This window comes from Rhodoglobus aureus (genome assembly GCF_039527955.1).
GTDB classification, from domain to species: Bacteria; Actinomycetota; Actinomycetes; order Actinomycetales; family Microbacteriaceae; genus Rhodoglobus; species Rhodoglobus aureus.
The window spans coordinates 111919-167939 of sequence record NZ_BAAAKW010000017.1 but is presented as its reverse complement, the minus strand read 5'-3'; the positions used below and the strand labels follow the sequence as shown (position 1 = coordinate 167939).

At 58.3% G+C, this 56021-nt stretch carries 58 protein-coding genes, 2 tRNA genes and 2 pseudogenes (1 of these 62 running past the window's edge); 21 read left to right on the top strand and 41 right to left on the bottom strand.

The annotated features are described in order from the left end of the window. From ABD112_RS04315 to ABD112_RS04275, 9 genes are all read right to left on the bottom strand, one after another. A protein-coding gene (locus tag ABD112_RS04315) for a bifunctional copper resistance protein CopD/cytochrome c oxidase assembly protein (protein WP_343923496.1) crosses the window boundary here: on the bottom strand, window positions 1–368 show its beginning. It extends 1597 nt beyond the left edge of the window; 368 of the gene's 1965 nt are visible here — the first part of the coding sequence; it begins with the start codon at window positions 366–368; the stop codon falls past the left edge of the window. Window positions 369–476: 108 nt separating this feature from the next. Then, window positions 477–767, bottom strand: a complete 291-nt coding sequence (locus tag ABD112_RS04310; protein ID WP_009773534.1) for an HU family DNA-binding protein — start codon at window positions 765–767, stop codon at window positions 477–479. A gap of 71 nt (window positions 768–838) precedes the next feature. Continuing rightward, window positions 839–1144 carry a 30S ribosomal protein S14 gene (gene rpsN / locus ABD112_RS04305; RefSeq protein WP_341953249.1) on the bottom strand — a complete coding sequence of 102 codons (306 nt, stop codon included), beginning with the start codon at window positions 1142–1144 and terminating at the stop codon, window positions 839–841. 2 nt (window positions 1145–1146) lie between these two features. Continuing rightward, window positions 1147–1314, bottom strand: coding sequence for a 50S ribosomal protein L33 (gene rpmG / locus ABD112_RS04300; protein WP_009773536.1), 168 nt, complete (start codon window positions 1312–1314; stop codon window positions 1147–1149). Continuing rightward, window positions 1314–1550, bottom strand: a complete 237-nt coding sequence (gene rpmB / locus ABD112_RS04295) for a 50S ribosomal protein L28 (protein WP_010204490.1) — start codon at window positions 1548–1550, stop codon at window positions 1314–1316. The genes rpmG and rpmB overlap by 1 nt, the downstream gene beginning before the upstream one ends. A gap of 170 nt (window positions 1551–1720) precedes the next feature. Then, a complete protein-coding gene (locus ABD112_RS04290; protein ID WP_343923493.1) occupies window positions 1721–2104 on the bottom strand; it encodes a Fur family transcriptional regulator in 384 nt (127 codons plus the stop codon). Window positions 2105–2114: 10 nt separating this feature from the next. Continuing rightward, entirely contained in the window at window positions 2115–3020 is a 906-nt protein-coding gene (locus ABD112_RS04285) for a metal ABC transporter permease (protein WP_343923491.1), read from the bottom strand. Beyond that, window positions 3017–3865: a metal ABC transporter ATP-binding protein gene (locus ABD112_RS04280; protein WP_343923489.1), complete on the bottom strand. Its 849-nt coding sequence runs from the start codon at window positions 3863–3865 to the stop codon at window positions 3017–3019. The genes ABD112_RS04285 and ABD112_RS04280 overlap by 4 nt, the downstream gene beginning before the upstream one ends. Before the next feature lie 13 nt (window positions 3866–3878). Next, complete coding sequence (locus tag ABD112_RS04275) at window positions 3879–4850, bottom strand: metal ABC transporter solute-binding protein, Zn/Mn family (protein WP_343923487.1); 972 nt, start codon at window positions 4848–4850, stop codon at window positions 3879–3881. A 151-nt stretch (window positions 4851–5001) separates the two neighbouring features. Between ABD112_RS04275 and ABD112_RS04270 the strand changes: the two genes are divergently transcribed. After that, window positions 5002–5415: an FAD-binding protein gene (locus ABD112_RS04270; protein ID WP_343923485.1), complete on the top strand. Its 414-nt coding sequence runs from the start codon at window positions 5002–5004 to the stop codon at window positions 5413–5415. A gap of 198 nt (window positions 5416–5613) precedes the next feature. Here the strand turns inward: ABD112_RS04270 and ABD112_RS04265 are convergent, their stop codons facing one another. From ABD112_RS04265 to ABD112_RS04245, 5 genes are all read right to left on the bottom strand, one after another. After that, window positions 5614–6783, bottom strand: coding sequence for an AI-2E family transporter (locus ABD112_RS04265; RefSeq protein WP_343923483.1), 1170 nt, complete (start codon window positions 6781–6783; stop codon window positions 5614–5616). A gap of 61 nt (window positions 6784–6844) precedes the next feature. Beyond that, window positions 6845–8221 carry a dihydrolipoamide acetyltransferase family protein gene (locus ABD112_RS04260; RefSeq protein ID WP_343923482.1) on the bottom strand — a complete coding sequence of 459 codons (1377 nt, stop codon included), beginning with the start codon at window positions 8219–8221 and terminating at the stop codon, window positions 6845–6847. Window positions 8222–8235: 14 nt separating this feature from the next. Then, on the bottom strand, window positions 8236–9195 hold the full coding sequence (locus ABD112_RS04255; RefSeq protein ID WP_343923820.1) for an alpha-ketoacid dehydrogenase subunit beta: 960 nt from the start codon (window positions 9193–9195) through the stop codon (window positions 8236–8238). 19 nt (window positions 9196–9214) lie between these two features. Next, window positions 9215–10330: a thiamine pyrophosphate-dependent dehydrogenase E1 component subunit alpha gene (locus tag ABD112_RS04250; RefSeq protein WP_343923480.1), complete on the bottom strand. Its 1116-nt coding sequence runs from the start codon at window positions 10328–10330 to the stop codon at window positions 9215–9217. 4 nt (window positions 10331–10334) lie between these two features. Next, on the bottom strand, window positions 10335–11426 hold the full coding sequence (locus tag ABD112_RS04245) for a histidinol-phosphate transaminase (RefSeq protein ID WP_343923479.1): 1092 nt from the start codon (window positions 11424–11426) through the stop codon (window positions 10335–10337). Window positions 11427–11551: 125 nt separating this feature from the next. On the opposite strand from ABD112_RS04245, the gene ABD112_RS04240 reads away from it, so the two are divergent. Beyond that, entirely contained in the window at window positions 11552–11947 is a 396-nt protein-coding gene (locus tag ABD112_RS04240; RefSeq protein ID WP_343923477.1) for a phage holin family protein, read from the top strand. On the opposite strand, the pseudogene ABD112_RS14660 reads toward ABD112_RS04240, so the two are convergent. The 8 genes and pseudogenes from ABD112_RS14660 to ABD112_RS04205 all read right to left on the bottom strand — a co-directional run. After that, window positions 11879–12094: pseudogene (locus ABD112_RS14660) on the bottom strand (DNA-processing protein DprA); the annotation flags it as partial. The gene ABD112_RS04240 and the pseudogene ABD112_RS14660 overlap by 69 nt on opposite strands. 253 nt (window positions 12095–12347) lie before the next feature. Beyond that, window positions 12348–12974, bottom strand: a complete 627-nt coding sequence (locus tag ABD112_RS04235) for a nucleoside/nucleotide kinase family protein (protein ID WP_343923475.1) — start codon at window positions 12972–12974, stop codon at window positions 12348–12350. Beyond that, a complete protein-coding gene (gene tal / locus ABD112_RS04230; protein WP_343923473.1) occupies window positions 12971–14074 on the bottom strand; it encodes a transaldolase in 1104 nt (367 codons plus the stop codon). Before tal ends, ABD112_RS04235 begins: the two co-directional genes overlap by 4 nt. Before the next feature lie 51 nt (window positions 14075–14125). Further along, entirely contained in the window at window positions 14126–15598 is a 1473-nt protein-coding gene (locus ABD112_RS04225) for a mannitol dehydrogenase family protein (RefSeq protein ID WP_343923472.1), read from the bottom strand. 48 nt (window positions 15599–15646) lie between these two features. After that, window positions 15647–16681 carry a LacI family DNA-binding transcriptional regulator gene (locus ABD112_RS04220; RefSeq protein WP_343923470.1) on the bottom strand — a complete coding sequence of 345 codons (1035 nt, stop codon included), beginning with the start codon at window positions 16679–16681 and terminating at the stop codon, window positions 15647–15649. Window positions 16682–16701: 20 nt separating this feature from the next. Beyond that, complete coding sequence (locus ABD112_RS04215) at window positions 16702–17553, bottom strand: carbohydrate ABC transporter permease (RefSeq protein WP_343923468.1); 852 nt, start codon at window positions 17551–17553, stop codon at window positions 16702–16704. Next, window positions 17553–18398 (bottom strand): carbohydrate ABC transporter permease, encoded by an 846-nt coding sequence (locus tag ABD112_RS04210; protein ID WP_343923466.1) that lies wholly within the window; start codon window positions 18396–18398, stop codon window positions 17553–17555. The genes ABD112_RS04215 and ABD112_RS04210 overlap by 1 nt, the downstream gene beginning before the upstream one ends. 182 nt (window positions 18399–18580) lie before the next feature. After that, window positions 18581–19930, bottom strand: a complete 1350-nt coding sequence (locus ABD112_RS04205; RefSeq protein WP_343923464.1) for an ABC transporter substrate-binding protein — start codon at window positions 19928–19930, stop codon at window positions 18581–18583. Window positions 19931–20055: 125 nt separating this feature from the next. Between ABD112_RS04205 and ABD112_RS04200 the strand changes: the two genes are divergently transcribed. Next, a complete protein-coding gene (locus ABD112_RS04200; protein ID WP_343923462.1) occupies window positions 20056–20211 on the top strand; it encodes a hypothetical protein in 156 nt (51 codons plus the stop codon). 103 nt (window positions 20212–20314) lie between these two features. Here the strand turns inward: ABD112_RS04200 and ABD112_RS04195 are convergent, their stop codons facing one another. Then, window positions 20315–21742 carry a hypothetical protein gene (locus ABD112_RS04195; protein ID WP_343923460.1) on the bottom strand — a complete coding sequence of 476 codons (1428 nt, stop codon included), beginning with the start codon at window positions 21740–21742 and terminating at the stop codon, window positions 20315–20317. Next, window positions 21732–21992: a hypothetical protein gene (locus tag ABD112_RS04190; RefSeq protein ID WP_343923458.1), complete on the bottom strand. Its 261-nt coding sequence runs from the start codon at window positions 21990–21992 to the stop codon at window positions 21732–21734. The genes ABD112_RS04195 and ABD112_RS04190 overlap by 11 nt, the downstream gene beginning before the upstream one ends. 125 nt (window positions 21993–22117) lie before the next feature. On the opposite strand from ABD112_RS04190, the gene ABD112_RS04185 reads away from it, so the two are divergent. Next, entirely contained in the window at window positions 22118–22630 is a 513-nt protein-coding gene (locus tag ABD112_RS04185; RefSeq protein WP_343923457.1) for a low molecular weight protein-tyrosine-phosphatase, read from the top strand. Window positions 22631–22638: 8 nt separating this feature from the next. Beyond that, entirely contained in the window at window positions 22639–24030 is a 1392-nt protein-coding gene (gene purB, locus ABD112_RS04180) for an adenylosuccinate lyase (protein ID WP_343923456.1), read from the top strand. A 369-nt stretch (window positions 24031–24399) separates the two neighbouring features. Here the strand turns inward: purB and ABD112_RS04175 are convergent, their stop codons facing one another. From ABD112_RS04175 to ABD112_RS04140, 8 genes and pseudogenes are all read right to left on the bottom strand, one after another. Continuing rightward, window positions 24400–24645, bottom strand: a complete 246-nt coding sequence (locus tag ABD112_RS04175; protein ID WP_343923455.1) for a hypothetical protein — start codon at window positions 24643–24645, stop codon at window positions 24400–24402. Next, window positions 24646–25290 carry a hypothetical protein gene (locus ABD112_RS04170; protein WP_343923453.1) on the bottom strand — a complete coding sequence of 215 codons (645 nt, stop codon included), beginning with the start codon at window positions 25288–25290 and terminating at the stop codon, window positions 24646–24648. A gap of 78 nt (window positions 25291–25368) precedes the next feature. Next, a complete protein-coding gene (gene dnaB, locus ABD112_RS04165) occupies window positions 25369–26757 on the bottom strand; it encodes a replicative DNA helicase (RefSeq protein ID WP_343923452.1) in 1389 nt (462 codons plus the stop codon). A 397-nt stretch (window positions 26758–27154) separates the two neighbouring features. Beyond that, window positions 27155–27607: a 50S ribosomal protein L9 gene (gene rplI, locus ABD112_RS04160; protein ID WP_343923450.1), complete on the bottom strand. Its 453-nt coding sequence runs from the start codon at window positions 27605–27607 to the stop codon at window positions 27155–27157. A 12-nt stretch (window positions 27608–27619) separates the two neighbouring features. Then, window positions 27620–27883, bottom strand: a complete 264-nt coding sequence (gene rpsR / locus ABD112_RS04155) for a 30S ribosomal protein S18 (RefSeq protein WP_343923448.1) — start codon at window positions 27881–27883, stop codon at window positions 27620–27622. A gap of 42 nt (window positions 27884–27925) precedes the next feature. After that, a complete protein-coding gene (locus tag ABD112_RS04150) occupies window positions 27926–28444 on the bottom strand; it encodes a single-stranded DNA-binding protein (protein ID WP_343923447.1) in 519 nt (172 codons plus the stop codon). Window positions 28445–28614: 170 nt separating this feature from the next. Next, window positions 28615–28956: pseudogene (gene rpsF / locus ABD112_RS04145) on the bottom strand (30S ribosomal protein S6); the annotation flags it as partial. Window positions 28957–29113: 157 nt separating this feature from the next. After that, complete coding sequence (locus ABD112_RS04140) at window positions 29114–30553, bottom strand: CCA tRNA nucleotidyltransferase (RefSeq protein ID WP_343923445.1); 1440 nt, start codon at window positions 30551–30553, stop codon at window positions 29114–29116. 125 nt (window positions 30554–30678) lie between these two features. On the opposite strand from ABD112_RS04140, the gene ABD112_RS04135 reads away from it, so the two are divergent. From ABD112_RS04135 to trxA, 4 genes are all read left to right on the top strand, one after another. Then, the gene (locus tag ABD112_RS04135; RefSeq protein WP_343923443.1) at window positions 30679–32343 is read left to right on the top strand and encodes a DUF6049 family protein; all 1665 of its coding nucleotides are present in this window, start codon (window positions 30679–30681) and stop codon (window positions 32341–32343) included. Next, the gene (gene murJ / locus ABD112_RS04130; protein WP_343923442.1) at window positions 32336–34024 is read left to right on the top strand and encodes a murein biosynthesis integral membrane protein MurJ; all 1689 of its coding nucleotides are present in this window, start codon (window positions 32336–32338) and stop codon (window positions 34022–34024) included. Before ABD112_RS04135 ends, murJ begins: the two co-directional genes overlap by 8 nt. Before the next feature lie 158 nt (window positions 34025–34182). Continuing rightward, the gene (gene trxB / locus ABD112_RS04125) at window positions 34183–35181 is read left to right on the top strand and encodes a thioredoxin-disulfide reductase (RefSeq protein ID WP_343923440.1); all 999 of its coding nucleotides are present in this window, start codon (window positions 34183–34185) and stop codon (window positions 35179–35181) included. A gap of 40 nt (window positions 35182–35221) precedes the next feature. Next, window positions 35222–35548 carry a thioredoxin gene (gene trxA, locus ABD112_RS04120; protein ID WP_343923438.1) on the top strand — a complete coding sequence of 109 codons (327 nt, stop codon included), beginning with the start codon at window positions 35222–35224 and terminating at the stop codon, window positions 35546–35548. A 33-nt stretch (window positions 35549–35581) separates the two neighbouring features. Here trxA and ABD112_RS04115 read toward each other — a convergent pair whose 3' ends face one another. Then, window positions 35582–36526, bottom strand: coding sequence for an oxidoreductase (locus tag ABD112_RS04115; protein ID WP_343923436.1), 945 nt, complete (start codon window positions 36524–36526; stop codon window positions 35582–35584). Between the two features lie 237 nt (window positions 36527–36763). Here ABD112_RS04115 and ABD112_RS04110 point away from each other — a divergent pair, with 237 nt between their 5' ends. Both ABD112_RS04110 and ABD112_RS04105 read left to right on the top strand, forming a co-directional pair. Further along, complete coding sequence (locus ABD112_RS04110; protein WP_343923435.1) at window positions 36764–38068, top strand: aminotransferase-like domain-containing protein; 1305 nt, start codon at window positions 36764–36766, stop codon at window positions 38066–38068. A gap of 6 nt (window positions 38069–38074) precedes the next feature. Further along, on the top strand, window positions 38075–39028 hold the full coding sequence (locus ABD112_RS04105; protein WP_343923434.1) for a D-alanine--D-alanine ligase family protein: 954 nt from the start codon (window positions 38075–38077) through the stop codon (window positions 39026–39028). A gap of 911 nt (window positions 39029–39939) precedes the next feature. Here the strand turns inward: ABD112_RS04105 and ABD112_RS04100 are convergent. The 8 genes from ABD112_RS04100 to rpmH all read right to left on the bottom strand — a co-directional run bounded on the left by ABD112_RS04100 (window position 39940) and on the right by rpmH (window position 44848). Beyond that, window positions 39940–40890 carry a ParB/RepB/Spo0J family partition protein gene (locus tag ABD112_RS04100; protein ID WP_343923433.1) on the bottom strand — a complete coding sequence of 317 codons (951 nt, stop codon included), beginning with the start codon at window positions 40888–40890 and terminating at the stop codon, window positions 39940–39942. Further along, on the bottom strand, window positions 40890–41807 hold the full coding sequence (locus tag ABD112_RS04095) for a ParA family protein (RefSeq protein WP_343923431.1): 918 nt from the start codon (window positions 41805–41807) through the stop codon (window positions 40890–40892). Before ABD112_RS04095 ends, ABD112_RS04100 begins: the two co-directional genes overlap by 1 nt. Before the next feature lie 64 nt (window positions 41808–41871). Then, on the bottom strand, window positions 41872–42507 hold the full coding sequence (rsmG, locus tag ABD112_RS04090) for a 16S rRNA (guanine(527)-N(7))-methyltransferase RsmG (RefSeq protein ID WP_343923429.1): 636 nt from the start codon (window positions 42505–42507) through the stop codon (window positions 41872–41874). A gap of 14 nt (window positions 42508–42521) precedes the next feature. Further along, window positions 42522–43052: a Jag family protein gene (locus ABD112_RS04085; protein ID WP_343923427.1), complete on the bottom strand. Its 531-nt coding sequence runs from the start codon at window positions 43050–43052 to the stop codon at window positions 42522–42524. After that, entirely contained in the window at window positions 43049–44044 is a 996-nt protein-coding gene (gene yidC / locus ABD112_RS04080; RefSeq protein ID WP_343923425.1) for a membrane protein insertase YidC, read from the bottom strand. Before yidC ends, ABD112_RS04085 begins: the two co-directional genes overlap by 4 nt. Before the next feature lie 7 nt (window positions 44045–44051). After that, a complete protein-coding gene (gene yidD, locus ABD112_RS04075; protein ID WP_343923818.1) occupies window positions 44052–44339 on the bottom strand; it encodes a membrane protein insertion efficiency factor YidD in 288 nt (95 codons plus the stop codon). 20 nt (window positions 44340–44359) lie between these two features. Continuing rightward, the gene (gene rnpA / locus ABD112_RS04070) at window positions 44360–44701 is read right to left on the bottom strand and encodes a ribonuclease P protein component (protein ID WP_343923423.1); all 342 of its coding nucleotides are present in this window, start codon (window positions 44699–44701) and stop codon (window positions 44360–44362) included. Between the two features lie 9 nt (window positions 44702–44710). Beyond that, window positions 44711–44848 carry a 50S ribosomal protein L34 gene (gene rpmH / locus ABD112_RS04065; protein ID WP_010204566.1) on the bottom strand — a complete coding sequence of 46 codons (138 nt, stop codon included), beginning with the start codon at window positions 44846–44848 and terminating at the stop codon, window positions 44711–44713. Window positions 44849–45133: 285 nt separating this feature from the next. Here rpmH and dnaA point away from each other — a divergent pair, with 285 nt between their 5' ends. The 10 genes from dnaA (at window position 45134) to ABD112_RS04015 (ending at window position 56010) form a co-directional block, all read left to right on the top strand. Beyond that, window positions 45134–46549 (top strand): chromosomal replication initiator protein DnaA, encoded by a 1416-nt coding sequence (dnaA, locus tag ABD112_RS04060; RefSeq protein ID WP_343923390.1) that lies wholly within the window; start codon window positions 45134–45136, stop codon window positions 46547–46549. A 326-nt stretch (window positions 46550–46875) separates the two neighbouring features. Beyond that, window positions 46876–48021 (top strand): DNA polymerase III subunit beta, encoded by a 1146-nt coding sequence (gene dnaN / locus ABD112_RS04055; protein WP_343923388.1) that lies wholly within the window; start codon window positions 46876–46878, stop codon window positions 48019–48021. A gap of 3 nt (window positions 48022–48024) precedes the next feature. After that, the gene (gnd, locus tag ABD112_RS04050) at window positions 48025–48921 is read left to right on the top strand and encodes a phosphogluconate dehydrogenase (NAD(+)-dependent, decarboxylating) (protein ID WP_343923386.1); all 897 of its coding nucleotides are present in this window, start codon (window positions 48025–48027) and stop codon (window positions 48919–48921) included. 12 nt (window positions 48922–48933) lie between these two features. Beyond that, complete coding sequence (recF, locus tag ABD112_RS04045) at window positions 48934–50097, top strand: DNA replication/repair protein RecF (protein ID WP_343923384.1); 1164 nt, start codon at window positions 48934–48936, stop codon at window positions 50095–50097. After that, entirely contained in the window at window positions 50090–50590 is a 501-nt protein-coding gene (locus ABD112_RS04040; RefSeq protein WP_343923383.1) for a DciA family protein, read from the top strand. The genes recF and ABD112_RS04040 overlap by 8 nt, the downstream gene beginning before the upstream one ends. A gap of 165 nt (window positions 50591–50755) precedes the next feature. Next, the gene (gene gyrB / locus ABD112_RS04035) at window positions 50756–52750 is read left to right on the top strand and encodes a DNA topoisomerase (ATP-hydrolyzing) subunit B (protein WP_343923382.1); all 1995 of its coding nucleotides are present in this window, start codon (window positions 50756–50758) and stop codon (window positions 52748–52750) included. Window positions 52751–52809: 59 nt separating this feature from the next. Then, window positions 52810–55386 carry a DNA gyrase subunit A gene (gene gyrA / locus ABD112_RS04030; protein WP_343923380.1) on the top strand — a complete coding sequence of 859 codons (2577 nt, stop codon included), beginning with the start codon at window positions 52810–52812 and terminating at the stop codon, window positions 55384–55386. Continuing rightward, entirely contained in the window at window positions 55379–55786 is a 408-nt protein-coding gene (locus ABD112_RS04025; RefSeq protein WP_343923379.1) for a DUF3566 domain-containing protein, read from the top strand. Before gyrA ends, ABD112_RS04025 begins: the two co-directional genes overlap by 8 nt. Before the next feature lie 48 nt (window positions 55787–55834). Continuing rightward, window positions 55835–55908, top strand: a tRNA-Ile gene (locus ABD112_RS04020). Between the two features lie 29 nt (window positions 55909–55937). Then, window positions 55938–56010, top strand: a tRNA-Ala gene (locus ABD112_RS04015). Window positions 56011–56021: the final 11 nt, after the last annotated feature.

Here is a 56021-nt window from a genome sequence, read left to right as displayed (position 1 = left end):
AGAACGTCGCCAAAGGCGCTTGTGAAGTCGATGGGTTGGTTACGCACCGCAAGAAACGTGAAAAATCCGGTGAAAGCGGATGCCACAGCCCAGAGCGCGGCCCCTGCGGCAGCAAAGTCGAGAGTGAGGGTGAACTCATCCCGCTTCGGCGACATCGCAAAGATTGCAATCAGGAGTGCGCCAATGGTGGCGGCAAGCCCCAAGTTCACGAATAACTTAGCGATCGGGAGGCCCCAGCGAACGACTGCGCCAGGGTCAAGCAAGATGGGGGCGTCTGCTCCGCCACCGAACTGGAGGCCCGCAACGACTGCGGTGAATGCGACAACCAGCAGCAGGGCGGGTCCGGCTATCCGGCTGATTCGTAGCACTCCTCAAGAATAGCCGCAGGTAATCGAGAGAGTGCCCACCACAAACAAAACAGGGCGCCATCCCGAAGGATGCCGCCCTGTTTATGAAGCCTAAAAAGGCTGTAGTACTTAGCCCTTGGCTGCTGCCTTGAGCTTGCTGCCTGCACTGAGCTTTACGCCGTTGCTGGCCTTGATCTGGATTGCTTCACCCGTCTGCGGGTTACGGCCGGTACGAGCCTCGCGGAAGGTCTGCTCAGCAGCCATCCAACCTGGGATCGAAACCTTAACTCCGTTGCCGACCGATTCGGACAGTACAGCGAAGAAAGCGTCAACGACGCCGGATACGGCAGCCTGGCTCTGGCCAGACTGTGCGGCAACCGCCGCTACGAATTCAGTACGGTTTAGCGACTTGTCAGCCATAGTGGTCCTCCTCGGGACGTTGTGCAGTTAGTTGTTCCCGAACGTTAGAAAACGTCGGAACCGCTTGGAATCTACCAGCTTGACTTGGTAATTCCGGGCAACTCGCCCCGGTGAGCCATTTCACGGAAGCGAACACGGGAAACACCGAACTGGTTCAGGTATCCACGGGGACGTCCATCAATGGCATCGCGACCGCGTACGCGGATCGGCGAAGCATCGCGCGGAAGCTTCTGAAGTCCGAGGCGTGCAGCCTCGCGTGACTCGTCAGTTCCGGCGGGATCGACGAGAGCCTTCTTCAGCTCGAGACGACGCTCGGCGTAACGCGCAACAATGACCTTGCGCTGTTCGTTCTTTGCAATTTTGCTCTTCTTAGCCATATTTAGCGCTCCTCGCGGAATTCAACGTGCTTGCGAACCACTGGGTCGTACTTCTTCAGTACGAGGCGGTCGGGGTTGTTGCGACGGTTCTTGCGCGTCACATAGGTGTAGCCCGTTCCAGCAGTTGAACGAAGCTTGATGATCGGACGTACGTCCTGTGCCTTAGCCATTAGATTTTCTCCCCACGTGCAAGGAGGTCCTTGACAACGGATTCGATGCCGCGGGCGTCAATTACCTTGATGCCCTTTGCGGACAACTGAAGGGTTACCTTGCGGCGAAGCGACGGTACGTAGTACGTCTTCTTCTGGATGTTCGGATCGAAACGACGCTTCGTGCGACGGTGCGAGTGCGAGATAGCGTGCCCGAAGCCGGGAATGGCGCCGGTCACTTGGCAGGTTGCTGCCATGGTCATACTCCTGTTCTAGTTACCGTAGGAACAAAGCCCTACCCAAGATCACTTGTCGGCACACACACTGCGTTCTTCTCAAAGCTGTGCTTTTTCAACAAAAGCACTTCTTCAATCAGGGTGGGATGTCTGTGCGAGAGTGGAAGAAACCACTCGATCAACGGTATATGTTACGTGCTAGAGCACGCTGGGCACAAGCCGAAGACATCCACGATGTGGTGCGGCTGTGTGAAGCCATGCTCTGTGGCAACGTTTTTGGCCCACTGTTCTACGGCATCTGCCTTTATTTCAACAGTCGTGCCACACTCGCGGCAGATCAAGTGGTGGTGGTGCGAGTCTGGGGTGCACGCCCGAAACAGGCTCTCACCGTCTTGCTGCAGCGAGTCGGCGTCACCGGCTCCGGCAAGGTCAGCGAGCGCGCGATAGACGGTCGCGAGCCCGATGGAGCTACCGGCGTCGCGGAGCGCACCGTGCAGGGATTGAGCGCTCACGAAACCCTCTGAATCGGTCAGAGCATCCCGCACCGCTTCGCGCTGCCACGTGTTGCGCTTCATGGTTCCCATTCTAACTTTTCGCGGGGGTGCTTGCGTTCGCCGCTGTGGCTCCGGATGCCCCGCTCACGGTGCGGCTGTGACCCCGTCGCGACCCGATCACTCGGCACACCAGGTAGATCGCAAACGAGATTGTTGTGATGTACGGACTGATCGGCAACGACCCGCCAATAGCGAGCAGAACACCGCCCGTTGCGGAGACGAATCCGAAGATCATGCTGAGCACCGGAACCAGGCGTGGAGATGAGGAGACCCGCATTGCTGCGGCGGCCGGCGTCACGAGCAGTGCCATCACGAGCAGGGCACCGATGATCTGCACCGCAACGGCAACCATGAGGCCAAGGAGCACCATGAATCCGAGCGAGAGCATGCGCGACGGCACACCACGAGCGGCCGCAACTTCGGGGTCAAGGCTGTCAAAGGTGAGCGGACGCCACATCACAAACAGCGCAGCCAAAACGATAATGCTGATTCCAATCAGCAGGCCAAGTTGCGGTCCGTCAACCGAAATGATTTGGCCGGTGAGCAGCCCAAACTTGTTTCCACTGCGTCCGGGATAGAGCGCCAAGAACAGGATGCCGATACCCATACCAAACGGCATCAGCACGCCAATAATCGAGTTTCGATCGCGAGCCTTCGCCCCGAGCATCCCGATCACAATTGCGGCAATCAGCGAACCGGCAATCGACCCGGCAACAACGTTCACGCCAAAGAGCAGGGCGGCTGCGGCACCGGCGAACGAGAGCTCGCTGATGCCGTGCACCGCAAAAGCCATATCTCGCTGCATCACAAAAACACCGATGAGCCCGCCGGCAATGCCGAGCACTGCGGCGGCGATCAGAGAGAAGCGCACCAGCGTGAGCAGTTCGCCGTAGTCGGTGAACCCAGCAATTTGGCTCCAGAAGTCGTCGAAGGTCATACCGCCTCCTCGTCGTGGTGATGATCGCCGTGGGGAATGCCCGCAACGATCACTCGACCACCGATCCGCACAACCTCGACCGGGGTGCCATAGAGCTCAGTGAGCACCTCACTGCGCAGCACCTCGTCTGGTGTGCCAACTGTGAACTTTCCGCCAGCCAGATACAGGATGCGGTCAACCATTCCGAGCACCGGATTCACATCGTGCGTCACAAACACCACGGCGGTGTCGTGCTCGCGACGGCGCGCATCGATCAGCTCAGAGACCCCGCGCTGATGCTGCAGGTCAAGACTCAGGAGGGGCTCGTCACACAGCAACAGAACCGGATCATCCGCCAAAGACTGCGCAACGCGCAAACGTTGCTGCTCGCCGCCCGAAAGCGACCCGATGGGTTGGCTCGCGTATTCGGTCGCGCCGACCGAAGCGATCAGCTCATCGACCCGAGCCTTGACGCTTCGGGGGAGCGTTGGCACACCGAATCGGTGCCCGTTCACTCCGAGGGTGACAAGGTCGCGACCGCGCAGGGGGGTACCTGGCGCCGCAATCTTCTGTTGCGGAATATACCCAATGCACCGATCCCCTCGGCGAACCGGATGCCCCGCCACCGTGACCGTGCCAGCATCAAGCTTCTGCTGCCCCAAAATCGCCTTCAGCAGACTCGACTTGCCCGAACCATTCGACCCGAGCACCGCCAAAAACTCACCAGGAGCAACCTCAAGGTTCAGCCCAGACCACAGCGTGCGCCCCCCAAATCCGAGCGCACCATCGTGGATGCTCAGCACCGGGGCAACGGTCGACCCGGAGGTGGCGCCAGCGGGGACACCTCCGGCCGAAATTGTTGTCATGCGGTCACCGCTGTCATTCGGCAAGTGCTGCCGCGAGTGCATCGAGGTTTGACGACATCCATTCGACGTAGTTTGATCCCTCGGGCAGTGTCTCTGTGAAGGACACCACCGGAACCCCTTCTTCAGTAGCGGTCAATTGCACACGCTCAGTCTCGGGGCTTGCCGTCTGCTCGTTGTATGCCAGAAGTGCAGCGCGACCCGATTCGATGAGATCGAGCACATCTTTCAGCGCGGTCGGGGGTACATCAGCACCCTCCTCTATGGCCTGGCTGAAATCGGGTGGAGTGATGTCGCGAAGCCCGACAGCCTCGAGCAGGTACACGGCGACAGGCTCGGTGACGGCAGCACCGCGGGCGGCTGCGAGTTCGGAAATCTGATCCGCTTGGGATTCAAGATCGCCGAGCTCGATGAGGAAGGCGGCAAGGTTCGTGTCGAACTCCTCGCTTGATGCGGGGTCGAGCGCCGTTAGTTCGTCGGAGATGTGCTCGGCGATGTGCTCCATCGCGGAGAAGCTGTACCAGACGTGCTCGTTGAAGCCCTCGATGTGATCATGGCCATCGTCTGTGGTGTTTTCGTCGGCGTCATTGTGTTGGGGATCGTCCTCGAGGAGCCCCGAAGCGTCAACCGCGGTGATCAGAATCGCGGATGCTCCCGATGATTCGTAGAGCGCTTCGGCGAAGGGGTCGTAGCCGCCGCCATTCAGCACCACGAGGTCTGCACGGGATACCGCCAGCTGATCGCGTGCGGACCCTTCATAGCTGTGGGGGTCTTGAGCTGCGTTGTCGATGAGGCTCGTGACCGATACGGCGTCTCCGCCGAGAGTCGAGACGAGGTTGCCGTAGACGCTCGTTGAGGCGACGACGTCAATCTTTCCATCATCCTCGGGCGGCGTGGTTGCTGAGCAACCGGCGAGGGTGAGCGCGGAGACCGCGAGCACGGCACCGGTCGTGAGAGTGAGCGAACGGGAGGAGATAAAGCGAGACATCTAGGTGTCCTTCTAAGGCCGAAGCCAGTAGCGGTAATGAGATTCGTTATCAATAGTGTACATGGCAGAGTTTCTCACCGCGAATCAGGCAACGCCAGCCCATTGTGAATACCCCCAAAAAGTGGGCTTCCTGCCAGCCGAGAGGATCGTCGTGTCAATCAACCGCGTCAACTGGGCAAGCAACCTGGCCTACAGCGCCGAGGCGATCCTGGAACCGGCGACAGTCGACGACGTGCAGGGCCTAGTCGCTCGCTGGCCGCGCGTGCGAGCGAGCGGAACGCGGCATTCGTTCACCGACATCGCTGATACCCCTGGCGCGCTGATCTCGCTGGCCGGCCTTGATCCGGACATCAGGATTAACCCCATCACTATGACCGCGAGCGTCACCAGAGGAACCAGTTTCGGTGTGCTCATCAACGAGCTACAGGCGCACAGTTTCGCCCGGCACAACACCGGCTCCCTACCGCACATTTCGGTAGCCGGCGCGACCGCTACGGGCACGCATGGTTCCTGTGATCACAACGGCATCCTCTCCACCGCGATCTCAGCAGAAGACCCGGCTTGAGGATGGCGAGGATCCCGAGATAGCTTCCACCCTATTTGGTGGTGTCTGGTACGACGACTCAGACGAGCTTGCCCCAGAGAACGTGAATCAACGCGCCAGCGTTGCGACAACAGTACGACCCGCACGGAAAGTTCTGGAACCCGTTCCTCGAACGCACGCTCGGGTCCCCGTAAGAGCGCTCCGGTGTGCTGAGTCGCCTCAGTCCTGATTCGTCGGGTCGGCCCTTTCAGAGTCTTCCGAGTCTTCAGCGTCTTCCGGCGCGTCGCCCGGCACATCACCTGATGCGTTCCACGTCTTAATAATCGCCCAGCCAACCGCCGCAATTGGCACCGACAGTACCGCACCAACAATTCCGCCGAGCACTGTTCCGGCAGTCAGCGCCACCAGAATCACCAGTGGATGAATTTTGAGCGATTGCGCCATCACGATGGGCTGAAGCAGGTTGCCCTCCAACTGGTTGACGAGCACCACGATGCCCAGAACGATGAGGGCGACAACCCAACCATTTGTTACTAACGCAACCAGAGCAGCCAATATGCCGGCGACAGTGGCGCCGACGAGAGGAATGAACGCTCCCAGGAAGACGATCACGGCCAAGGGCAGGGCGAGCGGCACCTGCAGGATCAGCAGCCCCGCTCCAATTCCGATCGCGTCAACGGCGGCAATGATTGCGGTTCCACGCACGTACCCGCCAAGAGTTTGCACCGCTGTGCGTCCAATGCGGTGACCGCGCTCACGACGCACGCCGTGCATCGGGTGAAGGAAGAACTCCCAAATTTTGTCGCCATCTTTGAGGAAGAAGAACAAAATTACGACGCCGAGCAGCACGCCCGTGACGATCTGTGCTGCGGCAGAAACGCCCTGAATAGCACCGAGCCCGAACGAGGCGCTCGTGAAGAAGTCAATAATCGCATTCCACGCCTCGTCGAGTGAATCTTGATCAATCGGGAAGGGCCCATCTAAAGCAAACCCCTTGAGCTGCTCAAAGCCGTCCGTCGCCGACGTCGCTAGCTCCGACCACTGGTCGCGCACAGCGAACACAATTGCCGTGACGAGGCCGCCGAACACGAGGATGCCGCCAAGCAGCGTCACCCAGGTCGAGAGCAGCGGGCCCATACCGCGTCGGCGCATCCACATCACTAGTGGACTTGCTGCGGCCGCGAGGATCAGCGCGATCAGTACAGGAATCACGACGAGTTTGAGTTGGGTCAGCCCAAACACAGTCACCGAGACGAGAGTGAGCAGCAGGAGCAACTGCAGTGCTCGAGTTGACCAGGCACCAAGCCGGTCAGTCCACATCGCGCGCACGCCAGTGCGCTCGGAATCGGCAGCTGGGTCGGAAACAGACGATTTTTTTGGCTCACTCATCTGGCCACATTAGCGCCAGCAACATCAACTGCGCACGCGAAACGCGACCCACGCGAGGACGCTAGTCGAGCAGCAGTGCTGGCTCCTCGAGAACACTCGCAATGTCCGCTACAAAACGGCTCGCGACATCCCCATCGACAATGCGGTGATCGAAACTCGCGCCGACAGTTGTGACGTAGCGCGCACGAACTTCGCCATCCACAACCCACGGCTTGAGCTTGATCGAGCCGAGAGCAATAATCGCTGCCTCACCCGGATTGATGATCGGGGTTCCCGTGTCCATTCCGTACGACCCGATGTTGGTAATCGTGATCGTGCCATTCGACATTTCGGCGGGCTGCGTCTTGCCATCGCGGGCCGTGAGCGTCAGGTTCTCCAACGCTTTCGCCAGGTCGAGCAGGCTCAAGTCTTGAGCATCCTTGACGTTCGGCACGATAAGGCCGCGCGGAGTTGCCGCCGCGATGCCGAGGTTCACGTAGTGGTGAACGATGATCTCTTTGTCGGTCCAGCTCGAGTTCACCGTTGGGTTGCGGCGTACGGCCCAGCTCACGGCCTTTGCCATGATCAACAACGGGCTTACGCGCACACCAGCAAAGTCGGTGGAGTTCTTGAGACGCTTCACGAACTCCATGGTTCGCGTGGCATCCACATCAGTGAAAACGCTCACGTGGGGAGCGGTGAATGCGCTGTGCACCATGGCTTTAGCTATGACCTTGCGCACACCCTTCACGGGAATGCGTTCGTCGCGATCGCCACCCCACTCCGGCGTTTCGATGTTGCGGAAAACGCTCGCCTGCGACGCATGACGAATCACATCTTCGCGAGTGGTCTCGCCAGCCAAACCGGTAGCAACGACCTCGGCAAGCTCGACACCCAAGTCTTTGGCAAGCTTGCGAATCGGCGGCTTGGCGATGATCGGGCTCGCGAATGCTGCGGGCACGGATGCCGGACGCGGCTTCGACGGAGCGGTTGCGGCCGCATCATCCTTCGCCGGCTGCGCACCTTTGCGACGACGCGAGCTGACATGGGCCGCTGAGCCGTAGCCCACCAACACTGCGCCGGGCTTGTCCTCTTCGCTCGCGATGGTGGATGCCGTGTCGGCAATCGCGGAGGCGGTATCCGACGAACTGATGTCAGAGATGGTGCCGTGGGCTTCATCTTCGCCAGAACCGGGCGCCGTCAACTCAATCGAGCCGCCCTGTGACTGCACCGAAATGATGGGGGTTCCGACCCCAACGGTCATCCCCTCCTCAACCAGCAACTGCTTCACCGTGCCGGCGAATGGCGACGGCAATTCGACGAGCGACTTTGCGGTCTCGATCTCAACAAGCACCTGATTGACGATGATCTCGTCGCCGGGCGCGACCTTCCAGGAGACGATCTCGGCTTCAGTCAGCCCCTCGCCCACATCGGGGAGAGGAAATTCAGATACAGCCACAAGGGCCTCCTTTGTCAGTAGGCCAACGCCCGGTCAACAGCATCCAAGATGCGGTCAACACTAGGCAAGTACACGGATTCCAGCTTGGCGGGAGGGAACGGCGTGTCATAGCCACTCACTCGCAGCACTGGGGCTTCCAGTGAATAGAACGCTCGCTCTGTCACCGTAGCGGCAACCTCTGAGCCAACGCTCACATTCCCGGGCGCCTCTTGAACAACGACTACGCGACCCGTTTTTTGGGCGGATGCCACCACCGGGTCGTAATCGATGGGGGAGAGCGATCGAAGGTCAACGACTTCAATGCTCGTTCCTTCTTCTGCGGCAAGTTCTGCTGCTTGCAGCAGCATCGACACAATCGCGCCATGGCCAACAAGGGTCACTTCGGTGCCTTCGCGCACTACTCGGCTGGAGTGGGTGCCGATTCCGCTTGACTCGCGGTCGACTTCCCCCTTTTGCCAGTAGCGGCTCTTGGGCTCAAAGAACATCACGGGGTCGTTGCTGGTGATGGCTTCTTGAATCATCCAGTACGCATCATGGGGTGTTGCCGGGCTCAGGACTCGAAGACCCGGCGTGTGGGCGAAGTACGCCTCTGGGCTCTCTTGGTGGTGCTCGACGGCACCGATGTGTCCGCCATAGGGAACACGAATCACTACCGGCATCGACAGCGATCCCTCGTGACGAGCAGTGATCTTGGCCAGCTGCGAGGTGATTTGGTCGAAGCCAGGAAAAATGAAACCGTCGAACTGGATCTCACACACCGGGCGGTATCCACGCATTGCGAGACCGATTGCGGTGCCGACAATTCCCGACTCAGCCAAGGGAGTGTCGATTACGCGCTTGTCGCCGAACTGAGCCTGCAGCCCTTCGGTTACCCGAAAGACGCCACCGAGCGGCCCAATGTCTTCGCCCATGAGCAGAACTTTGTCGTCTGCGGCGAGCGCAGCGCGGAGCCCTTCAGTGAGAGCTTTGGCCATCGTTAGTGTTTCGGTCACGTTATTGACCCTCCTCAAACGATGTTTCGAAGTCGGCGAGCGCCTGGCGTTGGGCATCCATCACCGGGTGCGGATCCGAGTAGACATGATCGAACATGGTCGAGTTCGCGGGAACCTCAAGCTCAGTGATGCGCTTGCGGATGTCGGCAGCCAAGTCGTCACCCTCAGCAGCGATGTCAGCGAAAACGGTATCGCTCGCGCCGCGGCCACGCAGGAAGTTCTCGAAGCGGGTAATCGGGTCACGCTGTCCCCAGAACTCGAGCTCGCTGTCGTGACGGTACTTCGAGGGGTCGTCGCTCGTGGTGTGGGCACCCATGCGGTAGGTGAGCGCCTCAATGAAGCTCGGTCCGTGACCTGAGCGGGCAGCATCCAAGTTCGCCTTGGTTACGGCAAAGCTTGCGAGAACATCATTGCCATCGATCTGCACGCTCGGGATGCCGAAGCCTTCGCCGCGCAAATAGAGCGGTGTGCGCGACTGACGTGAGACGGGCACGGAGATTGCCCAGTGGTTGTTTTGCAGGAAGAACACTTGTGGCGTCTGGTAGCTCGCAGCGAACACCATTGCTTCGCTCACGTCACCCTGGCTCGTGGAACCGTCGCCGAAGTAGACCATGACTGCGGTGTCTTTGTCTGGATCGCCGGTGCCGACCATCCCATCGAGGTTGATTCCCATGGCGTAGCCGGTGGCGTGCAGCGTCTGCGAGCCGATGACCAGCGTGTAGAGGTGAAAGTTGTTGTGCTCTTTCGGATCCCAGCCACCGTGGCTATGGCCACGCAGCATCGCCAAGATCGTTACAGGATCAACACCGCGGATGCGGGCGATCACATGTTCGCGATAGGCGGGGAAGAGATGGTCTTGTGGTTTCGCAGCAAGCGCCGAGCCGACCTGCGCCGCCTCTTGCCCATTGCTGGGGATCCACAGCGCAAGTTGACCCTGACGCTGAAGGTTGGCCGCCTCAATATCAAAACGGCGCATCACGACCATGTGGCGGTGGAACTCATAAAGAGCGTCGTCACTGAGCTTGTCTACATACGGAATGTACTGTTCGTTGGCATCGCGCTGAACGAGCGTGCCTTCGGGAGACAGCAGCTGAACCGTCGCGGCGGTATAAGGCATTCGACTAATCTAACGTGGCTCGTGCGGGTTCGTTTTCGCGAGAACTCACAACCTCTTGCGCTGCCCTTAGGAGTTTCTCCACAGATTCTTCCTCTCCAACGCTTACTCGAAGGCCTTCGCCGAGCGCTCGAACGACGATTCCGTGGGTGCGAAATACCTCTGCAGCCCAATTGGTTGCTGCCCCTGTGGGTAACCACACAAAGTTTCCGCTTGGCGCGGGCACGTGCCAGCCTTGGCTCTGCAGGCCATCCACGATGCGGTCACGGAGGGTGTTAATTCGGCTCACCCGCTCCAACAATTCATCTTCATGTTCGAGGGATGCGATGGCGGCTGTCTGGGCAAGTTCGGTAACCGACAGCGGAATCGCTACCGCTCGCGCCGCATCCATCACATATTCGGGGCCCACTGCGTGCCCAATTCGTAGGCCTGCAAGCCCATAAGCCTTGGAGAAGGTGCGCAGCAAAACGAGGTTGGGGTACTCGCCGAGGAGAGTTTCGCCCCGCACCGCTTTGGGGTCGGTCACGAACTCGCGGTATGCCTCATCGAGCACGACGAGCACGTTCTCGGGAACCTCGGCCATAAATTCGCGAAACTCGGAGTCGGTAACCACGGTGCTGGTGGGATTGTTGGGGCTGCACACGATGACGACTCGAGTGGATGCCGTGATGGCCGCCTGCATTGCAGCGAGGTCGTGCCGGTGGTCGGCTCCGTTCGCGATCTGCACGCTGGTGGCACCGCTGGCGGATACCAGCAGCGGGTACGCCTCGAAGCTACGCCAGGCATAGATGACTTCGTCGCCGGGAGCTGCGGCGGCGCTGATGAGCTGCGCGAGAACGGCGACGGATCCTGCGCCGACCTGCACGTTCTCGGGGGCAACTCCGAAGCGGGCCGCAATGTGGGTGCGAAGGGCGTAGGCCGAGGCATCCGGGTACCGATTGATGCTGTGGGTTGAGAGTGCCTCTCGCACCGACGGCAACGGCTCGAAGGGGTTTTCGTTTGACGAGAGCTTGAAGGCGTCCGCTTCAGCAGGGGCACCCTGGCGGTAAGGCACGAGGGCGGCGATTTCTGGCCGAAGCTGTACGCGATGTGATGTCACTGCCCCAGCCTAGAGCCGCCAGCCCGCGTGGTTGTTTCGCTGTCATCACAAATTGTGTCTCTCATCGGGCAGGTAACCGGTCGCAAGCGTTGCGGCCCAACAATTTGGGGGTGCATAGTTGAACCATGAGAATCGTCGTGCGCCTGCTGATCAACGCTCTTGCCTTGTGGCTAACTACGGTGATTGTTGCCGGCGTGGAGTTGGTTCCTTTTGAACCGGGGGGAACCCTTGAGGTCGTCTTGACCTTCTTGTTGGTTGCTGCGGTATTCGGAATCGTGAACGGTGTCTTGGGCAACCTGATCCGCATTGTCGCGTTCCCGCTGTATGTTCTCACTCTTGGTCTTCTTGCTCTTGTTGTTAACGGGTTGCTGTTGCTGCTCGTCAGCTGGATTTCGAGCCTCTTCGGCTTCGGTTTGGTCGTCAATGGTTTCTGGTGGGGCGTGCTCGGGGCTCTAGTCCTTGGCATGATCAGCTGGTTCATCGGCATCGTGGTTCGCCCGATCGTGGGTAAGCAACGCTAGGGCTGCACTCGCTCGTAGTTGTAGCTCGTAACGGTGCAAGAATCGCCACCGCGTTGGCGCGGCACCGCACGGCAGCTCGGACATAACTGCTCCCACCTCCACGATGCGCGTGAGGAGGGCGTCGTGCCCAGCCGGGTACAACCGGTCCGCATCTCCGGCTGATGTGGAAGACGATCACGGCGATCTGCACGACCCCGAGGTCGATCGCACCGGGGACCTCGGCAGCCCAGATCAGTCGAGTCAGCACGGTTCCCGCAGATTCGGCCCAGTTCAGCTGCGGCCGCGACACCGGGGATGAGACCTTCATCCCGCCCGCCGCGAGGTTGACCAAAGCGAGTAACACAGTCACGATCCAGGTCGCGATGATCATGATTTCCTGGCCAATGAGCCTGCAAATAGCTCACTGCCAGACGATTATTCTGTCTGCTCGAGACCTCGTCGCTTCGACCAGCAACGCGTTCTGCTCATCGGATCCCTTTGCCCACTGCGCCGCGACGTCGGGGGCTTTCCCGAAAGCCGTGTGCCGCTGGATCAACCGGGCAACCCTCACATCATGTGGGGTGTCGACGAACCATGTTTCGTCCAGAAACTGTCTCACCTCACCCCACCTGCCCGTGTCGGCCAGCAGATAGTTGCCTTCGGTGAGGACGACTCGCACTGACTTGGGAATAGCGATAGCCGCAGCAATCGGATCCTCGACCGATCGTCGGTAGTCCGGAGCGTAGATGACATCTTCACGATTTCGCTTAAGCCTCTCGAGGAGGTTGATGTAGCCCCCAACGTCGAAAGTATCAGCAGCGCCCTTCCTAGTCTCAAGGTCCGTCCCGCGAATCACATCTTGGCTCAAATGAAACCCGTCCATGGGCACGACAACGCAGATATCCTCACCGACTAGGCCTTGGAGACGCTGGGCGACCGTGGACTTTCCGGTTCCTGGCGCACCTAAAATCCCGATAATCACCCGTCGCTGACTACCCGCAGCTCCCTCACTGAGTTCCGTGGCGAGAGCCGGCAGCGGATCTCTCATTGTTTCTTGTCACCGATCGCCGAACTCACGGAGGCGAGAAGCTCTTTCCAAGACGATTGGAACTTATCGACTCCCTGAGCCTCCAAGACGCGCGCGACATCGGCAATTGAGACCCCCTCCTGACTGAGCTTCGCCATGCTGCTGCACGCGCTGTCGAGATTGGACTGGATTGTTTCGGAGATCGGCTCGCTAGCCTCTCCCACGGCCTCCAGCGTGGCCGGTGAGATCGTGCTCACTGTACTCGGGGCGACAAGTCCGATGACATAGAGGGCGGCAGGCAGGGCTAGATTCTTGACCGCGGTGGACGCCCACAGGGGTCGCTGAACGTTTGCGCCGATCGACTGGAGGTCGCGAGCGCGCTCGGTGCGGAATGCCTCCAAGAAGGCTTGATAAGCCGTGAGCGCGTTTGCGATGGCAACCTTCCCGACTAACGGCGAGCTAGCTCCCAGACGTCCCGACACTTCGGCGTCAACCCGCGACACAAAGAAGGATGCGACTGAGTGAATCAACGCCAGATCAAGCCCATCTTTGGCAGCCTGCTCCAGCCCTGAAAGATAGGCGTCGACTACTTGGAGATACCGTTGAACCCCGAAGATGAGAGTCACATTGACACTGATGCCCAATGCGATTGTCTGTCGAATCGCGATCAATCCTTCGTCGGTCGCGGGGATCTTGATCATTACGTTGGGCCGGTCAACGACGGATGCGAGTTGCTGAGCCTGAACAATTGTGGCGTCGGCGTCGTGTGCCAGACGTGGGTCAACCTCCACGGACACCCATCCGTCGCGCCCTCTGGAAAGGATATGAGTATCCCGTAGGACGTCGCACGCTGCTCGGACGTCATCGGTGATGAGCCGAAAGGCGATTTGCTCAACATCCTTACCTTCGGAGGCAAGTTGTCGGACTTGGCGCTGGTAGGAAAAGTCGTTACCGATAGCCGCCGCGAAGATCGTTGGATTCGTCGTAACTCCGACCACGTTACGTTCGGCGATCAGATCTCTGAGACCCCCACTCTCCAGAAGAGTTCGGGAGAGGTCATCCAGCCAGATGCTTACGCCGGCGGCAGTGACCCGCTCGGTTCCGTTAGGTGGTATAGCCAAAGATCAAGTCCTCCGTTGTTTGGTGGTCAAGGCAGCTCGAGAGAGCCCCAATTAGATGGTTGATATCGCTTCAACGATGCCGACATTGGCGATTCTTTCTCTCCAGCCGATGAATTCCTGCCGGAGTTGATCGTTCTCTCCGAGGTTCCCGAATACATCCGCGTAGTCGAGGAAGGAACCCGGCGCGCGCTGCTCCAGAGCCACCGCAGCGGCAAGACCGTCACGGCGTTTGTCGACGATGGGGGTCGGATCGTCCTGCCCTGCGTGAGTTTCGAGATAGGTGCACCAGGCGGCCAGCACCAAGCTTGAGTGACGTGTTTCGCGGTCGTTGCTGAGCTGGTTTTGCACGACCGGGAGCAGGAACTTGGGGATCCTATCCGAGGCATCGACGGCTAGGCGGGCGAGGGTGTCAAGGATCGCCTGGCTGCTGAATCTGCTGATCAGCTGTTGACAGTAGTCGTCTAGGTCGACTCCGGGGACCGGAAGCAGGGTGGGGATCGCTTCGTTTCTCATGTAGCCGAGCAGGAAGTCGGAAAACACTGGTCTTCGGCACACTTCATGGACGTAAGTCTCCCCGGCCAGAATGCCGGTGAACGCTATCGCTTGATGGGATGCGTTAAGCAGTCGCAATTTCATGAGCTCGTACGGTTCGACATCGCCCACTACTTGAACGCCGACTGTTTCCAGGGCGGGTCGGCCAAGTGTGAAGCGGTCCTCGAGTACCCACTGTTCGAAAGCCTCGGACAGAACCGGGAATTCGTCGTCGATCCCGAACTCAGCTTGGATGCTCGCGCGCGTCTCGTCGGTCGTTACTGGAGTGATGCGGTCAACCATGGAGTTGGGGAATGCGACATATTCTTCTATCCACGTTGCGAGACCGGTGTCCTTGCGGCGAGCGAACTCGACTACAGCTTTCTTGGCAAATGCCCCGTTGCCCTGAATGTTGTCGCACGACATGACAGTGAACGGTTGCTCGTCAGCGGCGCGGCGGCGTGCAAGCCCCGCAACAATGAGGCCCAAGACACTTCGGGGAGTAGTTTTAGAACCGATGTCTGCGAGCGTGAGCGGGTCACGCGGGTCGAACTCGCCGGTTGCGTCGTTGATGCTGTAGCCGCCCTCGGTGATGGTCAGCGACACGATTCGAGTGGACAGATCCGCGAGCTTGTCGACGACTGCCTGAGGGTCATCGGGGGCATACAGGTACTCAACGATGGAACCGATGACCGCGGCCTGGCTGACCTCATCCGTGTCTTTAGTGACCAGAGTGTAAAGGTTGTCCTGATGATCTAGCGCATCCCTGATCGGCAGGTCGAAGGGCAGAACACCAACCCCGCAGATCCCCCATTCGCGCTCTCCAGCGTTGAGTAGACGGTCAAGATACATCGCCTGATGGGCTCGGTGGAAAGCACCGACACCGAAATGGACGATTGAAGCTGGGATGTGCTCTGTAAGGTAGTTCGGTATCGGCACCGTTGAACTGACCTGGTCGACGGTCTCCCGTGACAACTTCGGCAAGGTGATCACTTCATTTCTTCTAGGCTGGGGACACACTTGTGTCGCTGGATTCGTTGGCTAGGTCGCGTGGATCACACCGCAGGAGTCGCGGTGCATCAAAGTGGGTTTGAGTGTCTCAACCCTCGTGGGAAGGTCAGGATTCTCGAGCCGCTCCAACAGTAGGGTGACGGCGCGATGGCCCAATTCGGCGAGAGGCTGTGCAATTGCAGTGAGTCTCGGATGGAAGAAATCAGCCCAAACAAAGTCATCGAACGATGCCAACGCGAGATCGTCTGGCACTGTCATATTTAGGGCACGAAGGGTACGCATTGCATCGATCGTGACCATGTTATTGGCAGTGATGATCGCCGTTGGGGAGTTTGCCACATTCAAGATTCTGCGTAGTGGGCCTTCGGCCGGCTGTTCCCCTGGGTCAGAGTATGCGATGAAGTTCTCGTCCACTTCGATGCCTGCGCGCGCCATGCCCAACCTAAATCCGCTCACTCGTTCCTCAGACGTGGTCAGGCCCGCTCGGCCAGCAATCATGGCAATCCGAGAGTGCCCGGCAGACGTGAAGTGGTTGACCAGCGAAGCCATCGATTCGAGGTTTTCCACTCCGATCGCATCCAGACCAGTCAGATCTATGCCCTCGGGAATCCGGTCGAAGAGCACAGCGGGCACGCTTCGTGCCCTTAGCTGCCGTACTACTGTGGCCACCTCTTCAGAGGGTGCCACAATAACGGCGTCAACCCGTCGACTAAGTAGCTCGGCTAGAACCGTTTTCTCGCGGCTGGGATCGTCGTGGCTGTCCACGAGGATGATCGTGTAACCCGCGGAACTAAGTTCACGTTCGATCGCGTGAACAACTTCACCGAAGTACGGATTGCTGATGGCTGACACCGCCAGCCCGACGGTGTTGGTGCGACCCGTCCTCAATGATCGAGCAATGATGTCGTTGGTGTAGCCCGTTTGCTCGATAGCGATATTGACCCGCTCAACAACGTCAGGGGACACCCGGCGAGTCTTGTTGAGCACATGAGAAACCGTGGACTGCGACACATTTGCAGCACGCGCGACGTCCTGCATCGTGACTGGTTCGATCGTATTAGACATTAAATCGCCCCCGGCTCGATCTACTTGACCGCACCCATAGCGAGACCGCGCACGAGCCGCTTCTGCGCCAGCCATCCCGCGATGACGACAGGAAGAACCGCTAAAGTGGATGCCGCGCTCAGAACGGCGAGGAACTGTCCTCGACCGTCGACAAATCCACCGAGCCAGGGCGGCGTCGTCCGAGCCATGGTGGATGTGAGAATCGTCGCAAGGAAGTATTCATTCCACGCGAAGATAAAGCAGATAAGGGCTGTGGCGGCTACACCCGGGGCAACAATGGGAAGCACGATTCTGACCAGTTCGGTTCGCAGGTTCGCGCCGTCAACCTGTGCAGCCTCGATGATCTCGACGGGAACTTCAGAGAAAAACGACCTCATCATCCAGATCGCCAGTGGCAGGTTAATTCCCACGTAGAGCAGGGAAAGAGCGGTAATGTTGTCCACTGCACCCAACGCCTTCAGAATTAAATACACCGGGATGATGCTCGCCGCGATAGGCATGAACCGCGTGGAGATGAAGAAGAATAGTGCATTCTGGGGCTTAACGATGGGCCGAATGGAAAGTCCGTACGCGGCCGGAATCGCCAGTGCAAGCACTATCATCGTCGAAAGCAGGCTAGCGGTAAGGGAGTTCACTAGGACCGGGACCAAGCCTTGGCCAATCACCGATTCGAACTGGCGTAGCGACAACTCGACGAAGATAGTCGGCACTGCGGTGGCGGCATCCTTTTCGGACTTAAAAGCAGTGAAGACCATCCACAGGATAGGGAAGAACACTGCGAACGTGATCGCCCAGGTCGCAAGGGTCAATGCGCCGCCCCGAACTAGGCTCAACAGCGGCGCCCTTCGACGTCGCGCAACTCGTGTTGACATTACTTGTTTCCTTCCAGCGAGAAGATCTTGAACATGAATCGAAGGGCGAACGTAGCTATAGCGATCGTGAAGACAACCGTAACCACCCCATACGCAGCCGCCTCACCAACGTTGAGGGCGATGAACGCCTTCTCATACAAAAGGTAAGGGAGTGTCTTGGTACCCCCGGTTCCCTTCGTCATGATGTTAACGGGGTCAAATACCTGAATCATGAAAATGGTTCCGAGCAGCGCCGCCAACTCAATGTACTGGCGCATGTGAGGCAGGGTCATGCTGGTGAAGGTGCGGAATACTCCAGCTCCGTCAACGCTTGCCGCCTCGAGGACGTCCTTGCTCTGGCTCTGCAATCCAGCGAGAAGGATGAGCATCATGAACGGGGTGAACTGCCAGGTCATCACCGCGATGATCGTTAGTGCAGGAAAGTCGGTATTCCATGCGACAGCGGGAATCCCGACAACACCGAGAACCCAGTTGAAGATTCCCACGTTCGCATCGAACAGTGACCACTTCCACATCAAGGCGGCCGCCGCCGGCATCACAAGGAATGGTGTAATCAGAAGTGTTCTCGCGAGGCCCCGCCCTCGGAAGTTGCGGTCGAGCAGCAGGGCCAAGATCAGCCCGAATAAAACTGAGAGAACTACTGAGCTTCCGGTGATCACCACTGTCGCAAGCATCGAGGAATACAGATCTGTGCTGGTGAATACTGTCACATAGTTCTCGAACCACACAAATTTTTGAGACGCTGGCCGCAAAAGATTCCAGTCCTGCAAGGAATACGCGATCGTGGCAAGGAATGGGATTTGCGTAAGAGCAATGGCGGCAGCACGAGACCACGAGGAATCCATCTGGCACGCCGTGCGGCGACTGCGTTTGCGCGGGATGGCAATGTCGGCACGGTGACCGGCCGCCCCATCGTTGGGATATCTGTTTTAGGCATATGTAGTTCCAGTTTCAATAGATACGCGATTGTGGGCCAATCCACCTACTGGCGCTTGGCCCACAACTGTGCCGTCACGGACTCAGCTGACTACTTCTGAGCGTCTCCGGCTTTCTGCGCGAGGATCTGAACCTTGGCAAGTGCCCCATCGACGGTCTCACGACCAGCGTAGACATCCGCGAAGATCTGCGAGGCCTGGTTGCCCAGATCCTGCCACTCAGGGATGGTCACATACTGGATACCGACCCACGGCTGCGGGTTCACCCCGGGCTGCGCCGGGTCGACACCGAGAATTGATTCCTTCGTGATGTCTGCAAACGCAGCGGCGGCTTCCTTATACTCCGGAATATCGTACGTCGACAGGCGCGATCCCGGAGGAACGCGGCTCCAGCCGAGCTCGGTGCCGACTAGGTTGGCGTAGTCCTTGTTGGTTGCCCAATTGATGAACTTCCACGCGGCATCCTTCTTGGTCGACGTGTTCGGAACCGCGAGGTTCCACGACCAGAGCCAGCCGGACGACGCGGTCTCGACAACCGGTGCCGCGACGTAGCCGACGTTGCCGACAACGGTGCTCAGGTCGGGCGACTCGAGAGAGCCAGCCGCCGAGGTTGCATCGTACCAGAATGCCGCCTTGCCTTGGCTAAACAGGTTGAGGCACTCGGTAAAGCCAGCCGATACCGGGTCGGCTTTGCCCGCAGCCGCGAGGGTGTCAGCGTAGAACGTGAGAGCGTCGCGGAATCCAGGCTGGTCGACCTGAGCAGTCCAGTCCTTATCAAACCAAGCACCACCGAAGGTGTTGACCACCGTGGTCAGCGACGCAGCGCCCTCACCCCAGCCAGGCTTGCCGCGGAGGCAGATGCCAGCGTGCTCAGGGGTGTTGACTTGTTTGGCCAGATCAGCGATCTCCTGCCACGTCGGGTTCGCTGGGACAGTCAAGCCAGCGTCGGCGAGGATCTGCTTGTTGTACATCAGCATCGACGACTCACCGTAGAAGGGAATCGCGTACATGTCGCCATCGACCGACACCGCCGTGCGAATCGGGTCGAAGAAGTCGCTGACCTCGTAGGCGGAGTCCGCATCAGCGTACGTGGACAGGTTCGTGAGCCAGCCGTTCTGCTGCCACAGGGGAACCTCATAGGCGCCGACCGTGACGATGTCGTACTGACCACCCTGAGTGGCGACGTCCTTGGTCACCGCGTTACGCAGGTCGTTCTCCTCCATCTGGATGAAGTTCACCTTGATGTCGGGGTTGTCCTTCTCGAAGTTGGCCTTCAACTCCTCCATATCCTTCATCTGTGGGTTGTTGACCGTGGCGAGGGTCAGTGTGGTGACACCGCCAGTGTCTCCACCACCTGCTCCAGTACATGCACTCAGCCCAACCATCACCACCAAGGCACTCGCCGCGAGAGCGGACGCGCGAACCGTTCGGAAAATATTCATGTGAAACCTCTCTGTTTCTGCAGGACATCTGCTGTCGAGCAACCATAAACCATGCGCATACGAATGCGCAATCGAATTTCTTCGCTATTCCCCCAAACAGATAGCAGCTACAGATCATCGTGCGCTTGCTGATCAACACTCTTGCCTTGTGGCTGGCCACGGTGCTTGCCGCCGGCGTGGAGTTAGATCCTTTTGATCCGGGCGGAACCCTTGAGGTCGTCGTGACCTTCTTGTTGGTTGCTGCGGTGTTCGGAATCGTCAACGGTGTGCTGGCAACCTGATCCGCATCGTCGCGTTCCCGCTGTACGTGCTCACCCTCGGTCTTCTTGGCCTGATCAGCTGGTTCATTGGCATCTTGGTGCGCCCCATCGTCGGCAAGCGGCGCTAGGGCTGCACCCGTTCGTAGTAGTAGCTCGTAACAGTGGCTGTTGTTGCTCCGCGACCGAACACTGCCATGCGGTGGGCGGCGCTCTGCAGTTCACGACTGTCTGACTGATCCATGAGACGCGCAGTTTCGCGGTACTCACTGAGCTGATGGGCGGGAACGGGCACTCCTTCGGGCAGGGTGCGCCCACCGAAGGCGTGTCGCTCCACCGTGAGCGCGTGCCGGTTGTCCTGCAGTCCGCCTGCCGCAACGACAAGGTCATCCGTATGCTCAACGATGACCGTGGGAACGTCGTCAGGAATGTCAATCTGGCCGATGTTTCCCCCCACTGTGAACACCCCTGTGGTGTTGTACTCTCCGGATTCGGCGAGCCGTGCCGCCGTCGCGGCGCCCTGCGAGTGACCGTTGAACGTAACCGGACTCTCGCTCGTGATGCCTGCCTCGCGCATGGCCGCAGCGACCGCAGCGATCGACCCCGACTGCTGCCCTGCCGCAAGGGAGAGGTTGCTCGTGCCGTCAACCGGTTCGGTGGAGCCCGAGATCGCGAAGTCGACTGTTCCCGCAATGTAGACCTCGAAGCGGTGAGGCTCACCCAAAGTTTCGTACTTCTCGATGCGCACTTGCTCAGGACGCTCGTCCGCGGGTTGGGGGATGCGCTTGACGCGCTCCTCGACTGATTCTGCTGCGGTGACGGGTTCGGGTTGGGTGGTTCTCTTCAGCGCGACAGGGGTCTCCTTCAGAACCCCAGCTACCCCTCCAGCCCGCTGGATGAACCCGGCAGACGATGCCAACCCGATCACCCCTGCGGTGCTAAGAGCAGACACCAGACTGGGAGGGAATCCGGCTGCACCAGCCGCAAACTCATCAACAGTCATAACGCCGTACCGGAGTGCACGCACGAACGCAGGGTCGCTGATCAGTTCATTCAGTTGCGTCGACATCCATTTCTGGTCCGATAGCTGCGGATCGGCTCTCCCGAGCACGAATGCGGCCACCCCAATGCTGGCAAGGATCGGCAACAGGGGACTGGTTAACACGACGGTAGCTGCCCACGCGGGAAAGAAGAACCCGATCACTGCCGCTGCATCGGCGGCCACCCGACGAATAAGGCTCTCGGAGATAGCCTCACCCAACCCATACGCTTGTGCGGCGAAGCGCACAAGACCGCTCATCAGTTCCGCCCGAGAAGCAAGCTGACTCAAAGCAAAATGCGCATAGTCGAGATCGGTCTCAGCGAGAGCCGCTGCGGTGGGAATGCCCAACGATTCCAGTTGCCCGATCGTGAGTCGAGCATCCACCATCTCAATGGCGCCAACGATGTCTCGTGTCATATCTGCGGCGCGCAACAGGTTGGCCGCATTGCTGAGCATCTCATCGGTAGCAACGGCATGACTGCCGCCGCCCGAGATGATGAGCTCATCCGACACGAGCACTCAACTGGCTCGCTGCACTCATCGTGCGCTGCTCTGCGGCCTCGATCATGGTGCGAGCGCTTGCCAGATCACGATGCAGTTCTTGAACGCCCGCATCGAACAGCTGCTGGGTCGGGCCCCGCCAATCGACACTGGCGTTCGGCAGCAGCGCACGCACATAGGCGAGCCGTTCGTTGATCATGCGCAGCTGCTGGGCCTGAAACTCGAGCGCAACCTGAGCCGTGGCATCCATGGGAATTGTCATCTACTGCCTTCCGATGACTCAACTCTCATGAAACTTCTGCCGGTATTGAGTTAGCCGGGAGCAATCCGGGAGACCAATCCCTGAACCACCCCTGTTGAGGAGTCGAAACTGCGCAAGAATGAATCATGACCTTCGAGCGTGCTCTTTCCGACTCGACGACATTCAAAGTGTGTTTTGTGTGCACGGGCAACATCTGCCGTTCGCCGATGGCCGAGGCCGTCTTCAACGATCTGATAGCCAAGGCCGGACTCAACAAGCGCATCGTCGTAGCGTCGGCGGGCACCGGCGACTGGCATGTGGGCGAGCCAGCCGACGACCGCACCATCAACGCCCTCGCAGCACGCGGCTACAATGGTTCTGGGCATCGAGCCCGCCAGTTTGACCCCGAATGGTTCAGCAAGCTTGACCTCATCGTTGCGTTTGATCGAGGACAAGAACGAATTCTGCGCACCTGGGCACCCAGCGACCAAGACCGGTCAAAAGTGCAGCCCATGTTGGGCTTTGATAGCGACCTCGCTCATCTCATTGACGTGCCAGACCCCTACTATTCGGATGCCGCACTCTTCGACCATGTCCTCGGCGTGATTGAGAGGGCCTGCGGCTCGCTATTTCGCCAGATCACACCAGGAATCACCTAGGGAGCCCCATGAGCCCGTTGCCCGTTCAACCACTAAGTCCTCTCGATGGCCGCTACCGCCCCGCCGTGTCGGCACTGGGGGAGCACCTCTCCGAGGCGGGACTCAACCGGGCCCGCGTGCACGTCGAAGTTGAGTGGCTCATCTTTCTCACCGGCAAGAGCCTCTTCGGCTCCAGCCCGATAGGCGCTGACCAGGTCGCCGCTCTGCGCGCCTTCGCCACAGATTTCGGTCAGGAGCAGATCGACGAACTTGCTCGCCTCGAGGCAACCACCCGCCACGACGTCAAAGCGGTCGAATACCTCGTGCGCGCCAAGCTCGACGAGCTCGACCTCAACTCGATCGCCGAACTCACCCACTTCGCGGCAACCAGCGAAGACATCAACAACCTCTCCTACGCACTCACCATCTCGGATGCCGTACGCGAAGTGTGGCTGCCCAAGTTCCGTATCGTTCTCGACGCGTTGCGCGCGCAGTCCGAGCTCATGCGCGACAACGCGATGCTCGCCCACACGCACGGCCAGCCCGCGACGCCCACCACTATGGGCAAAGAGTTTGCCGTCTTCGTGTACCGTCTCGACCGCATCCTGACTCGCATCGAGGGCATTAGCTACCTCGGAAAGTTCAGCGGAGCCACCGGCACTTTTGCCGCACATCTCGCTGCTGACCCCGACCAGAATTGGCCTGCACTGTCGAAGGAGTTCGTGGAGTCTCTCGGGCTCGACTGGAACCCCCTCACGACGCAGATCGAATCACACGACTGGCAAGTGGAGCTCTATCAGGCCACAAGCCACGCCAACCGCGTGCTGCACAACCTCTGCACCGACGTGTGGTCGTACATTTCGATGGGCTACTTCCGCCAGATCCCTCAGGCCGGTGCAACCGGTTCGTCGACGATGCCCCACAAGATCAACCCAATCCGCTTCGAGAACGCGGAAGCCAACCTTGAGCTCTCCAGCGCCCTGCTTGAGTCGCTCGCGCAGACCCTCGTGACCTCACGACTGCAGCGCGACCTCACCGACTCCACTACGCAGCGAAACGTGGGTGTCGCTTACGGTCACTCGCTGCTCGCCCTCGACAACATCGAGCGTGGCCTCCGCGAAATCGCGCTCAACCCTGTTGCCCTTGACGCTGACCTCGACACCAACTGGGAGATCCTGGGGGAGGCTATCCAGACGGTCATCCGCGCCGAGGTTACCGCCGGCCGCAGCACCATCAGCGATCCCTATGCGATCCTCAAGGAACTCACGCGTGGCAAGCGCATCAACTCCACCGACCTCAGCGAGTTCATCGCCGGGCTCGACATCGGTGCGGATGCCAAAGCACGCTTGCAGGCACTGACCCCCGCCACCTACGTGGGGCTGGCCAGCTCGCTCGTCGACTACCTGGGCGACAGCAAGTAGCTCAGACAGGGTTCCGCTTGCGATCGCGAGCGGGACTGCGATCGCGATTGCGTGGCAGTCTTTCGCTCTGCACAAGGCCGGTCTCCTCAGGAGGCCGGCCTTCTGCGTTGGTAAACGCCTTCGAACTACTGCACGGCCTCTCATCGGACGACGGGCGAGTGCTGTGCCCCTCCTCAATGTGGAAATTCAGGAAAATGCGGCGACGCGAGAAATCCGATCCCAAGAATCCGGCCAGTTCCGCTCGTCATGAGCCGAAGCTGCAATTGTTTTTCCTGAATTTCCGTGGTCGCAGCGCCCTTATCGAGACGCTCGCCGAGCAATTACGTCGAGGCGAAAGCAGGTCTCTAGCGAACCTCCGTGCAGACGCGGCTAGTGCGAGGCGTCGCGATCTTGCTCGTCCATGTCGAGCAGTTCATCTTTGTCTGGGCGCACGGCGAGAACGAGCATTGCGATAACAACGAGCGAGACGATGAAGGCGATTCCGGCAAAGATGAGGCCGAGCATCCAGTCGCGGGTCGACATGAAGACGACGAGACCGGTGAAGACAGCGAAGATTCCCGAGAGACCGAGCATCTCGGCTGGGCGCGTGCGGTCACGCTTGTTGGGGGAATCCACCTAATCCTCTTTCTGTTGCACGGCTGCGGTGGCCGCGACGTAATCTTTGTTGCTCCACTTGAGCGAAAGCGCAGCAATCACTAAATACACACCAAGGATGGCCCAATAGGCTCCGAGAAGCCCGACCACCACTATGGATGCCGTCAATTCCCGATCTACTCCGTCGGGGCCCGTATACGGCTGGCTGAACGCCGGTGGCACAAGCAGCACGATCAGGGCGAGTAATGCGGTCAGCGAGCCGACGAATACCCAGTCGCGCGACGATGCATCTCGCCCGCGGCTGCGTAGCCCGAGGTAGAGCTCGATGAAGCCAGTGATCGCAGCGAAGGCGGTCAGCAGGAACACGAAATACGCCTGCCCGCCACTAGTGGCTACGAAGGCGGCGATGGCAGTCGCGAGCGTGACAGCACCTTGAGCAATCGACAGGGTGCGCACGATGCCGCGGTGGGGTGACAGCAGACTCGAGGTCAGGATAACGGTACCGGCAACGAGCGTGAAGCTTGCCAGCGTAACGAGCCCGAGGCGTGCGGAATGGTCGGCCGAGAACGTGATGGCAATTGCTAGGGCAACGGCCGGAATGGCTCGGGCTAACGGCACGTACCACGCGGTGGATGCCGGCAGCGGCTCAGCGTGAGCACTAGTCAAGCGATCGCCTTCTTTCTGAACGAGCGGTTACCTCTAGTGTAAGCCGCGCGCTTCAGTCGGCGCGTACGGCCGAAACCGCTAGGAACCCGGTGGCAGGTCGACGAAGCGCGAGAAGTGACCGTGGAAGCCGACGGTGACCGTGCGGGTTGGTCCGTTTCGGTGCTTGGCAATGATCAGGTCGGCTTCTCCGGCGCGGGGGCTGTCTGCTTCGTACGCGCTTTCGCGGTGCAACAGAATAACCATGTCGGCGTCTTGCTCGAGCGATCCCGATTCACGCAGGTCGGAGAGTGCAGGTTTCTTGTCGGCTCGCTGCTCTGGGCCACGGTTCAGCTGTGAGATTGCGATTACGGGAACTTCGAGCTCTTTAGCGAGCAGCTTGAGGGCACGCGAGAATTCACTGACCTCTTGCTGACGAGATTCGACCTTTTTACCGCTGGTCATGAGCTGCAGGTAGTCGATGATGACCATGCGCAGCCCGACCTTCTGCTTGAGGCGACGACATTTGGCGCGAATTTCTACCAGGGTCATGTTCGGGCTGTCGTCAATGTAGAGAGGTGCGTCATTGATGCGGCCACGGGTCTGGGCGATCGTGGTCCAGTCATTGGCATGCACTGAACCCTTGCGCATGTGTTGCAGGGGAACACTGGCTTCTGCTGAGAGCAGTCGCATGGCAATCTCGCTCCGACCCATTTCTAGGGAGAAGACGATCGACGGCAAATCATGGTGGATGGATGCTGCGCGAGCGAAGTCCAAACCAAGAGTCGACTTACCAATAGCGGGTCGCGCGGCCAAAATGATCAGCTGACCGGGGTGTAGACCGTTGGTCAGTTCATCGAGCTCAGCGAATCCGGTAGGAACGCCGATCATCTGACCGTCGCGGCCGCGAGCGGCTTCGATTTCGTCGATGGCGCTCTCAACAGCCGTCGTCAGTGGTACGTAGTCTTCAGTCTCAACGCCGCCGGTGACCGAGTAGATCTCTGCCTGGGCATTGTTGACGAGGTCAAGAACTTCGCCTTCGCTGGCATAACCCATCTGAACGATTCGGGTTCCGGCCTCGACGAGCCGTCGCAGGACAGCTTTCTCGGTGACGATGTTGGCATAGAAGCCAGCGTTCGCTGCAGTAGGAACAATGCCGGTCAGCGTGTGGAGGTATTCAACTCCGCCGGCGCGAGAGAGGTCACCCGTCTTAGTGAGCTCATCGGTGACCGCGATAACGTCGGTGGGTTCACCGTGGGAGTAAAGGGTGAGCACCGCGTTGAAGATCGTCTCGTGCTTGGGAACGTAGAAGTCCACACCACGCACGGTTTCGATAACGTCGGCCACTGCGTCTTTGCTGAGGAGCATGCCACCAATTGCGCTCTGTTCCGCGAGGAGATCGTGTGGGGGTACACGGTCGCCGCGCGAGCCCCCGCGGGATTCGCCCGACTGACGTTCGTCACCGGCGAGACCCAAGTGCGCTATAGACATACGTTTCCTCCTAGTGGGGCAGCCCTAGTTATACGCGCCACCCCCGACACTCAGGCAGGCTCCACACTGGGACCCGCTTCAAGGCTGCTTCACAATACGAACCAGAATCAACAACCCACAACTGGGGCTGTGGATAATGCTGTGCACAACTCGGGCGAAACGCCGGAAGTATTGTGAGCAACCTGTGGAAACAACTGTGGAAACTCACGCTGGTATTTCAGAAAAACGCACTCTGACCTGCAGTTTTATAATCCACACACAGTGTGTAGAAACATGTCTAAAGTCAGGCTTGAGGGTTCCGTATCTTTTCGAAATCCTGTGCATAAAGGGCTTGACAAGTGGGCTTAAAGCACAAGGACGACGAGCCTTGCGGCCCGTCGTCCTTGTGGAACTTCAGTTACTTGCCTGCAACAACCTGAAGGGTGATCGTCGCAACGATGTCGTCACGCAGACGAATCGTAGCTTCGTGGTCACCAACAACCTTGATGGGGCTCGTGATTTCGATCTTGCGCTTGTCGATGTCGCCAAGACCCGCAGCGATGACAGCTTCTGCCACGTGAGCGGGCTTAACCGAACCGAATAGACGTCCACCGTGACCCGCGGTCACAGTGAGCTTGACCTTGGTCGCCTGGAGGCGAGCCTTGAGGTCCTGCGCTTCTTCGAGAGTGGCGTGCTCGCGGGAAACGCGTGCTGCCTTGATTGACTCGACCTGCTTTTCGCCACCGCGAGTCCACGCCACGGCAAAGCCCTGGGGGATGAGGTAGTTGCGAGCGAAGCCGTTCTTTACGTCGACGACGTCACCGGGAGTGCCGAGACCGGTCACTTCGTGAGTGAGGATGAGCTTAGACATGTCGGTGGCTCCTTAACGGCCTGCGCCGGCGTAGGGCAACAATGCCATCTCACGGGCGTTCTTGACGGCCGTGGCGATGAGACGCTGCTCCTGAACGGAAACACCGGTGATGCGACGGGCGCGGATCTTTCCACGCTCGGAGATGAATTTACGAAGCGTAGCGATATCCTTGTAATCGATAACGCCTACGCGGATCGACTTGGCTGGTGCGGCGTTCTTGCCGTCCTTGCCCTTGCGGATGGGCTTGCGGCGGTCGCCGCTGCTCTTTCCTGCCATGAGTGTTACTTCTTTCTGTAATTAAGACTAAGCGTCGAGTGCCTAGAAAGGCGTCTCGTCGGAGTAGTTGCCTGGGGTGTTCCATACGTCACCAGATGCTGCGGGAGCACTTGCAGCCCACGGCTCGTCTTTCGACTGACCGCCACTCTGCTGGGCGCCACCGCTCTGCTGGGCGCCGCGAGGGGCCGAGCTGTCACGGGGTGCACGGGTTACCTGCGCGGTTGCATAGCGGAGGCTGGGACCGATTTCGTCGATCTCCAGTTCCATGCTCGTGCGCTTTTCGCCCTCTTTGGTTTCGTAGGAGCGCTGACGAAGGCGGCCCTGCGCGACTACGCGGCTGCCCTTTGTCAGGGTTCCAGCAACGTGCTCGGCGAATTCACGCCAGCACGAAGCGCGGAGAAACAGTGCTTCTCCGTCTTTCCACTCGTTCGATGCTCGATCGAAGGTGCGCGGCGTTGAGGCAATGGTGAAGTTAGCTACAGCAAGTCCACCCTGCGTGTAACGCAGTTCGGGATCTGCCGTGAGGTTACCCACGACCGTTATGACTGTCTCGCCGGCCACGACTACTCTGCTTCCGCTTCAGCCTTGGCTGCTTCGACAGGAGCCTCGGTTGGAGCAACAGGAGCCTTCACTTCTTCGGCAGGAGCCTTTGCTTCTTCGGCCGGAGCCTTAGTTGCGGCAGCAGGAGCCTTAGTTGCAGGGGCAGGGGCCTTGGTGGCAGCAGCCGGAGTTTTTGCCGGAGCAGCAGCCTTGCGGGCAGCCTTCTCTTCAGCAATCTTCTTGGCTACAGCTACCTGAGCAAAGCCAGCTTCTGCACGAAGCACCTTGGTGCGCATGACAGCTTCGCTGAGCTTGAGTTGGCGGTCGAGTTCGTCAGTAGACGCGCTCTCGGCGGTGAAGTTGACGACGGCGTAGATGCCTTCGGTCTTCTTGTTGATCTCGTAGGCCAAACGACGGCGACCCCAAATATCGATGTTATCGATGCTGCCACCGTCATTACGGATGACATTGAGGAACTTGTCGAGACTGGGAGCCACGGTGCGTTCGTCGATCTCTGGATCGAGGATGACCATGAGTTCGTACTGATGCGTCACAAACCCACCTCCTTCGGACTTAAACGGTTACAGACGATCTGTAACAGGAGGGTGTTGACGTTCGTCGTTCCACCTAAAGGCAGTCAGACAACCTGCCCAGTGTAGTTGCTTTACGAGGCAATACTCAAGACGAAGCTCAACCTTCGTTGGTCTGACGCTCAGACCACCACGCGCGCAGCCGTTTTTCTGCCTCGTGAGCGTCGAGCGGACCCTCGTCGAGCCGCAGCTCGAGCAAGAACGAGTACGCCTCGCCAACATCACGGCTGGGCTTCAGCCCCAGAATTGCCATTATCTGCTCACCGTCGAGATCCGGACGAACTGCAGCGATTCCCTCTGCCTCGGCAATTGCCGCGATTCGATCCTCGAGATCGTCATAGGCAAACGCTAAACGATCGGCCTTGCGCACATTGCGGGTGGTGACATCCGCCCGCGTAATGATGTGCAGGCGCTCAAGCTGATCGCCAGCATCCCGAACATAGCGGCGCACGGCCGAATCAGTCCAGGCACCCTCCGTGTAACCGAAGAACCGCAAATGAAGTTCAACCAGACGGGCAACTGAGGTGATGGTCTCTTTGTCGAAACGCAATGCCCGCAGTCGTTTGGTCGCAAGTTTCGCGCCGACAACATCGTGGTGGTGGAAGGTAACCACCCCGCCGCGCTCAATCTTGCGCGTCGATGGCTTGCCAATGTCATGAAGTAGAGCGGCAATACGCAGCACCAGGTCAGGACCCTCGATGCCCGGTCGGCTCTTCTCCAGGTCAATAGCCTGGCGCAGCACCGTGAGGGAGTGCTCGTACACATCCTTATGGTGGGCGTGCTCATCCACCTCAAGCTTCAATGCCGGAATCTCCGGAAGCACCTGCTCAGCAAGTCCCGTCTCAACTAGCAGCCGGATGCCCGGAACCGGGTCATCCGTCTTCAAGAGTTTCGTGAGCTCATCGCTCACGCGCTCAACACTCACGATTTCGATGCGCGGCGCAAGTTCGGTCATCGCACGGACGGTATCGGGGGAGACCGTGAAACCCAGCTGCGACGTGAAACGTGCGGCCCGCATCATCCGCAGCGGATCATCACCAAACGACACCTCAGGCGAACCCGGCGTCGTGAGCGTTTTGCTCAGCAGATGCTCAACGCCATTCCACGGATCGACCAGCACACGCTCGGGCAAGCGCAACGCCATAGCGTTGACGCTGAAGTCGCGGCGCTCAAGGTCTTTTTCCAAAGAGTCACCGAAAGCAACAACCGGCTTTCTGGTCGCGCCGTCATAACTGTCGGCACGGTAGGTCGTGATTTCTACCGTCTCGCCGTCAATGCGGGCGGCAATCGTTCCGAAATCGCGGCCAATGTCCCACTGGGCATCAGAGATCGGCTTGACGATCCTCATGATGTCGTCAGGGCTCGCATTTGTCGCGAAATCTAGGTCCGTGACCGCTCGCCCCAAGAACGCATCGCGAACTGGCCCGCCTACAAGCGCGAGTTCGAAACCTTCGGCATTGAATCGCGCAGCTAGGGTGGCTACGGGTTTAGAGTCGGCAAGCTTTCCGAGACTCTCAATTGCATCGGCAACACTCTCCATAGTGCGACTAGTTTCGCACGACCACAGGGAGCAATTTGCCCGAAGCGTGCACAACGCACCCATCATTCAGACAAGGACGAATAAACTCACATCATGCTGGCCAAGCGAGAGTATGAGGTCGACCCTTGCCTATAAGAGTCTTCAGCGCTGCTGTCGCGCTCGGTCTTGGCCTTACTCTCGCCGCGAGCGGAGCTAGCGCTACACCGAACGCAACCGCCGTTCCCGCACTGACGACCGCATCCGTCGCCACAGAAGTCGCCGTAATTGCTCCTCTGACTGTGCCGAGCGGCAGCGGCGGACTGATCGATGCCGAAACGCTCGCCGACTACACCGACTCCTTAGGTCTACTCACTCGACAATTGGATGCCGTAGCCGGAAAACCCATAGCGGTGGCCGTTGATCCAATGATCTTGGCCTCCATTCGCGTGTTGGGCACGAGCGCTCCTGAGTCTGCGCGCAACTGGTTAGAGCGCCTGTCGCTCATCAGCAATGAGATCGTTCCGCTGTCGTACGCCAACGCTGATCCGACGTTGGCAACTCAGGCTGGCGAGGCAAGCACACTCTCGCCGGTAAGTTTTGATTTCGCTCTCGATCCGGCGAACTTTGCCCTGCCTGACGAGCCTGGCTCTGGTGCAACAGCCGACCCAATGGATGTCGGGACCGACGTAGTTCCGACCTACCCGACGACCGAGGAGATTCTCGCTTGGGACTACTCGATTGATGGGTTCATGCGTCCCCGAGCAAGCAGCGTCGTGTCGAGCGATCTTGCCGCATTCGCAGAGAGTGGCTTCAGCACTGTCGTGTTGTCGTCAAAGAATGTTTCACGGGATGCCGGTGCCGGTTCTGTGGCGACGATTGACGGCATGAAGGCGTTGATTTCCGACTCCACCGCCTCCGCTGCCATGGATGAAGCATTGGGCTCCACTCTCGACCGAGATGTGACTGCGGCCGAAACGGCTCTGTCTTCTGCAGTGCTCAGTGCTGGGGCTGCACAGTCAGCGACAACGGCATCCGTGCTCATCATGATCGACCATTCCCTTGAGCTGAGTTCAGCACGTCTCGATACGGCGCTTGCGAGCCTTACCGCGAGCCCATCCATCACTCTTGTTCCGCTCACCTCATTGGCCTCTGTGACGGCATCCGCGGCCACAGTGGTTGATATGCCGCAGAGCGATGCTCGCCTGGCTGATTTTGCCCGACTGTTCTCTGCAGCTCAGCAAGAGCGCACCTTCTTCTCGATTGCCGCCGATCCTGAAGCGTTAATCGCACAGCGTCGCCTCGCCCTGCTTGACGTATTGGGCACGATGCCGACTGAGGATCCCGCCGATTGGCTCACCGAAGTCAATGGTTTCTTGGGCGATTCCGGAGACTTTCGCACAGCAGTAGCCGTTGTGGAATCCAGCAATTTCCTCTTTTTAGCCGATAGGAGCTTCATACCGGTCTCGGTGAACAACAAGCTCAATCAGGCTGTGACTGTCTACATCACTGTTGATCCGAAGACGGCACTCCTCGCGGTAGGAGACAGCCGGGTCGAGCTCGAGATCGAAGCGAACTCGCAAGCCAAGGGCAATGTCCCCGTGCAGGCGCTCTCCAACGGTGTTGTAGATGTTGAGATCAGCCTCTCGACCGGCACAGGCCTAGCAATCGGCAAGAGCACGGTCAGTGAGGTCAATGTTCAGGCTGGCTGGGAGACGCCCATCGTTCTCGCGTTTGCCGCGCTAGTTGTCGTGATCTTCGGAGTCGGCTTCGTTCGCAGCATTATTCGTCGACGAAAGCCAGTCGATGACTGATCGCCCAGCGCCGGGAGTTGAGCCCGAACCGGGTGTTCCGGGGGCACCCGCCGGTGTTCCTCCGAGCAAGGTGTCGACGATCGGCCGGGCGAGCGCGCTGCTCGCGTCGGGCACTCTCGTGTCCCGCATCCTCGGATTCGTTAGTGCGATAGTCCTTGCCCGCACTCTGGGCCTATTCGGAACTGGCGACACGTACGCCATTGCCAACCAGCTACCCAAGGCGGTTTACGCCATCGTGGCCGGCGGAATTCTTAGCGCCGTTATCGTTCCACAGATTGTTCGGGCTGCGCTCCACAAGGACGGCGGGCAGAAGTTCATCAATCGCTTGGTGACGCTGGGCATAGTCGTCTTCCTCATCATCACGGTTGCGGCGACCTTCAGTGCCCCGCTTCTCGTACAGGTGTATGCACGATCCAGCTCCAATTTTGGGCCGGAAGAGTTCGCACTCGCTACAGCCTTCGCCTACTGGTGTCTCCCGCAGATCCTTTTTTACGCGCTGTACTCACTGCTCGGTGAAGTGCTCAACGCCCGCGGCAAGTTCGGGCCATTCACGTGGGCCCCTGTTGCCAACAACGTGGTTATGCTGACCGGGCTCCTCGTGTTCCATCTTCTCTTCGGTGACGTCACACGGTTCACTTCGGAAGACTGGTCCGGGCAGATGATTGGTGTGCTCGCGGGAAGCGCCACCCTTGGGGTTGCCGTTCAAGCCGCACTCTTGGTCTTCTTCTGGCGTCGTGCTGGACTTCGATATCGGCCCGAGTTCCGCTGGCGCGGTGTTGGTCTTGGTACCGCAGGGAAAGCCGCCGCGTGGACTTTCGGCATGATTCTCGTCACGCAAGTCGGTGGGGTTGTTGGCACTCGAATCGCGACTCTCGCCTCTGGTACGGATGCATCAGTCTTTGTTATCACCACGGCCTGGTTGATTTTCATGCTGCCGCACTCTGTCATCGCCGTGTCGATCGGAATGGCTTACTTCACCCGCATGAGCCGCCACGCGCGTGACCGAGACCTTGCGTCGATGCGTGATGACGTTTCATCGTCATTACGATCGATTCTGATGCTGCTGATGTTTGCCGCGGTCGGCCTGATGGTCATTGCATTTCCGTTCAGTGCGCTTTTCGCCACCGACTACGCAGAATTGTCGTCTTTAGCGCTAGTGCTCATCCTTTACCTCGTCGGGCTAGTCCCGTTCAGCGTCATGTATGTCTTGCAGCGCGTCTTCTACGCGTTCGAAGACACGCGAACCCCGTTCATCCTGCAGAGCCTTCAAGTGTTGCTCTATGTCGTCGGGGCGCTCTACGTCTCAAGCTTCCCCGTTGATCGAATTGCGATGGGCTTAGCGGCAATGATCAGCATCGCTGGCACAATCCAAACCATTGTTGCGCTGATCGTGCTGCGCAAGCGCGTTCCCGGGTTCCTCCTGCTTCCTCTCGTGCTTCGTGCGCTCTGGTTTCTTGCCGCAATGGTTCCCGCGGCAGCCGCCGGTTTTGGCATCCTGATGCTGCTGGGCGGATTCGGCCCAGGCTCGTTCGTCGTGTCCGGATTCGCCGGTGGCTTTGCCTCGATCGCGCTGGCGGGTACCGGCATGCTAATCGTCTACGCGGCCACGCTCGCGCTCACAAAGAACGCGGAGTTCTTCGCATTCGCGCGGCCCATTTTGTCTCGTCTCCGACGCCGGTAATTTTCACTAAAGTTCACCGGCGGTTCGCCTTGGAGCGAACAAAACCCGACGATGCTCCGAACAGTATGGAGCCAGCCCCGCACGCCACGGCCACTAGGAATATTCCGTAGCTAGGATGTGTTGAATCGGGTAATTACAATTTCAAGGAGACCCAAAAAGTGCGCCAACTCATCATCATCGGATCCGGTCCGGCCGGCTACACCGCTGCGATCTATGCGGCGCGCGCGAACCTTGCGCCGCTGGTGATTGCTAGTTCTGTTGAGGCGGGTGGCGAACTCACGAAAACCACCGAGGTCGAGAACTATCCCGGTTTCGCTGAGGGTATCCAGGGCCCCGATCTCATGATCGAAATGCAGAAGCAGGCTGAGCGGTTCGGCGCCGAGATCGTTCTCGACGACGTCACCGACCTTCAGCTTGAGGGCCAGATCAAGAAGGTCACTCTCGGCAATGGCGACGTGCACGAAGCACTCGCAGTGGTCTTCGCGACTGGATCCGCGTACCGCAAACTTGGACTGCCCGACGAGGAACGCCTCAGCGGCTACGGAGTCTCTTGGTGCGCAACTTGCGACGGCTTCTTCTTCCGCAAGAAGACGATCGCGGTCATCGGAGGTGGCGACTCGGCGATGGAGGAAGCAACCTTCCTCACTAAGTTCGCCGACAAGGTTTATGTCATTCACCGCAAGGGTGAGCTGCGCGCCTCCAAGGCGATGCAGGAGCGCGCCTTTAGCGATCCGAAGATCGAGTTCCTCTGGAACAAGGCTGTAACCGGCATTAGTGGTTCCGAGCTTGTTGACGGTATTGACCTGGTCGACACTGTCGACGGCACAGAGTCGCACCTCGACCTCAGTGGCGTGTTCATTGCGATCGGCGCTGACCCCCGCACCCACCTGGTGCACGATCAGCTCGACATCAACGCCGACGGAACAGTGGCCGTGGATGGCCGTTCCTCACGTACCAACATCACCGGCGTTTTTGCTGCCGGCGATGTTATCGACCCGACCTACCGTCAAGCAGTAACGGCCGCCGGTTCTGGCACTGTTGCCGCTCTCGACGCGGAGCACTACCTCGCGTCGCTGCCTCGCGAACTCGTCGCAGGCGCCGTTCAGCCCACGGAGCTCGAAGTTCCCGAAGCTGCCGCCGTACCCACTCCGGCTTAGTCACTCTCACACTTACACCCACCGAACAAAGGAACACTTAATGTCTTCAGCAACCGAAGTAACTGACGCTAACTTTGAAGAGCTCGTCATCAACTCACAAGACACCATCATGGTGGATTTCTGGGCTGAATGGTGTGGCCCGTGTCGCGCCGTTTCCCCCATCCTCGACCAGATTGCTGCCGAGCACTCCGACAAGATCAAGATCGTCAAGCTCAACGTTGACGACAACCCGCAGATGGCGATGAAGTACCAGATCACGTCGATCCCCGCGATGAAGGTATTCCGGGGCGGCGAGGTTGTTAAGACCGTTATTGGTGCAAAGCCAAAGCCTGCGATTGAAGCAGACCTCGCCGAGTTCCTGGCCTAAAGCCACTTCGCTAGCGAAAGCCTCCGGCGTCCACTATTTGGTAGGTGTGCGGAGACTTTCGTAGTTAACGCCGGTGAGTCGCTCCGATTCGGTCCATAATTTGGCCGCATCAACTTCAGAGTGCGAAGCGGGGTTTGATTCGACCAGCACAGGGGCGCCACGGTGCTCCTCGCGGCCAGATGGACCGAAGTAGTCGCCTCCGGTCGCCTTGGGGTCTGTTGCGGCACGCAGTGAGGGACGAGCGCCCTGCTTCGGAGTCTGGATGCCCAGGAATACGAGCGCTTTCAGTGGGCGCAGGTACCAGCGGTCGAACATGTGGTCCGCGAGACCCGTTCCTGCGGTTCCCGGATGCGCGGCTACCGACATCGCGTCGACTCCCGCTGCCTCGAACTGGCGTTGCAGCTCGTAGGTGAACAGCAGGTTGGCAAGCTTGGAGCGGCCGTAGGCGGCGCGCGGAGTGTATGAGCCGTTCTGGAACATCAGGTTGCCGAACTCCATGAAGCCCCAGCGGTGGGCCATACTCGACAGGCTCACGACACGGGCGCCCGGCGTGGCTGTAATGATGTCTAGAAGGCGACCGGTGAGCGCAAAGTGCCCGAGGTGGTTGGTGCCGAGTTGTGATTCGAACCCGTCGATCGTCAGTTGGGCATCCGTCATCATGATTCCGGCATTATTGATGAGCAGATTGAGGCGTGAATGTTTCCCGTGAAACTCTTCGCTGAATCGACGGATCGACTCAAGATCGGCAAGATCGAGAAGCATTGTTTCGATCGATGCATCTCCGAGTTCCTCGACGAGTGCGTTTTTGGCCGCGGCAGCCTTGTCGGCGCTTCTGGTCGTCATCACGACGTGGGCACCAGCCTTGAGCAGTGCTCGGGCGGTCGCGAAGCCAAGACCCGAGTTTGCTCCGGTGACAATCGCTACTGTGCCCGTAAGGTCTCCAATGTCAGATTCGGTCCATTGGCTGCGAGCGTTCACTATCGTCCTCAATTTCGTGCCGGAGTTGTGGTTCTGGGGGCCAAGTCAGTGGTGTTTTAGAGCCAATGTGCACGGGCACACAACTAGTTGACCATGACTTTCTCTGCACAGGCGTACAAAAGAGGTTCGGAGCGGAGATGCTAATCGTTTGTTCGGCTCCTCAGCGTAATCATCGCTCAGTTTCAGGTGTCAACCGACAAACGCCTATTGTTTAAAGTCAACCGAACGGGACTACCCATGACGACACAGCCAAACAACCTCGATCAGTGGTTCCACCACTATGCGGACCGCGCCTCTGGGCTCGCGGCGTCCGAAGTACGAGCGTTGTTTGCGGTGGCCTCTCGCCCCGAGGTTGTCTCGCTAGCTGGCGGCATGCCGTACGTCTCCGCACTGCCCCAAGACCTCATCACTGAATCGATTGACCGTGTGATGCGGGATCGCGGCCCTGCGGCGCTCCAGTACGGGTCCGGGCAGGGTTTGCCGGCACTTCGGGAGCAAATTCTTGAAGTGATGGCGCTTGAAGGCATCCGGGCGAGCGTGGATGACGTTGTCGTCACTACCGGCTCGCAGCATGCGCTTGAACTCGTTACTAAGCTCTTTATCAACCCCGAGGATGTTGTCATTGCCGAGGGCCCTAGCTATGTCACCGCAATGGTCGTTTTCAAGTCGTTTCAGGCTGAGATCACGCACGTCGAGATGGATGACTTTGGTCTGGTTCCTGACTCGCTGCGTGCTCACATTGCCTCGGTTCGTACCGCTGGCAAGACGATCAAGTTCTTGTACACCGTTCCCACCTTCAGCAATCCTGCGGGAGTGACGCTCAGTTGGCAGCGTCGCCTTGAGGTGCTGGAGATTTGTCGCGAGAACGGAATTTTGGTTCTGGAAGACAACCCTTACGGACTGTTGTACTTCGATGGACCCCCACCGCACGCTATGCGGTCAGTCGAAGAGGATGGTGTGATCTATCTCGGCACGTTCTCTAAGACTCTCGCGCCAGGTTTCCGGGTCGGATGGGTGCTCGCTCCTCACGCCATTAGAGAAAAACTCATTTTGGCAAATGAGGCGGCTATTCTTTCTCCCAGCTCGTTTACTCAGAGCATCATTAGCGAATACATGAGTGTTGCCGACTGGAAGGGCCAGATTGACACCTTCCGCGGCGTCTACCGTGAGCGTCGGGACGCGATGCTCGATGCGCTCGATGACTACCTCCCCGACCTGCAGTGGACAGTACCCAACGGCGGTTTCTACATCTGGGTGACGCTGCCAGACAACCTCGATTCAAAGTCGATGCTGCCCCGCGCCGTCAAAGAGCTCGTGGCTTACACGCCGGGGACCGCATTCTTTGCCGATGGAAACGGCCGCAACAACATGCGGCTGTCCTTCTGCTACCCCACCCCTGATTTCATCCGCGAAGGCATCCGTCGTCTCTCCACTGTTATCAACGGCGAGATTGAATTGCTCAATACGTTCTCGCAGACAGCACCACTAACGATTGCGCCGCCCGCGCCGTCGATGATCAACCCTCCAGCCAACCTCAGCTAGGACACAATGAACGCTTCACCCACCCGCGTACTTGTTCTCGCCGGCGGCATCTCGCATGAGCGTGATGTTTCGCTCCGCTCTGGACGCCGCGTTGCCGATGGGCTTCTTGCTCAGGGCAAAGATGTTGAGCTGCGTGATCCGGATGCGAGCCTGCTTCCGTACCTCCGCGAGAGCAAGCCGGATGTTGTCTGGCCTGCACTTCACGGCGCTAGTGGTGAAGACGGGGCTTTGCGTGGCCTCCTCGACCTGATCGGTATTCCCTATGTCGGATCACGCGCTGATGCAGCCCGCCTCGCCTGGGACAAGCCCACCGCAAAAGCTCTTGTTTCGCGCGTCGGTGTTCGCACACCGTTGTCGATCGCGCTCTCACGCGACTCGTTTCGCGAATTGGGCGCTCACAGCATCTTGGATGAACTCGCCGATGAGCTATCGGGGGACCTGGTCGTCAAGCCCGCTCAGGGTGGATCGGCCCAAGGTGTCTCCATCGTCTCCGATCGATCCGACCTGCCGCGCGCGATGGTCAACGCGTACAACTATTGCGACGTAGCACTCGTTGAGCAGCGTATTACGGGTGTTGAGATTGCAATCGGCGTGCTCGACAGCGGAATGGGCCCGGTCGCTTTGCCAGCAGTCGAGATCGTTCCCATCGAAGGTGCTTACACGTTCGAGGCTCGTTATAATGCTGGTCAGACCGACTTTTACACTCCGGCTCGTATCGCCGCGAAGGATGCGGATCGCGCCGCAGAGGCCGCCCTCGCGGCGCACTCAGCGCTCGGGTTACGTCATCTTTCCCGCGTCGACATGATCGTGGACGGCGCAGGAACACCCTGGTTCTTGGAGGCAAATGTTCTGCCCGGGCTCACCGAAACCTCGATTTTGCCCCAGGCTCTCGTGGCCGCCGGGCACGATCTCGGGTGGGTTTACTCGGCCCTCGCTGAAGCGGCGATCGAAGGACCGTAGCGGCAGAGACGCCTGACAGGTGGGGAGCTCTCGTCTTCAGGAATGCAGAATACTAGCGGGCTGGCGGCGGCGGGACTCCGGACCCTCGCGGCATAACCGCGCCGGAAGTCCGCGCTCGACGGCATCAAGTTCGCCCCGGGCCCATTCATCGGCTTTTCCTCTTCCCGCTCGCCTCGGCGCCCGCCGTGTGGATAGATTCTGCGATGTTGTGCGGGTAGTTTCACGTGAAACAACCCGCCCGCCTCATTCACTGCTCTGCACGAGGAAACCAGTCTCTAGGTTTCACGTGAAACATCTGCTGTAGCCATCGAGTCGTCGCTCCGTAGATCACTATTTGCCTAGTTTCACGTGAAACATCCGCACGGAGGCCCTTAGTAGCAGTCGGTGGTGCCGAACGGGCGTTGGCGTTGGCGTTGGCGTTGGCGTTGGCGTTGGCGTTGGCGTTGGCGCAAATTCCCACACTAGCGAAGGCGAAACGGCATCGGCAGTTGCAGTTGCAGTTGCAGTTGCAGCGCTGATCATTCATAGAGCTAGTTCAACGAATCACCTAGAACGCCAGCGCCAGCGCCAGCGCCAGACGAAGCAGGCCGCAACCAGCATCCAAAACACCGCCGCCGCTAAGAACAAGAATTAGGTGCCCGGGAAGCGAGAAAAGGGGCCCATGTCGTGGCGCCTGGAAACTTTCCGTAACGAAGTTCACCGAAAGCTGCGGCGGCGAAACCTAATGGCACGAGCCGCACACCTCCCGAGGCTAGGGCGGCCGAGCAATCGAATCAGAGCTGTACAACAGGAACGCGCTGCGTCTGAGAACCGTTGAATCGAGTGACGTAGAGTCACCACGCTAGGGTCGACTGCCTACAAGCGCTTAACGCGAAACCTTGAGGGGATAAAGTCGGCGAAGTCGCGGAGACCTAGCGGTTGTAGCCTGTATCTCCGAGTTCTGCGAGAATTCGGTTGAGGTCGCCGACCGTCGCGAAGTCAATAATGACTTGGCCCTTGCTGGCACCGAGAGTTACTTTGACGCGAGTGTTGAGTCGATCGGCAAGACGCTCCGCGATTTCATCCAGCGGACCCTGCTTCTTTCCTCGCGAAGGCTTCACTCGAGCAGGCTTCGTCGACAACGAACCGGCTGCAGCCTCAGCCGCTCGCACGGAAAGCTCCTCATTGACGATTTTGTCCGCCAAACGCTCCATTCCCTCGGCGTCAGGAAGCGATAGGAGCGCGCGCGCGTGCCCAGCGGTGAGAACTCCAGCCGCTACACGGCGCTGAATGCTTTCTGGAAGGCGCAAAAGACGCAAAGTGTTCGTGATTTGCGGGCGAGAGCGGCCGATACGCTCAGCAAGCTGCTCCTGAGTGATGCCGAAGTCGGAAAGAAGCTGCTGGTAGGCCGAGGCTTCTTCAAGAGGATTGAGGTTTGCGCGGTGAAGGTTCTCCAGCAGGGCATCCCGCAGCATGTCCTCATCGGCGGTGCTCTTGATCACGGCGGGAATCGTGGCTAGCCCCAAGTGTTTGCTGGCCCGAAGACGACGTTCACCCATGATGAGTTCGTATTGGGGTTCGCCCTCAACGGCGCCCGCGAGCGGACGAACAACAATGGGCTGAAGTACGCCTACCTCACGGATCGAGACGATCAGCTCAGATAGCTCCTCCTCGCGAAACTCGGAGCGAGGTTGACGTGAGTTGGGAACAATATCCAGAGGGGAGAGGCTCGCGAGACGCGCCCCAGGAACGGCGCGGAGTCTATCGGTCGCGATCTCGCCGCCGGGGAAGAACACATCGACTGGGCGTTCTTCGTTCCCGTCCGAGATTGGGATAAGCGAGCCGATACCCCGGCCAAGGCCGGTGCGTTTGGGTGCGGCCATTATTGGGGTGCTCCTCGGTGTGCGATCTCCGCTGCCGCTTCCAAATAGGAAAGCGAGCCGGGGGAATTCTGGTCATAACTAATAACACTCTGCCCATAGCTCGGTGCCTCAGAAATTCTCACCGAACGTGGAATCAAAGTCGTTAGGACCTGATTGGGGAAGTGCTCACGCACATCAGCCACAACCTGGTTGGCCAGATTCGTGCGGGAATCATACATAGTCATCAGAATCGTTGATACCCGGAGCTTCGGGTTGAGATGACGTTCGATGAGTTTGATGTTATTGAGCAGCTGGCTAAGTCCCTCTAGCGCGTAGTACTCGCACTGAATCGGAATAAGAACTTCTTGCGCGGCGACAAAAGCGTTAATCGTGAGAAGACCAAGAGATGGCGGGCAGTCGATGAACACATAGTGGTACGCATCTGGGGAATCTTGAAAGAACTGATCGAGCGCCGACCGCAATCTTTGTTCACGAGCGACGAGCGATACTAGTTCGATCTCGGCACCAGCAAGGTGGATCGTGGCAGGCACGCAGTACAGCGCTGCGAACTCAGGGCTCTTCTGCACCACGTCGGCCATAGGAACATCGTTGATCATGACGTCGTAAACACTGGGCGTTTCTGACCGGTGCTCTACACCAAGGGCTGTTGATGCGTTTCCTTGGGGATCGAGGTCGATGACGAGAACACGCGCCCCAGTACGCGCCAACGCCGCTGCGAGGTTTACTGTCGACGTCGTCTTGCCAACACCACCCTTTTGGTTAGCAACCGTGAAAACGCGAGGGCGCTCGGGCAAGGGGAGTGTCGCGGCTGCTACTGCCTGACGGCGACGAGTGAGATCTGCGATCTCCCGCGCAAGCGGAGTGGTTTCAGCGAACGACTTGCCTTGTTCGTTGACTTCGCTTTCGGGATGTTTCACGTGAAGCTTTCTCTCTAATCGTACTGAAAGGGGGAGTGGTGATGAGGCCGAGCATCTGGCCGAATCAGTCCACTCTAGCCCGAAAGACCCTAGTGATCTCTGGGGTTATTCCTTCGCCGAGTACGAGAGACTGTACGTCGCGGAGGCCAGCCTTGCGGATGACCTTCGACGCTGCCTCAATCTCCTCGTCGATGCGCGCGCCCTTCATGAAAACAATTTCACCGCCGGGCGCCAGTAAGTGTTCCGTAGCCGGAATCAGCTTCGAAAGCGCGGTAACCGCGCGGGCTGTTATCTGAGTTAGGGCCTCAGCATAGGGAGCATCCTGTGAACGTGATCGGTCCACAGTCACGTTATCGAGCCCGAGACGGTCAGACTCTGCGGTGAGCCAATCAACGCGGCGTTCCATCGGTTCGATAAGAACAAATCGAATATCAGGACGCGCAATAGCAAGAACAAGACCCGGAAGGCCAGCACCGCTACCAATGTCACCGACAAGACCAGGACGCAGCAGGGGAGCGACCAACACGCAGTTCACAATATGACGCGTCCAGAGCCGCGGAACTTCGAGGGGACCAATGAGCCCTAGTTCTTCACCACGAAGAGCGAGGCTCTCGGTGTACTGCCGCGCGAGATCGATGCGAGCGCCAAAGAGTTCTGCGGCAATCTCAGGCTCAGTCTCCAGCCCTAATTCCTCGGTCAATGTTTCACGTGAAACTATGCGCGGGTGATTACGGTGTGGCGGTCACGGCCTTCACCGCTTGACTGAGAGACGAAACCACGCTCCGCTACAACATCGTGCACTAGCTTGCGCTCGTACGAGGACATCGCGGGGAGCGCTGCAGAATCTGCTCCAGCTTCAATCCGTCCAACCGCGGTATCAACGAGCTTGGAGAGCTCAGCCGCACGGGCTTCACGTGAACCGCCAATGTCCAAGATGAGTCTCGAGAACGCGCCCGTCTTGTTCTGCACAGCGATTCGGGTCAGCTCTTGAAGCGCAGTAACCGTATCGGGACGAGACAGGAGACGAAGGTTGGTTTCCTCGCTCGAGGTCACAGAAACATAGGCGCGACCAGCGCGAGCATCAATCTCGATATCACCGTCGAGGTCAGCAATATCGAGAAGTTCCTCGATGTAATCGGCCGCGATGTCTCCCTCTTCTTCTAGCTGGACAGAAGTGCGGTCTTCGCGATCGTCAACAGGAGAGGTCTCAACTGCTGCGGTGTCTGTGTCAGAAACGTTCGTCATTTCTTCTTTCCCTGCTTCTTCTTTGCACGGTTCTTACTAACGGGTTGATCCCGCTGTGGGTTCTTGGGTTCCTCGACTACAACAGTTCCTGTTCCAGTTCCAGAGTCCGATTCAGGGGCCTCTTCGATGATGCCCTTGCGTTGGTTGCGCTTCGCTAGGCGCGCCTCGCGAGCGAGTGCTGCCTCACTACCTGGCGTCGGCATGTTGCGAATAACGAGGAACTGCTGACCCATGGTCCAGAAGTTCGAGACGAGCCAGTAAAACATCACACCGAGGGGGAACGTGAAACCAGAGAACGCGAACACCAGGGGGAGCATGTAAAGCATGATCCGCTGCTGGCGGTACATCGGGCTTGCCTTCATCTCAGCCGACTGGTTCTTCGACATGATCTGAAGCTGAGTGATGAACTGCGAACCAGTCATCAGAATGACCATGATCACCGCAGTAATAATCACGGGAACGTTGCCCTCTGCGGTACTGATCGCGAGATGCAGGGGAGCGATATCGAAGAGAGAGGATGTTCCGAACGACTCAGACAAATCAGCGTTGAGTAAGCCAACTCCGGCGGCATTGCCCTCCAACTGGGCATTCCGGAGAACCGAGAAGAGCCCGAAGAAGATCGGCATCTGAAGTAGCAGTGGAAGGCACGAGCTGAAGGGGTTAGTACCAGCGTTCTTGTACATCGCCATTGTCTCGCGAGACATCGCTTCGCGAGAGAACTGGTCCTTCTTGCCCTTGTACTTGTCCTGGATCTTCTTGAGCTGAGGCGCGACCTCCATCATGCGTCGCTGACTCTTAATCTGGCGAACAAAAACCGGGATCAATGCAGCACGAACGACCAGCACCAGACCAACGATGGATAGCACCCAGGTGAGGCCGGCATCGGCATTCATCCCAAAGAAGGTCAAAAGCTCGTGGAAAGCAACAAGAATTGCTTCGATCACCCACTTGATTGGCCACAACAGCGTGCCAAAGAAAGCAAAAAGATCCATGTGGTGGTTAGCCCCTTTCGTGGCTTGCGGCTATAACAAAGCCGAACCTGGTGATCTGGTAGCGGTCGTTCCGGCGAGCAGGAATGTCATCGATGCCGCCTTCTGCCCACGGGTGGCAGCGAACGACGCGTCGAGAACCAAACCACACACCACGAAGCACTCCGTGTTCCTGAATGGCCTGAAGAGTGTAATGAGAACACGACGGGTAGTAGCGGCAGACGTCACCATAGAGAGGTGAAATAACTGCACGATAAACGCGGAGAATAAGTACACACACGTTTCGCGGGAAGAGCATCGCAAACGTAACGACGGACTTCATACCTTCACCACGATGCGGTCAATCCCTTCTGCGATCTCAGCCTGTAGCGTAGTGCACTCGGCTTGCTCGGAACCTGCCAGCGCCCGAACCACAACGTCCACACTTCCAGGGACGTTGGGAAGAAGCTGCGCAGCCGCCGCACGAAGTCTGCGGCGAACCTTGTTCCTCACTACTGCGTTGCCTACCGCTTTGGAAACAATGAATCCAAAACGTACGCCAGTCGATCGCTCGTTGCTCACAATATGAACAACGCAGTGCGGTGCTGAGTAGCGACGTCCACGACGAACAGCCAAGCGAAAATCACCCGGATGCGTTACGCGGTTCGCCTTAGACAGCACCGGACGAGACTACGCGGAGAGTTCGGTGCGTCCCTTGCGACGACGAGCGCCCAAGATCGCGCGGCCTGCACGGGTGCGCATACGCAAACGGAAACCGTGAACCTTCGCACGACGACGGTTGTTTGGCTGGAAAGTTCTCTTGCTCATAGCTATATCTCCAAGGCCCAGCACAGGCGGCCGGGAAGAATTGGTAGGCCCAAGGGCCGGAAGTCAACTGATTAAAACTACGGCGTTAAACGGGTGCGGTCAAACCACACTTTGCACAACGGCGCATTATCCACACAGAATACATCCTTATTGGTAACGACATGCTGTGGACAACTAAGGTGAGTCAGTGCATAACCGCGTCAGAAGTCCAGTAAATCAGCGAGAATAGCAGTACTCAACAGTGAATAAGCCTGTGAGTAAATAGCACCGAAGAATGGGGAAAGAATGTCGGAAACACCCGACCCGACTAGCGAACTGTGGCACGAGGTTCTCGGGCATCTCAATGGAGATGAACGCATCACCCCACAGCTTCAGGGATTCGTCAGTCTGGTGGAGCCCAAAGGTGTGATGGCCGGCACCCTCTATCTCGAGGTACCGAACGAACTCACGAGAGGGATGCTCGAGCAGCGACTTCGTCAGCCTCTTCTCGACGCCATTGGCGCACTCAGCGACGAGCACGGCATCAATAACTTCGCCACAGTCGTCAACCCAGACATTCAACAAGACGCCCTCTCTCAGGAGATTCCGCGCACTGAGCAGCCCTACATTGAACCGACGCCTCAGACCCCGATCGAACAATCACCTCCGCGACGAAGCGACTCTCGGCTCAACCCCAAGTACAGCTTCGATAACTTCGTTATCGGCGGCTCTAACAGATTCGCGCATGCTGCAGCGGTGGCCGTGGCCGAAGCGCCAGCCAAGGCATACAACCCACTCTTCATCTACGGCGGTTCTGGCCTGGGTAAGACTCACCTCCTACACGCCATTGGTCACTACGCCGAGAGCCTGTATCCGGGAATCCGCGTTCGCTATGTGAGCTCCGAAGAGTTCACCAATGACTTCATCAACTCCATTGCCAACAACCGCGCTTCGGTCTTTCAATCTCGCTACCGAGAGATCGACATTCTGTTGATCGATGACATCCAGTTCTTGCAAGGCAAAGATTCAACTCAGGAAGCATTTTTTCACACCTTCAACACCCTCCACGACCACAACAAGCAAGTAGTCATCACCAGCGACCTTCCCCCGAAACACCTCACTGGCTTTGAAGACCGGATGCGGTCACGCTTTGAGTGGGGCCTGATTACCGACGTTCAAGCGCCTGACCTTGAAACGCGCATCGCTATTCTGCGCAAGAAAGCTCAGAGCGAGAAGATGCAGGTCGGCAACGACATCCTCGAATTCATGGCATCAAAGGTGTCATCGAATATTCGAGAACTCGAAGGAACCCTTATTAGGGTCACCGCGTTCGCGAGCCTCAACCGCACCGAGGTCGACATGGCCCTGGTTCAGACAGTGTTGAAAGATCTGATCACGCTGGATGAAGACAACGTCATCGCGCCGGTAGACATCATCAATCACACCGCGGACTACTTCAAACTGACGGTAGACGACCTCTACGGTTCTTCTCGTTCGCAAGCAGTAGCAACAGCGCGTCAGATTGCTATGTACCTGTGTCGCGAGATGACCAATCTGTCATTGCCCAAGATTGGACAGCTCTTTGGCAACCGCGACCACACAACGGTCATGTACGCAAATAAGAAGATCACTGAGCTCATGAAAGAGCGTCGCTCGATCTATAACCAGGTGACAGAGCTCACTAGTCGCATCAAACAAAATCACCGATTCGGCAAAAGTTAGCTATTCCTACTTGAGGATAACTTGGGGATAACTCTTTCAACTCGCCGGAAAGATTGTTGATCACCAGACCCGATCTGTGGAATTACGAATTCTTGTCGGTCGAGTTTCCACGACAGAGTGAACATTTCTCCCCGTGTCGTCAACAAGTCACACCGATGTAGTTTCCAGTAGTTACAAGAAATCCGACGAGTTATTCACAGTATCCACAGCGGTTAAGAGTGTGACCTTTAATGAATGAATTTTGAATCCCCAATAACCTGTCGTTCGCAAGTGGATCTGCTGTGCCAGTATTAACGGCCAGAGCTTGATCCGGTTAGGGGTAGTTCATGAAGTTTCAGGTCAATCGTGATGTCTTCAGCGAGGCGGTTTCGTTTGCAGTCAAGCTGCTGCCGCAGCGTACGACGCTGCCCATTTTGAGTGGTGTTTTAATTGAGGCCACCGATGATGGTCTGACGTTGTCGTCATTTGACTACGAAGTTTCCGCTCGAACTCAAATCACCGCTGACGTCGATGAGCCTGGTCGTGTGTTGGTTTCCGGCAAGCTCCTTGCAGAGATTGCAAGCCGACTCCCCAATGCCCCCGTGCGTTTTAGCACTGAAGACAACAAAATCACCGTTGCCTGTGGCACCGGCCATTTTACATTGTCGAGCATGCCGGTTGAAGAGTATCCGACTCTTCCTCAGATATCTGACCGTGTCGGAACCCTCAAAGCGGATCTCTTTTCGGCAGCCATTGCCCAAGTTGCTGTTGCTGCATCACGAGACGATGTCACCCCGGTCATCACCGGAGTGCAGCTCGAAGTTTCACAAAACAATATTTCGCTCGTCGCCACCGACCGTTACCGTGTCGCCGTCCGCGACATCGAATGGGATGCCGGCGAATCCGGTGTTGAGTCGGCTACTGCACTTGTTCCCGCCAAGACTCTCGTTGAGGTTGGAAAGACATTCGGCAATAGTGGCGAGATTTCCGTTGCCATCACGAGCACTGATGAGCGCGAGCTAATTGCGTTCCAAGCGGACAAGAAAACTGTGACCTCGTTGCTCATCAAGGGCAACTTCCCACCGGTTCGCCGACTCTTTCCCGAGACTGTGGATAACTTTGCCGTGATGAACACGGCAGAGCTCATCGAAGCAGTTCGACGAGTGTCCCTGGTGCTCGAGCGTGAAGCAGCTCTGCGCTTTACGTTCACCACGGAAGGTGTGACCCTCGAGGCCATCGGATCTGAACAGGCCCAGGCATCCGAGACCATCGATGCGTTTTTGACCGGTGATGACACTGTCGTTTCTCTCAAGCCACAATTTTTGATCGACGGCCTCAGTTCTGTGCACTCCGAGTTCGTGCGTATTTCGTTCACCAAGACGGAGAACCCAAACAAGCCTGGCCCGGTTCTCATCACGAGCCAGTCGTCGAAGGACCAACCGGGCAGTGACAACTACAAGTACTTGCTGCAGCCCAACCTGTTGTTGAGGTAGTTCATGGTTGATACCACTCATGTAGGAATTATTGGCTTAGGCAAAATGGGCGGAAACATGCGCGAGCGCATGCGGACCAAAGGCCTGACCGTAACTGGATATGACCCCAACCCAGAGGTTACAGATGTCGCTAAGCTCTCTGACCTCGTGGATGCCCTGCCATCGCCCCGGATCATTTGGGTAATGGTTCCCTCCGGTGCTGTCACTGATTCTGTAATTACAGAAGTGGAAGCCTTGCTCGACGCCGGCGACCTAGTGATCGACGGTGGAAACACGCGGTTCACTGACGACGAACTTCACCGTGAACAGCTTGCTGCGCGCGACATCGCATTTGTCGATGTTGGAGTCTCTGGCGGAATTTGGGGCTTGGAGAACGGTTACGGGCTCATGGCTGGCGGAGAAGCATCCGATATTGAACGCGCAATGCCGATCTTTGATGCGCTTCGCCCCGAGGGACCACGCGACGAAGGATTCGTTCATGCTGGCCCCGTTGGTGCTGGGCATTACGTCAAGATGGTGCACAACGGAATCGAATATGCCCTCATGCAGGCGTGGGCTGAAGGATTCGAACTCCTCGACAGCCGCAAAGATCTTGTCAAAGACGTTCCCGGATCATTCAAGGCTTGGCAGCGCGGCACAGTTGTACGATCCTGGTTGCTCGAGTTATTCGTCAAGGCGCTCGAAGAAGATCCAGATTTTGCCGATATCGCCGGTTATGTTGAAGATTCAGGGGAGGGACGGTGGACTGTACACGAGGCGCTAAACCAAGCCGTCGCTGTGCCAACAATCAGTGCCGCAATCTTCGCCCGTTTTGTGTCACGCCAAGACGATTCGCCATCGATGAAGGCGGTCGCTGCTCTCCGTAACCAGTTCGGCGGGCATAGCGTCCGCAAGAGTTAAGCGTCTATCGCGATGCTTGTTACCCATGTTGAGCTCAAGGATTTTCGCAACTACGAGACTCTGGGGCTTGAGCTCAGAGCTGGCCCTACCCTGATCGTTGGCTCGAATGGTCAAGGAAAAACTAACCTCGTCGAAGCCTTAGGGTTTCTCAGCACTCTCGGATCACACCGGGTTTCGACTGATCACGCGATGGTTCGTCAGAACATGGATGCCGCGATCATCCGTGTTCGGCTCGAACACAACGAGCGAAAGTTCTTGGCCGAGGTGCAGATCAATCGCACCGGTGCCAACCGTGCACAGATCAACCGTTCGGCAATTCGCACTCGGGAACTTCCGCGCTACTTCTCGAGCGTTCTGTTTGCTCCCGAGGATCTCGCGCTTGTTCGCGGAGAGCCATCGGGGCGCCGTAGGTTCATCGATGATCTTCTTGTACTGCGCTCTCCCCGGTTCAGTGGTGTGATGTCTGACTACGAGCGTGTGGTCAAACAGCGAAATATGCTACTGAAATCGGCGCGAGCATCCGGAGTGCGCGATGCTCAGCTCAGTACTCTCGAGGTGTGGGATGAACGTCTCATCGAATTCGGTGCGGAGATCATTAGCGCCCGCAGTGCCCTTGTCGCAGACCTGAGCCCCGAAGTTTCTCAGTCCTATGAGCGGATCGTTGGTGCGGATCACGGTGCTTCACTGGCAAATTCACTCAGCATCATCTCGCGCCAGGATGATGCCGACAGTGCTGTAGCAACCAATGAGGTTGGTGAAGTAATTTCAGTCGCTGACGCGACATCCGCGTTCACGACCGCGCTCGAATCAGTACGGAAGACCGAACGTGACCGCGCCATAACGCTTGTCGGTCCTCACCGGGATGACCTCATCTTCGGGCTCAACGGTTTGCCGGCGCGCGGCTATGCGAGCCATGGCGAATCGTGGTCGTTTGCCCTTGCCCTAAAACTGGCGTCGGCCGAGCTTTTGCGTCGGGATTCTTCCGCAGGTGACCCGGTGTTGATTTTGGATGACGTATTCGCCGAACTAGATCAGTCCCGCCGCGAAAGGCTTGCAGCGTCAATTTCGGACTTCGAGCAGGTTCTGATCACAGCGGCAGTGTTTGGAGATGTTCCAGAGAGCCTTGCCGCGAACGTAATCCAGATTCGCGCCGGTGAGGTGGTCACCGATGAATGATCGTGACCCCGCCGTTGATGAGCACGTTGCTGTCTATTTACGGTTCCGTGAAGTTTTTGGAGATCCGACAAAGCGTTCGTACATGGCGCGTAAACGCGACCGAAAGGAGCCGGGAACGAGTGTTCCTTTCGCTCCTGGTCGCGACCCGCACGGACTCGGCGATGTAATGGATAGCCTCACAAACAACATGGGCTGGAGTTCACCACTGGCTCGCTCTGAGCTGATGTTAGGATGGCCGAAAATTGTGGGGGAAGAGACTGCGGAGCACTCGGAACCGGTCGGAATTGACGAGGGTGTACTCACCGTGCGTTGTGATTCGACGGCGTGGGCTACGCAACTGAGGTTGATGCGGTCGCGCATCTCGACCACGATCGCGCAGCAGTACCCAGAAGCAGGGGTCGACTCGGTGCGCTTTGAGGGCCCGAACGCCCCTTCGTGGAAAAGAGGCCCCAGATCAATTCCAGGCCGGGGCCCGCGCGATACTTACGGTTAGCAAGGCAAATTAGGTCACGCCACTAAAGAAACTCCCGCAGAACGCAATTTGGCCGCCGCCAGCTCGCGGAATTTGGTAGAATGTCGAGAGCCGTCAGACGCACCTCCTTCTGGAGTACCAGCTCTGAATGGTGAGTGTGAACTAGCGGCAGGAGCCTAACTTCAGATGACATCGACGCCCGAAAACGACGTGCCCGAGAATTCGATAATTTCAACCGGTCATGTTGCCGCTGATAGTTATGGCGCCGATCAAATCCAGATCCTTGAGGGTCTCGAAGCGGTTCGCAAACGCCCCGGTATGTACATCGGTTCCACCGGCCCGCGCGGTTTGCACCACCTCGTGTATGAGGTCGTCGACAACTCCGTTGATGAGGCGTTGGCAGGATACTGCGACACCATCAATGTGTGGATTCGCAAAGACGGTTCCATTCGGGTGCGCGACAACGGTCGAGGCATCCCCGTTGATCTCAACCAGCAGGAGCAGAAGTCCACTGTTGAGGTCGTTATGACCATGCTGCACGCCGGCGGAAAGTTCGGCGGCAGCGGTTATGCCGTTTCCGGTGGTCTTCACGGCGTCGGTATTTCGGTTGTTAATGCGCTGTCGGCCGAGATCGACACTGAGGTTCGCCGACAGGGCCACGTCTGGCGAATGAGTTTCGCCAACGGTGTTCCCACGAGCCCACTAGCCCAGGGCGAGAGCACCGACGAGACGGGAACCCAGCAAACCTTCTGGCCAAGCAAAGAGACTTTTGAGACCGTTGAGTTTGATTTTGAAACTCTGCGTGCGCGCTTTCAGCAGATGGCCTTCCTTAACAAGGGATTGCGCATCACCATCACCGACGAGCGTGGTGAAGAAGAAGTCAGCGAAAGCTACATGTATGAGCGCGGCCTGGTCGACTACGTCGAGTACCTCAATAAGACCAAGAAGAACGAGCTCATCCATCCCGACGTTATTGCGTTTGAGTCAGAAGACAAAGAGAAGCGCATCTCGCTCGAGGTCGCAATGCAGTGGACCGCTGGCTACACCGAGAGTGTTCACACCTATGCAAACACGATCAACACCCACGAGGGTGGAACCCACGAAGAAGGTTTCCGTGCGGCACTGACCACACTGGTCAATCGCTATGCACGTGAGAAGAACATCATCAAGGAGAAAGACGAAAACCTCTCCGGTGATGACGTTCGTGAAGGTTTGACCGCTGTCATTTCAATCAAGCTTGGCGAACCACAGTTTGAGGGCCAGACCAAGACCAAGCTGGGTAACACTGAAGCGAAGGCGTTCGTTCAGCGCGTTGCTGGGCAGCAGCTGGGGGACTGGTTTGACCGAAACCCCACTCAGGCGCGCGATGTCATCCGCAAGGCTATTCAGGCATCCCAAGCACGGCTCGCTGCTCGAAAGGCTCGCGAACAAACTCGCCGTAAGGGTCTCCTTGAGTCGAGCGGAATGCCCGGAAAGCTTCGCGATTGCTCGAGCAAGGACCCGTCGCTCTGTGAGATCTTCATGGTTGAGGGTGACTCGGCCGGTGGTTCGGCCGTTCAGGGTCGCAACCCCGAGTTCCAGGCGATCCTTCCGCTGCGAGGCAAGATCCTCAACGTAGAAAAGGCGCGCCTCGATCGTGCGCTCGGAAACGCCGAAGTTCAGGCCATGATCACGGCGTTCGGTGCCGGTGTTGGCGAAGACTTCGACCCCGAAAAGGCTCGGTACCACAAGATCGTTTTGATGGCCGATGCTGATGTCGACGGCCAGCACATCACGACGCTGCTGTTGACCCTGCTATTTCGTTACATGCGCCCACTCATCGATTTGGGCTACGTCTACCTTGCGCAGCCGCCGCTGTACCGCCTCAAGTGGAGCAACGCACAACACGAATACGTGTACAGCGATTCTGAGCGTGACGCACTCACAGAGATGGGCCTCTCAGCCGGCAAGCGCATGCCCAAAGACAACGGCATCCAGCGTTACAAGGGTCTCGGTGAAATGGACTACAAGGAACTGTGGGAAACCACGATGGACCCAGCCACCCGCACCCTGCTTCAGGTCACTTTGGATGACGCGGCCGCCGCCGATGAAATCTTCTCGACCCTCATGGGCGAAGACGTTGAGTCTCGCCGAAACTTTATCCAGCGCAACGCCAAAGACGTCCGCTTCTTAGACATCTAGCTCGAGCAGAGCACTCGGCGCCCGCATTCGCGACTGACACAGACTGGAACTGAAACTCAATGGCTGACGAAGAAACTCCGAAGAAGACATTCGAAGACGCGCCCCTTGATACGCGTCACGACAAGATCAATCAGGTTGATCTCCAATTGGAGATGCAGCGCTCGTACCTCGACTATGCGATGAGCGTCATCGTGGGCCGTGCGCTTCCTGAAGTGCGGGATGGTTTGAAGCCCGTGCACCGTCGCGTTATCTACGCGATGTATGACGGCGGCTACCGTCCAGACAAGGGATTTTCCAAGTGCACCCGTGTCATCGGTGATGTCATGGGCCAGTTCCACCCGCACGGCGACTCGTCTGTCTATGACGCCCTTGTGCGTTTGGTTCAGCCGTGGAGCCTTCGCTACCCGCTGGCTCTTGGCCAGGGCAACTTCGGTTCGCCCGGCAACGACGGCGCTGCTGCCCACCGTTATACCGAAACCAAGATGGCGCCTTTGGCCATGGAGATGGTTCGGGACATTGAAGAAGACACTGTCGACTTCCAAGACAACTACGACGGCCGCACCCAAGAGCCGACAGTTCTGCCCAGCCGCTTCCCGAACCTGCTCGTCAATGGTTCCGTGGGCATCGCGGTTGGTATGGCCACGAACATCCCGCCGCACAACCTCCGCGAGGTTGGCGAGGGTGCACTCTGGCACTTGGCTCACCCAGAGGCCACTAAAGAGGAACTCATTGAAGCGTTGATTCAGCGCATCAAGGGCCCCGACTTTCCGACCGGTGCACAGATCTTGGGCATCAAGGGGATTCAGGATGCGTACCGCACGGGCCGTGGTTCGGTCACGATGCGTGCCGTAGTGAATGTTGAAGAGTTGCAGGGTCGCACCTGCCTCGTCGTCACCGAACTGCCGTATCAGGTGAACCCCGACAACTTGGCACTGAAGATCGCCGATCTGGTCAAGGATGGCAAGCTCGCCGGCATCGCCGACATCCGTGACGAGACCTCGGGTCGCACCGGTCAGCGCCTGGTTATCGTTCTCAAGCGCGATGCTGTTGCCAAGGTTGTTCTCAATAACCTTTACAAGCACACGCAGCTGCAGGAAAACTTCGGCGCGAACATGCTCGCGATCGTTGACGGCATCCCGCGCACGCTGTCGGTTGACGGATTCATCACGGCCTGGGCAACTCACCAGATCGAAGTAATTGTTCGCCGCACCGCGTTCCGTCTGCGTAAGGCCGAAGAGCGCGCTCACATCTTGCGCGGTTACCTCAAGGCGCTCGACGCGCTCGACGATGTTATTGCCCTCATTCGTCGCTCGGCGACGGTGGAGGATGCCCGCGAAGGGCTCATCACGCTGCTTGAGATCGATGAGATTCAAGCACGCGCCATTCTCGATATGCAGTTGCGTCGACTTGCCGCCCTCGAGCGTCAGAAGATCATCGACGAGCACGACCAGCTTGAGCGCGAGATTGTTGAGTTCAAAGCGATCATCGCCAGCGAGCAGCGCCAACGAGACATCGTCAGTGAAGAACTCACCGATCTGCTTGCCAAGTACGGCGACGACCGTCGCACCGAGATCATGCTTGGTTTCGATGGCGACATGAGCATGGAAGACCTCATCCCTGAAGAGGAGATGGTGGTCACGGTTACGCGCGGCGGATACGTCAAGCGCACCCGCAGCGACAACTACCGTAGCCAGCACCGCGGCGGCAAGGGAGTCAGGGGCGCCCAGCTGCGCGCGGATGACATTGTCGATCACTTGTTCGTCACGACGACCCACCACTGGTTGCTGTTCTTCACCAACACCGGCCGCGTGTACCGGGCGAAGACCTATGAACTGCAAGAGGGTGGGCGCGACGCGAAGGGCCAGCACGTTGCCAACTTCTTGGCACTGCAGCCGGGCGAAGAGATCGCACAGATCCTCGACATCCGGGACTACCAAACATCGACCTACCTCGTACTGGCAACGCACAAGGGTCTGGTCAAGAAGACCGCTCTGGCGGAGTACGACACCAACCGCAGTGGCGGAATCATTGCCGTAAACCTGCGCGAGGGCGACGAGCTCGTCTCGGCGATGCTCGTGGAGAGCAGCGACGATGTCTTGCTGGTATCTCGCAAGGGAATGTCGATTCGCTTCACGGCATCCGATGAGGCACTGCGCCCGATGGGTCGTTCAACCTCAGGCGTCATGGGCATGAGCTTCCGCGAGGATGACCGCCTGCTGAGTGCGAGTGTTGTTCCCGATAGTGGCTACGTGTTTGTGGTCACTGAGGGCGGCTTCGCCAAGCGCACCTCTGCCGATCAGTACCGTGTTCAGGGCCGCGGCGGCCTGGGCATCAAGGTCGCCAAATTGGATGGCGCACGCGGGGATCTCGCGGGCGCTTTGATGGTCGGCGATGAGGATGAAGTTCTTGTGGTTCTTGCCAGTGGCAAGGTGGTACGCTCTTCTGTCGCTGAGGTTCCAGCCAAGGGCCGGGACACTATGGGTGTTGTCTTCGCTCGCTTTGCAGCCGAAGACAAGATCATAGCGATCGCACGAAACAGCGAACGAAATCTAGAAAAGAAAGAACTTGCAGCTCAAGACGATAGCGTTCTGAGTGAAGATGCCCCTGCTGGGAAGGACGAGTCGGTAGATGAGTAGTGTCGCAGAGAAGTTGCAGCGCAAGTCGCAACGTCAAACATCGGTAAAACAGGTTCGACTGAAGCTGGTCTACATCGACTTCTGGTCGGCTGTTAAGTTCTCGTTCCTAGTTGCGGTATCGCTCGGAATTGTTCTGGTCGTCGCGTCGATGTTGGTGTGGATTGTGTTGAACTCCACCGGGATCTTCGGAAAGCTAGACGAGATCTTCCGGGACATCCTCAGTGATGAGACCTTCAGCGTTGCGACCAGTTTCTCACTGACGCAGGTTGCTGGATTCTCGTTTGTGGTCGCGCTTCTCAACGTTCTGGTTGGTACAGCGCTGGGTGCGATTGCGAGTATGCTTTATAACTTCAGCGTGCGACTGACCGGTGGAATCCTCGTGGGTTTCACTAACAACTAGTCGATTACGTCAAACGGTCAGAATGCGATACTCTCGTATCTGCCCAACGGGGGTATAGCTCAGGCGGTTAGAGCGCTTCGCTGATAACGAAGAGGTCCGTGGTTCAAGTCCACGTACCCCCACTGGAACCTTCACAAGAGATTCCTCAACTGGGGCCTTAGCTCAATTGGTAGAGCGCCTGCTTTGCAAGCAGGAGGTCAGGGGTTCGATTCCCCTAGGCTCCACAGTACAAAAC

What these genes read in the sequence shown, in the direction of transcription:
- ABD112_RS04280 (WP_343923489.1), bottom strand. Translation starts at nt 3,865, where the DNA reads ATGACAACAATTTCGGCCGGAGGTGTCCCCGCTGGCGCCACCTCCGGG.
- dnaA (WP_343923390.1), top strand. Translation starts at nt 45,134, where the DNA reads ATGTCGGAAACACCCGACCCGACTAGCGAACTGTGGCACGAGGTTCTC.
- dnaB (WP_343923452.1), bottom strand. Translation starts at nt 26,757, where the DNA reads ATGTCTATAGCGCACTTGGGTCTCGCCGGTGACGAACGTCAGTCGGGC.
- dnaN (WP_343923388.1), top strand. Translation starts at nt 46,876, where the DNA reads ATGAAGTTTCAGGTCAATCGTGATGTCTTCAGCGAGGCGGTTTCGTTT.
- murJ (WP_343923442.1), top strand. Translation starts at nt 32,336, where the DNA reads ATGACTGATCGCCCAGCGCCGGGAGTTGAGCCCGAACCGGGTGTTCCG.
- purB (WP_343923456.1), top strand. Translation starts at nt 22,639, where the DNA reads ATGAGCCCGTTGCCCGTTCAACCACTAAGTCCTCTCGATGGCCGCTAC.
- ABD112_RS04105 (WP_343923434.1), top strand. Translation starts at nt 38,075, where the DNA reads ATGAACGCTTCACCCACCCGCGTACTTGTTCTCGCCGGCGGCATCTCG.
- ABD112_RS04040 (WP_343923383.1), top strand. Translation starts at nt 50,090, where the DNA reads ATGAATGATCGTGACCCCGCCGTTGATGAGCACGTTGCTGTCTATTTA.
- ABD112_RS04215 (WP_343923468.1), bottom strand. Translation starts at nt 17,553, where the DNA reads ATGTCAACACGAGTTGCGCGACGTCGAAGGGCGCCGCTGTTGAGCCTA.
- ABD112_RS04190 (WP_343923458.1), bottom strand. Translation starts at nt 21,992, where the DNA reads ATGACAATTCCCATGGATGCCACGGCTCAGGTTGCGCTCGAGTTTCAG.
- recF (WP_343923384.1), top strand. Translation starts at nt 48,934, where the DNA reads ATGCTTGTTACCCATGTTGAGCTCAAGGATTTTCGCAACTACGAGACT.
- gyrA (WP_343923380.1), top strand. Translation starts at nt 52,810, where the DNA reads ATGGCTGACGAAGAAACTCCGAAGAAGACATTCGAAGACGCGCCCCTT.
- ABD112_RS04185 (WP_343923457.1), top strand. Translation starts at nt 22,118, where the DNA reads ATGACCTTCGAGCGTGCTCTTTCCGACTCGACGACATTCAAAGTGTGT.
- ABD112_RS04290 (WP_343923493.1), bottom strand. Translation starts at nt 2,104, where the DNA reads ATGAAGCGCAACACGTGGCAGCGCGAAGCGGTGCGGGATGCTCTGACC.
- ABD112_RS04275 (WP_343923487.1), bottom strand. Translation starts at nt 4,850, where the DNA reads ATGTCTCGCTTTATCTCCTCCCGTTCGCTCACTCTCACGACCGGTGCC.
- ABD112_RS04240 (WP_343923477.1), top strand. Translation starts at nt 11,552, where the DNA reads ATGAGAATCGTCGTGCGCCTGCTGATCAACGCTCTTGCCTTGTGGCTA.
- ABD112_RS04220 (WP_343923470.1), bottom strand. Translation starts at nt 16,681, where the DNA reads ATGTCTAATACGATCGAACCAGTCACGATGCAGGACGTCGCGCGTGCT.
- ABD112_RS04250 (WP_343923480.1), bottom strand. Translation starts at nt 10,330, where the DNA reads ATGCCTTATACCGCCGCGACGGTTCAGCTGCTGTCTCCCGAAGGCACG.
- rpsR (WP_343923448.1), bottom strand. Translation starts at nt 27,883, where the DNA reads ATGGCAGGAAAGAGCAGCGGCGACCGCCGCAAGCCCATCCGCAAGGGC.
- ABD112_RS04255 (WP_343923820.1), bottom strand. Translation starts at nt 9,195, where the DNA reads ATGGCCAAAGCTCTCACTGAAGGGCTCCGCGCTGCGCTCGCCGCAGAC.
- rpmB (WP_010204490.1), bottom strand. Translation starts at nt 1,550, where the DNA reads ATGGCAGCAACCTGCCAAGTGACCGGCGCCATTCCCGGCTTCGGGCAC.
- gnd (WP_343923386.1), top strand. Translation starts at nt 48,025, where the DNA reads ATGGTTGATACCACTCATGTAGGAATTATTGGCTTAGGCAAAATGGGC.
- rpmG (WP_009773536.1), bottom strand. Translation starts at nt 1,314, where the DNA reads ATGGCTAAGGCACAGGACGTACGTCCGATCATCAAGCTTCGTTCAACT.
- rpmH (WP_010204566.1), bottom strand. Translation starts at nt 44,848, where the DNA reads ATGAGCAAGAGAACTTTCCAGCCAAACAACCGTCGTCGTGCGAAGGTT.
- ABD112_RS04110 (WP_343923435.1), top strand. Translation starts at nt 36,764, where the DNA reads ATGACGACACAGCCAAACAACCTCGATCAGTGGTTCCACCACTATGCG.
- ABD112_RS04085 (WP_343923427.1), bottom strand. Translation starts at nt 43,052, where the DNA reads ATGACGAACGTTTCTGACACAGACACCGCAGCAGTTGAGACCTCTCCT.
- rplI (WP_343923450.1), bottom strand. Translation starts at nt 27,607, where the DNA reads ATGTCTAAGCTCATCCTCACTCACGAAGTGACCGGTCTCGGCACTCCC.
- ABD112_RS04140 (WP_343923445.1), bottom strand. Translation starts at nt 30,553, where the DNA reads ATGGAGAGTGTTGCCGATGCAATTGAGAGTCTCGGAAAGCTTGCCGAC.
- ABD112_RS04310 (WP_009773534.1), bottom strand. Translation starts at nt 767, where the DNA reads ATGGCTGACAAGTCGCTAAACCGTACTGAATTCGTAGCGGCGGTTGCC.
- yidD (WP_343923818.1), bottom strand. Translation starts at nt 44,339, where the DNA reads ATGCTCTTCCCGCGAAACGTGTGTGTACTTATTCTCCGCGTTTATCGT.
- ABD112_RS04210 (WP_343923466.1), bottom strand. Translation starts at nt 18,398, where the DNA reads ATGGATTCCTCGTGGTCTCGTGCTGCCGCCATTGCTCTTACGCAAATC.
- ABD112_RS04025 (WP_343923379.1), top strand. Translation starts at nt 55,379, where the DNA reads ATGAGTAGTGTCGCAGAGAAGTTGCAGCGCAAGTCGCAACGTCAAACA.
- ABD112_RS04205 (WP_343923464.1), bottom strand. Translation starts at nt 19,930, where the DNA reads ATGAATATTTTCCGAACGGTTCGCGCGTCCGCTCTCGCGGCGAGTGCC.
- rpsN (WP_341953249.1), bottom strand. Translation starts at nt 1,144, where the DNA reads ATGGCTAAGAAGAGCAAAATTGCAAAGAACGAACAGCGCAAGGTCATT.
- ABD112_RS04100 (WP_343923433.1), bottom strand. Translation starts at nt 40,890, where the DNA reads ATGGCCGCACCCAAACGCACCGGCCTTGGCCGGGGTATCGGCTCGCTT.
- ABD112_RS04265 (WP_343923483.1), bottom strand. Translation starts at nt 6,783, where the DNA reads ATGAGTGAGCCAAAAAAATCGTCTGTTTCCGACCCAGCTGCCGATTCC.
- yidC (WP_343923425.1), bottom strand. Translation starts at nt 44,044, where the DNA reads ATGGATCTTTTTGCTTTCTTTGGCACGCTGTTGTGGCCAATCAAGTGG.
- trxA (WP_343923438.1), top strand. Translation starts at nt 35,222, where the DNA reads ATGTCTTCAGCAACCGAAGTAACTGACGCTAACTTTGAAGAGCTCGTC.
- ABD112_RS04235 (WP_343923475.1), bottom strand. Translation starts at nt 12,974, where the DNA reads ATGAGAGATCCGCTGCCGGCTCTCGCCACGGAACTCAGTGAGGGAGCT.
- gyrB (WP_343923382.1), top strand. Translation starts at nt 50,756, where the DNA reads ATGACATCGACGCCCGAAAACGACGTGCCCGAGAATTCGATAATTTCA.
- ABD112_RS04285 (WP_343923491.1), bottom strand. Translation starts at nt 3,020, where the DNA reads ATGACCTTCGACGACTTCTGGAGCCAAATTGCTGGGTTCACCGACTAC.